Genomic DNA, 45,132 nt, shown 5'->3' on the forward strand with positions numbered 1-45,132 from the left:
TGGGCCATGGTGATGAACCAGCTTCTTCTTCATGATGAACTGAAAGATAGGGTGTTAAAGTACCTTGAGTAAATGGGGACTTACACACTTTATTTGACAAGCCCATATTCGGTCCCATAAATATTTTCCACCCCTTTCCACTTTCGTCATTTTGATCTTTATTTTCTATACGTATAAACCAAACCCAATAATTGATAGTTATGCTGTAACGGCCATCATTGTTTATATTATATCTGCATGGTTAAGCTTAAGTATCTTATCCATCGAATCCCCTGTGCACCGTGGGGTTTTGTCGTTACATACAGGGGGATGGAACCGGTACTACATATCTAAAATTATCTCTGTTGTGATTATCGCTGTTTTTCTTTCCTTCTATGCTATTCTATATCCCATTGTGTTTTCCATGTTTAACGATCCTTTAACGGTTACTATTGTTACAATCTCGTTCGTAAATCACATGATTCTAGCAATATTAGGGGTTAGTATTGCTAGTTTTTTCAGCAGAGCCATCATGACAAGTTCGATAAATTCTTTTGGTGGGTTGACCCTGGTCATTGTGCTCTCGATAGCGGCTCTAGGAATTGCTCAGATTCTGCCTTTACCTTTGAAATTTCTAACATGGATTATCCCTCCAGCGACTGCGACACAAACTGCTTTATATCATTGGAACGGTGATAGTGTTTCAGGCCTTTCAGTCTTCCCATTTATATGGATTGTCTTATATTCTTTCTTGTTATTATACTTGTTTTTAACTTTGGCAAAACGAATGCGATAGTAAGTGGGGAAGGGTAAAGTGACAGAGGGAGTTGAAAACGAATAAATAAATTATTCGAATGAGCTCCCTCTATTTTCTCAATAGACTCTTTTATTCGTTCTCCAGTAGTTGTTGGCAGCTGCAACAGTTTGGTAATGAATTGCAATAACTTCTGAAGCTGCAATGAGATTATCTGGGTTTCGAGAGTATTTTGGTCTTATCTTTTTCCTAATCTTCTCATCTGGTTGGACATATTCAATTCCTTTAGTTGCAAGTTTGATCGCCAACTCAAAACCTTCCTGTGGTGTATTGGTTTTTAAACTTTTAATCCATTCATCCATACTATCCACTCCTTATCATATTAATTCCATCATATGAAGCTAGGAAAGATGATATGTTCTATCTAATTTCCAAATGGTATTACCCCTTAAGCAAATGAAAAGCATGCCGTTTTTAGCAGCATGCTGTAATAAATATCATATTATTAAAAGAAGGAATCTTATGTAAAAAGTTCAACAATCAAGATGGTTCATCGCTCGTATATTTTTCAGGTAATAGCTCGGAAACTTGACACTTTACTATTTCTCCATCGTAGGGAATGATTACTTCCATGTCTATTCCATAGTCACTCAATAACTCACGGCACATGCCACAAGGAGTGACGACCCAACAGTGATCTATATTTTCATGAGGATGTGGATGAGCGACAGCCACAATAGAGTCAAATTCATGTTCCCCTTCTGATATAGCCTTTCCAAGTGCCATTGCTTCCCCGCAAACGGTAATTCTTCCGACATTCGCTTCCACATGAACAGCGGAAAATATTTTACCAGATGCCGTTCGTATCGCTGCCCCGATATGGTGTTTGCCATATCGATAGTTTTTTTCTATCACTTCTTCGGCAGCTTGAATCAGTTCGTAGTCTTCAGTATCTAGTGGCTTAATTTTCAGCAAATCGATTTCCCCTAATTGTACTATTCTTTAATCTAATATACTAAAATAACAGGTTATGGACAAGTAAGAGATTAGTTAGGTGTTTCAATTTCAAATACGGTACCCTGGTTTAATTTCGCTACTTGCATAGAACTATAAACTCCCAAATATAGACGAGTTTGATCAAGGTTTGTTCCCAAACTGACATAATAAGCTGATTCAGACCCAAAATCGTAATCTACATTTATAACACTGAAATCACTGGGTTTATAATTTTTCTCTAATTTCGTATAAGCTAGTGCCCCTCTTATCGGAGCTCCTGGATTACCTTTCCTCGCAATGTCGGTAAAGATAACACTGCCAGTCAAATCGGAAAGTGAGTTTCCCATATAGACTTGCACACCTGTAAGGGCAGTACCTTCAAACTTATCGATTCTGCTATCATCATGAAAATAACTAGTTAAAGGTAAAAGGCGCTTTGCTGAAGCTTCCACTGCTTCTTGATAATAAGCAATTGTTTTCTCATCGCGACTTGTATTTGTGGAACATTCTCTTGGTATGGAAGTGGGAAAGGCCCCCTCCCATCCTCGCCATCCGAAGTTAATCAATCCGGCTCGATCAAGTTCAGATTGATTTGGAGAAGTCTGAACTAATCGTGTAACTGGTATCGTTCGGTAATTGATGAATGAGAAAATGGATTCCACTAAATCTTGTCCGACATTTCCTGCATATTTAATATATTGATTATTACTCCTTTGAAATGCAATCCCTGGTATGTTGCGGCCCCCCTTTGCCATTATTGTAAGTATGGACTGAATGCTTGTTGGTAGTTCATTAAAACGAGTAACTACTGGAGGGTTATTCATAAATGTATTCGTATCAACATCAATTTCAATTATTTTACCGGCCATTTCCATATCATCCTGACTTAAATTAAATGGGTCATAACCTGAGCCGCCATCTCCAGTTGTTAAAACAAGTCTTCCGGTTTCGGGAGAGAAGTTCAAACTGTTAACACCGTTATGATTAGCAAATGGCCTTCGTAAGTTAAGTAACGTGCGTCTTTTTATCGGGGCACTGTTTGTCTGTATCATCCATTCTTCAACGGTATCAATATGATCGTATTGGGTTTCTCTATTGGTCCATTTGAGGTTCAACGTAGCAGGATCGCAAGGATCAGGTTTAAAAGGCTCAGCTAATGCACCTGGACCTTGGGTGTCAGCAACTGAATAATGGATGTAAAAAAGACCGTTATAATAAAATTGCGGATGAAATGCTAATCCTATTAATCCCCGTTCATCATAATCTTCTAGTTTTATAATTTGAGAGCGAATATCCAGAAAAAGCCTTACATCTCCATCTCCAATGAAAAAGATTTCCCCGACCTGAGTTGCGATGAACAATCTTTCCATCGAGTCACCTGGCAGGACCGCTGTCTTTAGAACAGTTGGCAAGTTTAACTTAGTCACAATCGGACGTAATTGAATATTAACTTTTATCAACTAATATTACCCCTTCCTCTCTTCTCTCTTATAAGATTATGGTCAATGCAGCTGCCATAGTACCAAATAGTAACTTCTATCTAATTAACAGGAGGTAAATAGCGTCAGTACGAGCACATCTGTGTGCTGGCAGCTTGTTTTATAGAAAATCTCAGATTGAACATTCCAAGCATAAAATACGTTATTAAGGCATTTACCTATAATGGAGGTGCCAAATGCGGAATTTTGTTAAGAGAGTTTTCATGAAAGCTTGGGGCAAGGAGCTTGTTCCGATAATTGATATTCGTTCAGGGGCGATGCATCTAGTGGTCGGTGCGCTGTTAGGCGCGATTGCAGTTATTTTACAATCAGCAGGAATATTCACTGGGATCGGTTATCTGTTCAGTACGATGACCACTCTTCCACTGGCGCTTGCGGGTCTACTGTCACTGAGAATTGGAGTGATGACGTACAGCTTAACTGGATTATTACTGGCAATATTACAACCAAGCGAGCTATTAATATTTCTCTTTACAACAGGATTATTAGGACTAAGTTTAGGAACTGGGATTAGGTATTTAAAGAGAAGCATATTGGTTAGCGTATTTTCGGCAACATGTCTGACCTCGGGGATCAGTATTTTATTATATGGATTCAGATTTGCCGTATTGGGACCATCGATAACTTCTCATTTTAGTAGTCTAATTATTTTAGGGGTATTCGGATTTGCATTATTGTATGGCTGGATTTGGAAAAAGATTAGTATCTCGGCTTTTAATAAAGTTGTTTCTAAATAGAAACTTAATGAGGTGTGAGTGCTCGAAGAAGTTTATAATTTAGGAGGGTATTTTGGTAACATCAATGAAAAGAACTTGCATATATTTAAGTCCTTACAAGCGTGATAAGAACACGAATGAAAAGAGATTGCTTATGTTTGTGCTCTTAGAAGCCGTGTAAGAACACGAACGAGAAGATTTTATTTATGTTCATGCACTTAGTAGTCGTATAAGAACACGAATGACAAGAAATTGTTTGTGTTCATGCACTTAGAAGCCGTGTAAGAACACGAACGAAAAGATTTTTTTAATGTTCATGTTCTTAGAAGCTATATAAGAACACGAATGACAAGAAATTGTTTATGTTCATGCACTTAGAAGCCTTGTAAGAGCACGAACGAAAAGAAATTGCTTATGTTCGTGCTCATAGAAGCCGTATAAGAACACGAATGACAAGAAATTGTTTATGTTCATGCACTTAGAAGCCGTGTAAGAACACGAACGAAAAGAATCCGTTCATGTTCGTGTTCTTATAAAGTAGTCGCTATTTAGTTCGGACGAAACCATTTCTTATATGGTCAAATTTAACGCCTGATTACAAGTAATATCGCGGTCTCGCGTCTTTCTAGGAAGCCAACCTTAATCCTACCGCTCCAGAAATGATAAAAGTTAAGAAGATGATACGTAGAATACTCATCTTTTCCTTAAAGAAAACGACCCCCATAATTACCGCTCCGGTTGCTCCTAGTCCCGTCCAAATTGCATACGCAGTTCCAAGAGGAATATCACGCATCGCCAATGCAAGGAAATAAAAGCCAAGTCCAAAGACAACAACTAATGTAAGAAGCCATTTCCATGACCGTTTTTTCAAATACATATTGATGCTGGCAACCCCGAAGATTTCTCCAAAGCTTGCGAGGAATAAATAAAACCAGGCCATTACGCATCACCTTCCTTTAACGATACTGAATCCTGTGATTTATCTTTTTCACCTGTCGTCAATTGAATACCTACTACACCAATAATAATCAGTAGGATAAAAAGTCCTTTTGCAATTGTAAATGTTTCTCCTAAAAAGGCGAAATCAATGATTGCAATCGCTGCAGCTCCTGATCCGGTAAATGTGGCATACACGGAGCCGGATGGGAGGACTTCACATGCTTTAATGATGAAGTAAAAGCTTAAAATAAGAGCGATTATCGTCCCCGACCACATCCAGAAGTTATCGGAATACTTCAATCCAAGCACCCAAACAACTTCAATAATTGCAGCAAATAATACATATGTCCATCCCATAGATGGGCCTCCTTTGTCTGTGTCAATTACTATCATCTTAACGATAACCGCTGGTTAAAGTCCATTAAATGAAACCTTTTGAAGACTGGTTAATCATGTTACTATGCAGTTCCTCCTTTAGAGATGGTATAATGAAAAAATCAGTGTGTAGAGATATTGGTAACTTAAGTAACCAAAAATATATGTCATTTTGATACGTCTACCATCTGAAAATAAAATTTTTCGGAGGGTAACGATGCATAAGGAAGAAAGATTGCCACAAAATGCAAAGGAAGGCATATTATTTATGTTGATTATTTCCTTGATCTCGGTGAATACAATTGCACCGATAATCATGGGAATGGAAAGAGGTTTCAGTATAGAGGTTTATTTAGACACGTTAAAGATTGTTCCACTTATGTGGGGTATTGTAATTATTCTAGTACGATTTGTAGCAGGACCGTTAGTAGGGAAGATCCTACCGAAATTCATTGAAAAAACGGATGGATTTAATGCACGCATTCTAATGAATACTTTTTTTAATGTAACTGTCTTATCGATTATCCTCACTATTGTCGGCTCCTGGGTTGGTGCGAGAGAAATAAGTATAGAGCCTATTCAAATCTCTTTCTCAGCTGGTTTAGGAATTTTGGGATAGCATTTTGGATTGAAATAGCACTTGCCCAACCTATAGCTAGATATGTTATGAAGAAAATACATCGTAAACAAGCAGCAAAAAGAATCTATGATTGCTTAGAATGGAAGCAGATTTTTAGCTTTTCCCTATTGAAAACTAATTTTAGGTATAATGAGGACAAAGGGAATGAAATAATAATTACAAATCAAATAAGGAGTGAAGATGTCTCTAATGGGCAAAGTATTGACTGAAGAACAACATCAAGAATTACTCAGTGTTCTGAAAAAACGTTTTGAAGAAAACATGCACCGCCATGAAGGGCTTCAGTGGACAGATGTTGAAGCAAAGCTGGAGTCTAACCCTGATAAATTATGGTCACTACATGAAATGGAAAGAACAGAAGGTGAGCCAGATGTAGTTGGCTTTGAGGAAGGTACGGGATCATACATTTTCTGTGATTGTTCCAAGGAAAGCCCAAAAGGACGAAGAAGCCTGTGCTATGATCGGGAGGCTTTGGAATCGAGGAAAAAACATCCGCCTAAAAATAGTGTAATGGATGTGGCGAATGAAATGGGAATTGAGCTCTTAACAGAAGAACAGTATCGTGATTTACAAAAGTTAGAAGTTTTTGATCAGAAAACATCAACTTGGGTGAAAACACCAGACTCGATTCGAGAATTGGGTGGAGCGATTTTCTGCGATTACCGGTATGGGCAAGTGTTCATGTATCATAATGGAGCAGATTCTTATTACGCTTCTCGAGGATTCCGAGGATTACTCAGGGTATAAAAACCCACAAAGAATAAGATGTGAAGGGAATAGGTTTGTTAACCTGCTCTTTTTTTATGTGCTGATTTTATGGTACAGAGATAAAATAAACTAATCTATCTTGCAATACACTATATTGTAATGTAAGATAGTGATAACAAATTAACTGAGGTGAATACCTTGTCGACAACAACACAAATGCTAAAAGGGTTATTGGAGGGGAGTTTACTTGCTCTGATTGCAAAAGGGGAAACGTATGGCTATGAGATTACAGAGAAGTTGAAAGAACATAATTTTGCTGTGGTAAGTGAAGGAAGTATCTATCCGGTTCTCTTGCGTCTTCAGAAAAACAAACTGGTTACTTCTGTCATGAGAAAATCTCCGGCTGGACCGAAGAGGAAGTATTATTCTATTACGGAAGAAGGATTAGAAGAGCTGGAAAGGTTTAAGGAGCACTGGGAGAAGCTATCAGCCGGGGTCTATTCATTGCTTGAAGAAGGGGATGGGGATGATGTTATCTAAGGAAGCAGATCAATTCATTATAGAACTTAGAATGTATCTTTTATCGAAGGGTAAGAAAGAAGAAGAAATTGCTGAAATTACCGCTGAGCTGGAAGACCATTTGCTTGTTGCGGAAGCAGAGGGAAAAGGAATTAAAGATATTATAGGAAGTTCACCAAGGGAATATATGAAAAGTATTGGCAAGGAAATGGGATTTGATGCAAGGCAGTTTATGACGCTGGCCCCCATGACAGTATTGTTGGTAGTAGCATTCTCGTGCTTTACTCCTGCCCTCATGGGTGAATTTAGCTTATCTAAAGTGGGGATTTGGGGACTAGGGACTGTAAGTGCTCTGTCCTTTGTACTTTACGGGTTCTTACTCGTCCGTGTCTTGCCAAAATTTTTTCATTCCAAATGGTTCTTCGTTATAGTTGGAGCGGCATATATCATTACAACTGGAATTTTCCTAGCTGTGCACTTTTTGGAACAAGACCCATTTTTTATAGCTTCTCCAATGCAAAATAACTTGATTGTTATAGGATGCATCATTGTATTTATTACATGGGCATTTTATTCGAAATCATGGATCACAATCATAGTTCCGTTCTTCCTGTCTTGGGGACCGTTAGCACTACGTTTCACACCGGAGCATATTAATGAAGACCCTGTCTATATAACAATTACAATCGTTATATTTACACTTATCATTGCTAGTATCATTTATTTTGTCTACCGTAAAAATAAGAAAAAGAAAGCTTGACAATGATCAAAGTCACGAAGTAAAAATCGAGGAGGAATTTCATGAATGTCGGCTTGATTGGGGCAGGAGCTATTGCTAACTTTTTATTAAAAGAAATTAATCTATCTCAAAAAGATACGATCTCAGTCAAAAGTGTTTATGTACGTAATAAAGAAAAATATGAGGCATTGGAATCTGAATTCGGAGTTAAACTATATACAGATCTTCATGCTTTCTTGGATTCAGAGATTGATATAGTTGTAGAAGCGGCGAATGTAGAGGCAGTAAAGACACTTATTCCTGAGTGCATCAAGAAAAAAGATGTAGTGTTAATTAGTGTTGGTGCCCTTGTGGATAATGCATTACTATTGGAAGTTGAACAATTAGCTGAAAAGCATAATCATTTTATTCATTTGCCATCAGGTGCAATAGGCGGATTAGATTTACTGCAGAATGCTCATGCACTTGGTACGGTGACAAGTGTATCAATAACAACAAGAAAACCTGCTCATTCACTTATCGATGAACCGCTAACGGAAGAAAAAATTATTTTTGAAGGAAAAGCAGCAGATGCGATTATTCAATTTCCAAAAAACATAAATGTTTCCATCGTTTTGTCTCTAGCAAGTTTAGGGATACATCATACAACTGTAAGAATGATCGCAGATCCACATATCGAGAAAAATATCCATCAAGTTGAAATGAAAGGTGAATTTGGGGATGCAACTTTTACAATAAAAAACAATCCGCTCCCATCCAATCCAAAAACGAGTTATTTGGCAGCAATGAGTATTTTGGGTACGTTAAAGAGATTGGAAAGCAAGATAAAGATCGGATGATGGAGAGTAACCCAGGAAAGTATTAATGGAAGAAAGGGCTGAGAAAATGAAGTTTAAAGATTTTACTGCTGCTCAAGTAAGAATTGCGAGGCCAACCGATCAGTTTGAAGAAGTGATTGATTTTTACGTCAATGGATTAGGGCTGCAGGAGATACAACGATTCGAAGGTCATCGAGGATATGAGGGTGTGATAATCGGATTACCAGATGTCGACTATCACTTGGAATTTACCCGTCATGTTGACGGAAGCCCCTGCCCAGCTCCCTCTAAAGACAATCTATTGGTATTTTATATAACGAATAAAGAAGAAATTAATGTTGTAGTTGATCGGTTGAATAAAATGGGCTTCCCGGAAGTGAAGCCAGAGAACGATTATTGGAAAGAACAGGGAGTTACCATTGAGGATCCGGATGGCTGGCGAATCGTATTAATGAACCGATCCTATACTTAAGATGTGAGTGAGTCGAAGGAAATTATAGTTTCCTTCGACTTCTGTAACTTATCTAGGAGGACGATTTTGACGGTACTTTTTATCGTCTTTCATGTCATTTAATTCCTCTTTGCTTTTGTTCTTTTTCTTTTTACCTTTGCTCATGTGATTCACTCCTTTTAAAGGATAGTCTGAACAAAAACTAACTTTCAATACACATAAAAATGAAATAGGAATGGATAAACTAGGACATGATAAGACTGATATCTTTCACTAGGAGGTCTGATTCATGTCTGAAGAGAATAAGAACAGAGAAAAAGATAAAGGTAAACAGAGGAATGTAAGAAAATATGATACACGGCCGAAGCGAGATGTGGAGATTGCAGAAGATACGGAATTTCTGAATCTAGATCAAAAGAAAAATAAACGAGCGGGAAGAAACTAAAAATTTGGATTGAGAAAAGAGTGTATGATTTCAACTATTGTTGAGTATACACTCTTTTACTCATCATATATCCAATGATAAGGTTATTGATCTAATTTTTTCCCCTCTGCGTAATAACTAGCCATAACATCCTCTGGGACCATACTTCCACCCGTCGCCCACACGATATGCGTGGCGTTTTCCATTTTCCCAGTTAGATTGTAGTTTTCCAAATAACTTTTCCCCTCTTGGAATAATTTCGTTGGCCCAGTCATGCCTGCTAATGCGGAGGGCTCCAACAATATCTCTTCTGTGTCTGCCAAATCCTTTAATAAGTTATACATTCTTTCATCTCTCACCGTGAAACATCCGCTTAAGAATGGTTCCATCACTTTACCGACGAAACCAGAGGGCCGGCCAACTGCTAAACCATCTGCTGCAGTTTGGTTATCAAGTCCGATATCCTGAACGGAAATCTCGTCATGAAGCTCGGTCATCATTCCTAACATCATGGCTGGTGAATGTGTCGGTTCCGCAAAGAAACAATGAACATGATCTCCAAAAGCAAGTTTTAAGCCAAAGGCTACTCCCCCGGGCCCACCACCAACTCCACAAGGCAAGTAGACGAACAATGGATGTTCTTCATCAACGGTTATATTTAAACCATCCAATTGTTTTTTTAATCTGGAAGCGGCAACTGCATAACCTAAAAATAAATCCGTTGAATTCTCATCATCGACAAAGTGACATGTCGGATCTTTTTCAGCTTGTCTTCTTCCCTCTTCTACTGCTTTACTGAAATCTGCTTCGTATTCCACCACTTTAACGTTTTTACTGCGAAGTAAGTCCTTTTTCCATTGTTTTGCATCACGGGACATATGGACAGTGACTTGGAAACCTAACTTGGCGCTCATGATGCCAATGCTGAGTCCTAAATTCCCTGTTGAGCCGACAGCAATAGAATAGTTGGAGAAAAACGTACGGAACTTCTCATTAGCTAAAATGGAGTAATCGTCGTCGGTTGTGAGTAGTCCCTTTTCTATAGCTAACTGCTCTGCATGTTTCAGTACTTCGTATATTCCACCTCTTGCTTTAATCGATCCGGAAATAGGGAGGTGACTATCACATTTTAGTAATAACTCACCAAAAATGGGTTGTGAATAATCCTTCTCTAGTTTTTGCTTCATTTTTGGGATTGTTACGAGGGGGGATTCGATGATTCCACCCGCCTCCTTTGTCTCTGGATAAACATTGGCTATATAAGAGGCAAACCGATTCAGCCTATCCTCTGCATCTATTACATCAGCGCGAGACAATGGAGCGAGCTCTATACCCGTTTGATATGCTGATAGTTTTGGATTAAACCATAGGGTTTCCTTTAATGAAATTAAATCTTCGATTAGTGGAAATGATGCTATTAACTGTTGAAGTTGATTGATGTCCATATGAGAACCCTCCGTATACTAATTACCTGCAGTTTACCATTCTCAGAATTAATTGTTAAGCTTAAAGAGGACTTGTAATTTTCCGTATAATCTGTATAATGTAATAAATACTGAACTGAATCGATGATGAGGAGAGTAGTTCAAGGGAGAGTTTATAGCGATTTAGGGATGGTGCAAGCCTAAAAGCTCTTATTGAATGAAACGCACCTCGGAGAATTGTGTCTGAACACTAGTAGGATACAACGGAGAAATTCCGTTATCATTAACTAAGAATGGCTGATGATGCCAAAAGAGTGGTACCACGGGAAAACCTCGTCTCTTCACAGAGATGAGGTTTTCTTTTTTTATAAAGGAGGAGAAAAAATGACTGTAGAAATTAGAAAAATGCTCCCTGAAGACATCAAAGACGTCCAACATGTGGCGAGTAAAACTTGGAAAGCAACATATGCAGGAATAATACCTGGCGAAGTACAAGAAAACTTCCTTACTGCTGCCTATAGTGACGAAAACATGGAATATCGCATGAATCATTCCTTGTTACTGGTTGCTGAAATAAAGGGGAAGGTCGTTGGTTTTGCTAACTTTTCACCTGTCAATGAGAAGGGAGAGGTGGAGCTCGGAGCAATTTATATTTATCCTGAAAATCAGGGTGCAGGTGTCGGTACAGCTTTATTAAATGAAGGTATTAAATTATTGGATGAAGTAAAAGAGATTTATATTAACGTAGAAAGAGATAACGAGATTGGGAAAATGTTTTATAAGGCTAAAGGGTTTAAGCCTATCCGTGAGTTTGATGATAACTTTGATGGACATGTTTTAAAGACAATCCGAATGGTTTTAAAAGTTTAAGAAAGTGGTTCAAACAATCGTTTGAACAGGGGAAATTCGATTATTTTCTTCATTTTATGTGGGGAATCGAGAAATATCATGAAAATAACCACCCAATTTAGCTTGTTCGGCTAGGTGGTTATTTTTATTAATATTTCCGGTGATAGGAGCTTTAAAACCCAGTAAATCCGCCAAACACAGGGATTAATAATTCAATAATCACGGTCATCCAATCAAAAAATAAAATGATACCCATTATAATCATTAAGTAACCACCGATGACCATGAAACGATTTGCATGCTTTTTAAGAAATGTCATCCTATCAAGGAAGAATGTCATCACTAAAAAGGGAATGGAAAAGCCCAAGATATAAAAAGACATGTAAAATAATCCCATTCCTGGATTTGCCACTCCCATTGCAATCACTCCACCAAGAATGGGTCCTGTACAAGGGGTCCAACCAGCAGCAAAACCGATTCCAATCAGGATGGAACCTAGATAGCCGGCAGGTCTTTTCTGAAAATGGATCTTCCTGTCCTTTAGTAAGAAATCAAAACTTAAAATACCTGTAAGGACGAGACCGAAGAATACCAATACTATTGCACCAAGCTGTCGCAATAACTCCTTATTAGCTTTAAAGAATTCTCCGATAAATGTGGTCCCTAATCCGATTGCCAAAAAGATGATCGAAAACCCTAATAAAAAAAGAAGCGTATGTATGAAAGCTTTCCTTCTTAAAATTCCTCGTTCTGTCTTTAATTCGTCCACTGTCATCCCTGTGATATAGGAAAGAAACGCAGGGTAAAGAGGAAGCGAACAAGGTGAAATGAATGATAATAATCCTGCTCCAAACGCTAGTAGTAATGTTACTTCTCCCATATAATCTTCACCAACTATCTATGCTTTTTGTTAAGTGACTCATCTTTTCTGTTAGTTCCATTATATTCAAATAATGGTAAATTCATATGGTATTATTTTAAGGTTCGGAAATTAGTCAAAAATAAAGTTGAGCGAGTATGGTTTCAATGGATGTCCTGATAAAATGATTCAGTGATTTCGAACAGATTTGTAACCATTCAAATACCATTCACTTAAAGGAATGAAATCCGGAACCTTTTTAGATGGTATTCGTAATACAAAGGAGAATAAAACGGAGGAATCCTATGTATATGAAAATATGTAAGCGGAGTTGTTTCTTGGTGATGTTGCTGTTATTAGTAGGTTGTATGAATAAGGAAGAGGTAATGACAATTGAAGAAGCTGCTCAAGAAGTGATTACGCTACTCCAGAATGAGGAATACCAAAAAGTAAGTGAAAGTTGGTTTGCGGAAGAGCTTCAGAATTCTATATCAGTAGACGATTTAGCCGGGGATTGGGAAGAGAGGACCGCGGGTGATGAATTTATTGCTACACGTTCTTTCCAAACTGAAAATCGGACAGAATCATTGGATATTGTAGAGGCAACATTGGAATACACGACTACTCAATTTGATGTGCGGATGATTTTTAACCAAGATAGGCGTTTGGTGGGCTTCCATCTTTCTGAAGGTATGATGACTGTTGAATTGCCGGACTCTATTCTTGAAGAGGAGATAACTGTTGGTGAAGGAACAAAATATGAATTGGAAGGACTGCTCACTCTTCCTGTGGAGATGGATGACACCGTACCTGCAGTCGTTCTTGTCCATGGTTCCGGGCCGAGTGATCGGGATGAGGCGGTCTTTGCCTATAAACCATTCCGTGATATCGCGTGGGGATTGGCAGAACAGGGGATTGCAGTCATCCGCTATGATAAACGCACCTTTACCCATGCGGATGAACTCATAAAGGATTTCGGTAATCGTTTAACTGTATTTGAAGAAACGGTGGAAGATGCAATACGTGCTGCTGAATTGGCAAAAGCAGATCCGAGGATCGATGAAGAACGTGTTTTTATCGTGGGACATAGCCTTGGTGGAATGTTGGCTCCTCGAATTGATGTTGAAGGGGGAGGTTATGCGGGTTTAGTTATTCTTGCCGGTACCCCAAGACCTTCATGGGAAGTGGCGTATGATCAAAATCGTGCTGCTATCCAAAGTCAGATAAAGGAGGAAGATGAGAAAGAAAAACAGATGAAATTAGCTGAAGAAGAATATGAAAAGGCAAAAAGCTTGGAAGAGATAGGGGATGAAGCAGCACAAGATATGACTGTGTTTGGGATGAACGGGTATTATCTTAAAGATATGGATAAATTCGATACTCGAGCTTGGATTGATGAGATGGAAAAGCCCATTCTCATTTTACAAGGAGAAGATGATTTCCAAGTATATTATGATAAAGACTTTACTCTATGGCAGGAATTGCTTTCTGGTAAGGAACAGGCAACTTTAATCAGCTACCCGGGGCTAAACCATTCTTTTGTAGCCTACGAAGGGCCGCATAAAGGAACTCTAGCAGAATACAAGGTTCCAGGCCAAGTGGATGACAAAGTTATCCAAGATATAGGAGAATGGATACTAAAACAAGAAAAATAAGGAGTGGGATATCAATGAGTAAATTTTTAAAAGGAGCTATCCTGATTTTAGCTATCTTTTCATTGGCGGCGTGTAATCAAGCTGAAGACACTGCAGAAGATGAGACAGACTCCACTGAGCAGCAGGTTGAAGAAGAAAGTGGAGAAAAAGAAATCCAAGAGGACGAAGAGTCAATCGCTCTAGCAGAAAATTTTATTGAACAGTTGAGTCAGGGACAATATGAAGAAGCTACAGATAAGTTTGATCAAACGATGAGTGAGCAGCTTGGAGCAGCAGAATTACAGGAATTATGGGAAAGCCTTGAAGTTCAAATGGGTGAATTCATTGATTACGAATACAACAAAACAGAAACAATTGATGGTGGTTATCAAGTTATTTTGATTCATGGAGTATTTAATGATGCGGATATCATGTTTCAAGTTACTGTAAATGAAAACTTGGAGATCGCAGGTTTTTACATTTAATAACTATCTAGTGAGAAGTTTTCTTTCACATGAAAGTACGCTCTAGTTGTTTGTGAGGGTCGCCTCTCCATCCTTCTTCTGGTGAATATTGTGAAATGGTTATTCCATCCTGACGTGTACCGTATACCTTATTAAATCAGTGAATTATATGGTAACAGGTCAACAATAGAATATATAGCATTGGTATGGTGAAGGCTGATAATAGAGTCGTCCATGCTGAACCGAAAGCAGCATAATCCGTATCCCCACCGTACGTTTGGGAGTAGAGGGCGATTGTAGGGGCTGCTGGTGTTGCTGTAACGAGAATGGCGGTTGCTGCAAGTGGAAAAGGCAAGGAAAAAAATATAATAGGAAACAGTAAAAGCGGGAGGATGATTAATCGTAAAGCCGTAACCAGCCACATCGTTTTATCTTTTAACAGAACAAGGGATTGTCTCAACTGCATGTTGGCAAGTAATGCTCCGATAAGCAACATAGACAGCGGAATGGTGGTATTTCCGACTATGTTGAATAGGGCGGATAACATAACTGGCCAATGGATTGGCAGCATAAAAATGAGCATCCCAATCAGCGTTGCAAGAATTCCAGGGTTAAGAAATATTTTCTTCCATGGAATGTTTTCTTTATTGCCGACGAATAAATATACCCCATATGTCCAAATCAATAAGAGATAAGGCAAATTAAAAACACTCACAAATAGTGGACCGTGTTCAGGAAAAAGGCTGGATAATAATGCGAATCCAATAAATCCTTGATTTCCAAAGATGACCAATCCTTCTAATACCCTTCTCCTGTCGTCGGGTAGCTGAAGCACTTTTCTTAAAAGAAAGGTTAATATGATTGCTGAACTCAAAATAAGAAAAGAAATAGGAATTAACCAAAAAACTTTACCCGTCACTCCGGAAACATATGGTTGACCCATCGCGTAAAGAATTAAAAAGGGGAGGGTCAAATTCAATATCAGCTGTGTCAGCACTTGAGTTGCATGTTGGTTCAATATGTCTTTCTTTCGAGCGAAAAAACCAATCAGTCCAATGATATACAATACAAGCATCTCTTGAAGAAATATACTGAAACTCATCCTCATATTCCCCTCCTGCCTATAGATTATGAAAAGGCTGGAAAGGAGTGACAACTGAGAATGAATCGTATATTTTTTACCAATTTAACAAACAATAGCATGACTAAATCTACAAGGAGTGCATGTCATTGAATCAAGAGGAAGTCAGACAGCAAATTGAGAGAATACTTAATGAAAGTCATATTGGAACGATGGCGACGATAAAAAATAATAAGCCACACTCTAGATATATGACTTTTTTTCATCGGGATTTGACTCTGTTTACCCCAACTGATAAGCATGCGGAGAAAACAGATGAACTAGAAGCAAACCCATATACTCACATAATCATTGGGTATGAAGGTGATGGCTTTGGAGATGAATTTGTCGAGTATCAAGGGAAAGTAACGTTTAATCATTCGGAGGAATTAAAAAAAGAGTTGTGGAATGAAGATATGAAATTGTATTTCGATGGACCAGAAGATCCAAACTATACCTTGTTGGAAATTCAACCAATCGGTGTCAGGCTCATGAATAAGAAAGGGAATGAGCCGATGGAATTGTATCTAAATTAATAAATGAAAGAGACTATCACTTCCATAAGTGGTAGTCTTTTTAGTTGTTTTATAACTTAATCATTTCTTAAGAAATGAATTAAGTATTCCTTATGTTTTACTCTGTATAGTTACAAACAGAGGTGACAAATATGAAAAATAAAAAGTTATATATTTTATTGTCAGATACAGGATCACTGCTAACTAAGATGATTAAACTTTATACGAAAAAAACATATAACCATGTCTCAATTTCCCTTGATGGAGAATTGAAAAAAGTCTATAGTTTTGGGAGAAAGAGAATGTACAATCCTTTCAGAGGTGGATTTGTTCATGAAGATACCAAGTCAGGATTATTCAAACAGGCTCGTTGTGCAATTTATTCAATAAGCATATCAGACGAACAATTTGATAGAGTGGCAAGGTATATACAAAAGATGGAATTGCAGCAAGACAAGTATCATTATAATTTCATAGGTCTATTCGGCTTCTTGTTTAACAAACCGATTGAAAGGAAAAATGCTTTCTTCTGTTCACAATTTGTTGCAACTGTTCTTAAAGAAGGAAATGTAGTTGATATAAAGAAACAGCCGGGATTAATTTCACCAGGTGATATTCAGGAATGTGTTGAATTAGATCTTGTTTATGAGGGAGCACTGAGAGGATATCATAGGAATGAAGAAACAGAACGTTTTGGTTTCAGTTCGTTTGTAGCGGCAGAGGTATAAGCCAATTTATCTGTTTATATAAAAGGGAGTGATCAGAATTGCATCAAACAATTAATATTTTGGTGGTTGAAGATGACAACGACATCAATCAACTGTTGTGTAGAATAATTAAGAAAAGCGGCTATAAGGCAAAGTCTGCCTATTCTGGAACAGAAGCTTTACTTCACTTAGATAACCAATCTTGGGATTTAATTTTGTTGGATTTGATGATTCCGGGATTGTCCGGTGAGGATGTGCTTCATAAAATCCGGTTAAAAGGATCGATTCCGGTCATCATCATTTCTGCTAAGAATGAAAAAGAAACACGTATTGGCACATTGCGTAAAGGAGCAGATGATTTTATTTCCAAACCATTTGATGTAGAGGAGGTGTCTGCACGAATAGACTCCCTTTTGCGACGGTATAAGTATACAAGTGAGCAACCTAAAGCAATGCTCACTCATAAGGACATTCAATTGGATTTGGAAGCAATGAAAGTAACTGTTAACGGTTCTATGCTCACATTGACTGGACGGGAATATAAAATTTTATCTTTGCTGATGGAATCGCCTCAAAAGGTATTCTCCAAAGCGAATGTTTTTGAAAGTGTATGGGGCGAGCCTTTTCACGGAGATGATAATACTGTAAATGTTCATATGAGCAACTTACGGAATAAACTCGCGAACGCCAATCCGGCAGAAGAATATATAGAGACGATTTGGGGCATGGGCTATCGAATGAAATCTTAAGGTTTTCTTAAGGGGTATCTTAAGTCTTTCTTATGTTTCACCGGTCATAATGATGTTAGTCACTAAGGGAGGTCATAAAATGAGTGAATATATACTACGAACCAAGAACTTAACGAAAAAATATAAACATAATTATGCCCTGGAAAATGTGAATCTTAACATCAAGCAAGGTGAAATATATGGATTTATCGGTCAAAATGGAGCAGGGAAATCTACACTTTTACGTCTAATTACGGGGCTTGCTTTTCCAACCGAAGGCACTATCGAATGGTTTGGAAACGACGATCCAAAAGGATTAACAAATGCACAAAAAAGGATGGGTGCTCTCATAGAAAGTCCCGCGCTATTTCCGAATATGAGTGCTTTTGAAAACTTGGAGATACAACGGATACAGAGAGGTATACCGGGTAGAGAGTCCATTGATAATATATTACAACTAGTTGGGCTCATGGATACGAAAAATAAGAAAGTGAAAAACTTTTCAATGGGGATGAAACAAAGGCTGGGGATTGGTATTGCATTACTAAGTGACCCGGAATTTTTATTACTCGATGAACCGATAAATGGACTTGATCCCACAGGAATTGTTGAATTAAGAGAACTAATTAAAAATATTAATCATGAAAAAGGAATAACTGTTTTGATTTCGAGTCATATTTTGAGTGAACTTCATTTGCTTGCAACCAGTTTCGGGATTATTCATAAAGGAAAGTTGATGGAGGAATTAACAGCAAAAGAGTTGGATGAGAAGTGTAGACAGTATCTGCAAATTAAAGTGGATCGGCCAGCAATCGCTTCCACGGTATTGGAGCAAGAGTTGGCAACTTCAGACTTTGAAATAATGCAAGATGGTACGATTAAACTTTATGATTATCTCGACGATATTCGTACAGTTTCACTTGCACTTACCCAAAAGGGTCTAATCATGGAGCATCTCTCTCAAAATGGTGATAGCCTTGAAAGTTACTTTTCAAAGGTGATAGAGGAGGGAGAGCATGAATAATCTGCTGAAAGTTGAATGGTATAAATTACAGCGAAATAAATCATTTTGGGTCATCACGTTAACCGTTTCGGCTTTAAGTGTTCTATTTCATTGTTTAATTATTACGGAATGGTGGATGATGAGTGGCACCCCGTTTGATGCCGCTGGTTTGGGAGAATTGAATGGTTTAGGTGTTTTCACGGTACCGTTTATTTTTAACTTGATTGTCGCATCACTCGCTGGCTTTTTTATTTCCGGTGAATTCTCCAATAATGGCATCATACGCACACAAATGATGAGTGGTCATAATAGGTCAAAGATTTACTTGGCGAAGTATCTTATTTTTTCTTTTGGATCGTTGATGATTACGATTCTTATTCCGTTAATTACTGCTTTAATCATAGTATCTGCGTTTGGGTATGCAGAAATATGGAGTGTGGAAAATTTACAGTTTTTAAGTAGGGCGTACAGTTTGTTTACTATACAGTTTCTAGGATATACTGCGATAATCATGTTACTTTCGATAATTACTGAAGAAAGTGGTAAAACAATTCTTTTCTCCATTCTGTTGAACATCGTCATGATTGGAATGCAACAATTCCCATCGGAGTCAATCGTTGGTGTCATTTACAACTACTCCATTTTCCAGCAATTTTCAGACGTATTTACTCCTATGATGTTGGGTAGAGAGCAGATAAAAGCAATAGTAATTGGATTGTGGACAATATTTGTCATTACCGTTTGCGGCATGTTCCTCTTTAATAGAAAAGAAATTAAATAAGAAATGAAAGCGGGTGAGTGGATTGATTTTATTTTTTATTGCAATAGTAATACTATTTGTCTTTGTAACCACCCGCTTCCATGCTTTTAAAAAGGAAGTTCAAAAAATGCGCATGCAACTTGAAACTTACAACGATGGCAAGACAAACAAGAAAATCGATGTTGCACTGTTAGATAAAGAAATAGAAGGTTTAGGTGTAGAAATTAATCGTTTGATTGATCGATATATCGTTCAGAATAAGAAACGAATTACTTTTGAAAAAGAACAAAAAAGAGCAATTGCTAGTATATCGCATGACCTTAGAACACCACTAACCTCTATCTTAGGTTATATTCAATTAGCGGAAGAGGAAGAAACATCTCCTGAGGAGAAGCAAGAAATGTTACGTATTGCAAAAGAAAGAGCTGAACGATTAGAAGTTTTGTTAAAGGATTTCTTTGAGTTAAGTATTATAGAATCTGCAGAACATCAGTTAAAATTGGAAAATATCCAGTTAAAGCAATTGATTATTGAAGTTTTAATGAGCTTTTATGATCGTTTTCATGAAAATAATATGGAACCCACTATTGAGTTGCCTGACGCTGAAATGATGATTCTGGCAGATAAGTCAGCAATCTCAAGAGTCATTGAGAATTTAATTATCAATGCAATCACACATTCGGATGGTAATATTGTCATCCGGATGGAACAAGAGGGGAAATATGTACGATTAATCATAAAAAATACTGCTGAGAATCTGACAAAACTGGATGTCGAGCGGATGTTTGACCGCTTTTATACAGGAGACCGTGCACGCTCTGGAAAAAGTACAGGTCTTGGTTTAGCAATTGTAAAAAGTTTGATGGAGAAGATGAATGGAAGTATTACAGCTGAATTAGTGCAAAACGAGTTGGTGATTATTTGTGAATGGACGATCTTAGAGAGGGAATAATAATGATATCTTTGGGATATCATTCCCTATTTTAGATAAATAAAGTATGTTAACCATTTCACAAATAACAATCATTGGATTGGGGTGTTCTAATTGCAAGGTAAAACAGCGATTATCACAGGTGGCGGCAGTGGATTTGGAAGGGAGACTGCTTTGAAATTAGCAGAACGTGGTGCACATATTTCAATTGTCGATCTTTCAAAAGAAAATGGTGAAGAAACGGTAAAGCTATGCAAAGATAAAGGTACAGATGCTATTTTTGTTGAAGCTGATGTGAGTAAACTGGAAGATGTAAAAAATTATGTAACCAGAACTTTAGAATACTTTGGTAAGATAGATTTATTTTTTAACAATGCAGGTGTATCTGGTTCCGGCGTTCGCACGTTGGAATGTTCCGAGGATGAATTCGAGCAGATCGTTGATGTCAATTTAAAAGGTGCATTTTACGGTTTGAAATATGTTGCTAATGAGATGTTGAAGACTGGCGGAGGTTCGATAGTCAATACCGCCTCCTTAGGTGGAGTGGTAGGGATGCCAACGCTCGGTGCATATTCAGCAACGAAGCATGCGATCATCGGGTTGACCAAGACGATTGCCGGAGAATACGGTAGAGAGAATATCAGAATCAATGCAATTGCTCCAGGTACGAATGAAACGCCGATGGTAAAAGCATTTCCAGCGGAAGCGATTCAGGCGATGGCTAAAAGCCATTCCGATGGGTAGATTAGGGCAACCTCACGAGGTAGCAAATGTCGTAGCATTCCTTCTGAGTGACGAAGCATCTTATATTCATGGAGCTGTTATATCAATAGATGGTGGGTCTGCCGCTTTATAAAGTAATAGTTCTTTCTACCTCTCGAATATCTTGCTATTCATGAATAAATGGGATATATTAAAAATAGAATATGGAGGAGGGTAAGGGAGCTTATCCCTTACCCGACAATAGCTGGACTATCGCTCCTGAGCGATGGTCTTTTCTTTTGAAGTTAATTATAGCAGTTTTTAAGTTTACCAAAGCAGTCAGGAAAGCAAGCATAGCTGCTATAATTGTGATGACCTCCATAAGCTTCACCCCCTTTCCCCCGGGGGTAAGGCAATTATATCATAAATGGAACATGTGTTCTATATGAATTTAATTTTTCGTCAAATTTTAATAGATATGAAAAAAGGGCTGACTTTCTATGAAAGCCAACCCTTAATTTTTATTCGATTCCTTCTGTCCACTCATCCACTTTATCTTGGTTGTCTTCTACCCAAGCAGCAGCAGCGTCTTCAGGAGTTGCTCCATTTGCAATCTCGAGCATTACAGCTTCGATATCCTCGACTGACCAATTAAAGTTATCAAGAATTTGATATAACTCTGGGTCGTCTTCTTCTAGCCCTTCACGGACCATAGTATTGATTGTTTCAGCATCTCCAAAAGTACCATTCGGATCTTCTAAATATTTCAAATCGAACTCTTGGAACTTCCAGTGTGGAGACCAGCCTGTAACGATAATCTCTTCTTCATTTTCGTAAGCAGTTCTTAATTCAGTTGTCATGGCACCACTGGAAGAAGTTTGAACTTGCCAATCTTCCATGTTCTCATAATCCTCTAAAGATCTTTCCGATGCAGCAACAACCCCAGCACCAGGTTCAATTCCTGTGATAGTTTGACCAGCTTCATCTGTCAGGTCAGCAATGGAATCTACCTCCATATAGCTAGGAACTACTAAACCGATTTTTGCTCCTTCTAAGTTTGGTCCCAGGTCAATCATTTTATCACCATACTGATCGAATTGGGAACCGTGAGTAAGTGGTAACCAAGCAGAGACCATTGCATCTGCTTCACCATTAGCAACAGCTTCCCACATGATTGCATTATCCAATGCAGTCAGTTTCACATCATAACCTAAGTCTTCTAAAACCTTTCCGATTACATGGGTTGAAGCAATTTCCGTATCCCACTGAACATATGCTAATTCAACTTCGCCACCTGTAGTGCTAGCGTCGTCACCTGTTTCTTCTTCTCCTGAGGATCCACAACCTGCTGCGAATAATGCAGTGGATAGACCTAAAACAAGTCCGAGACGTTTCCAATTAAACTTCATGTATTAACTCCCCTTTTTCTAATAGTAATATTTGAAACTTTTCTTGTAGAAAAGTTATCATCCATTTGCTTTTTTCTCTTTACTCAAATTCTGTGTCATGCGATCGATAACAATCGCTAAGATTACAATACCAACGCCTGAAACAAATCCAGGTCCCACTTGGGAACGTTGTAAAGCAGATAATACTTCACTACCAAGTCCAGGAGCACCGATCATTGAAGCGATAACTACCATGGATAGGGATAACATGACCGTTTGGTTGATACCTGCCATGATTGTTGGTCTAGCCATTGGTAATTCTACTTTAAATAGCTTTTGTGCACCTGTACTACCGAAAGCGTCTGCGGCTTCTACTAATTCACCGGATACTTGCCTGATACCTAAGTTCGTAAACCGGATTGTCGGTGGTGTTGCAAAGATTAAAGAAGCGATGACACCAGGGACCATTCCGATTCCGAAGAAAGCAACGGCTGGAATCAAGTACACAAACGCTGGCATCGTCTGCATAAAGTCCAGAATCGGTGTGAAAATCGTTTCTGTGATTTTACTTTTAGACATTAAAATTCCAATTGGCACACCAATAATGACAGACAATAAACTGGCCACAATAACAAGTGTTAAAGTGTTCATCATTTCTTCCCAATAACCTTGGTTATGAATAAACCAAAGCCCGACAATAGAAAAGGCGGCAAGCCCTAATTTTTTTCCTGTTAAAAAGAATGCAATTACTGCAACCAATAAAATGAAAATTAGTGGAGGAATATTCATAAGGACACTTTCAGTGATGAAGTCCATTAAATTACCAAAATGCACTTTAATCGGGTCGAATAGAAAAGAAAATGTATCTGTAAGCCAGCCGACAAAATCGGTAACTCCCTCTGCTACAGGAATTTTGGGAACGATACTCATCATATTAAACATTATTTTCCACCTCGCCTTCCCCAGCAAGTGCTGCAATCACTGCACCACGTACAATGATGCCTAAAAGTTTACCTTCTTCCACGACTGCTACAGGAGTCTGTGAATCATAGATTACAGAAAATATATCCTGAAGGGCTGTATCCTTGTCTACTTGCGGAATATCTGTTTTAATAATTTCTTTCAAGTCGCCATTTTGACTCTTTACTGCCTGAGAAGCAGCCTCTGCGGTGACGTAACCTTGTAGTTGACGATTTTTATCCGTCACTAGAATGCTAGAAATACCTTCTTCACGCATTCTTTCCAATGCAACTCGTGGTCCATGTTTCTCGATTTGAATGGTTTCTGGACGTTTCATAATATGCTGTGCGGTAAATATTTTGGATTTGTCGACATCCTCTACGAATTTTTCGACATAATCATTTGCAGGATTGACCAATATTTCTTCAGGCGTACCAATTTGAACGATGTTTCCATCTCTCATTAATGCAATGCGGTCTCCCAGACGAAGTGCTTCATCCAAATCGTGGGTAATGAAAAGAATGGTCTTTTTCATTTTGGATTGTAAATGAATGAGCTCATCTTGCATTTCCTTACGAATAAGGGGATCTAACGCAGAGAAAGCTTCATCCATCAATAGTACGGATGGGTCATTTGTAAGTGCCCTAGCAAGTCCGACGCGTTGTTGCATACCACCGGATAGCTGTCCGGGTTTTTGATCTAAATAGCCGCCCAAACCAACAAGTTCCAATGCTTTTTTCGCTTTTTCCTCGCGTTCTTGCTTTTCTACCTTTTGAATTTCTAGGCCAAATGCAGCATTTTCCAGAACCGTACGATGAGGGAAAAGCCCAAATTTCTGGAAAACCATACTTAATTTTTTACGACGAACTTCTCTTAGTTCTTGTTTATTCATTTTGGCGAGGTCCTCACCGTTAATGTAAATGTTGCCTCCCGTCGGCTCAATCAATCGATTGATTAGACGGACAAGGGTTGATTTACCACTTCCAGAGAGTCCCATAATGACGAAAATTTCTCCTTCTTCTACAGAGAAATTAGCCCGATTGACTCCGACTGTCGAGCCCGTTTGTTTTAAAATTTCTTCTTTACTATGTCCATTGTCAAGAAGCTTCAAAGCTTGCTTCGTATTTTTACCGAATATCTTTGTCAGGTTTTTAACCTCGATAATCGACATTCTTTCACCTCTTTACTTTAACTTTCTTTTCAGCTCACAGATAAAATCTATTCCTCAACTGGTTGCTGGCTGTTTAACTTTAAAATGAACTACCTTTCAACTATACGTATTTAATAAATTTATCTCAAACCGACTAAGTTGTTATTTTTGTTCATTTAGAACGTAAAGTTTTTACTTGATAAACTGCATAGGTGGTTTTTGGCTTTATCCTCGAATTTGCTCGATAATCCTCTGAAATGTTAAGTTTTTAAATTTAAGTGGAATGATATATCCTAAAGGTAGTACTTCTAGGAGGATGCTATGCATACGGATAAAACATTAAAAGATGATTTAGTAACAGCGCTTTCAAAAACGATTGAACTATTTGGTTTATCAACATTGGAGTCACGCTTGTTTGCTTATCTGTACCTGGTTGACGAACCAAAGACCCTGGATGAAATGAGTGAGGCACTTGGGAAAAGCAAAACTGCGATGAGTACAAGCATACGCAGTTTAGCGGAATTCAATCTGGTTTCCCAAGTTTGGCAGAAAGGAATCCGGAAAGATTTATATGTTGCGAACTCGCAATTATATAGAGCGTTCATGAATTTTTATTTTAAAAAATGGGTGGATAAGACAGAACGTCAGAGGGAAGTATTAGAGGAAATCTTGGAAGATGCAAAAGAAAACCCTGAACAAGATTCCTGGGAAACCATACATCTTGTGGGAAAATTGGCAGATATTATAGAGTTCCATTCGGAGATAGAAGATACGTTTAACACGTTGCAGCGTGAGAAATAGATATTTGCGGACTTTATCTTTATATCATAGTATAATAACTTACAAATACAAAAATTTTGAAGAGAAAGTGATCTTTCTTGAAAATGTTGGAAGTATGGAGGAAATGCATAATGGACGTAATCAAAGTTAAAAATGACAGAACATCCACATACGATATTGATGAGATTTTTTTAAAACGCTGGTCACCTCGTTCGTTCTCTGAGAAACAAGTTCCAGAGGAAACATTGTTAGCCTTATTCGAAGCAGCACATTGGGCCCCGTCTGCTTTTAATTTTCAGCCTTGGAGATTTATCGTTGCGAAGACTGCGGAGGAAAGAGCGGCTTTCCATTCGTTTATCAATGAATTCAACTTATCCTGGTGTAAATCAGCACCTGTTTTAACGTTGATCCTGTCTAAAAAATTGAATGAAGACAATTTTGTTTATTCCCATTCCTTTGATACAGGTGCTGCATGGGGTTTCCTAGCTTTACAAGCAGCGAAAAAAGGACTGATCACACATCCAATGACAGGCTTTGACTTTGAGCGTGCAAGGGAAGTCTTGGAAATACCTGAAGAATATCATATTGAAGCACTGGTCGCTATTGGTTATCAAGATGAGAAAGAAAAACTGCCTAAAGCGCTTCAAGAACGGGAACAACCGAATAGTCGTCAGCCATTGGAAAGCCTTATTTTTAATGGTAAGTTTGGAGAACAACGTGAAAACTAGAAAATAAGATATTCCTTCCATTTGTGTGGAAGTAAGAGGAAGCATAAGAACAATCATGTTCTTGTGCTTTTTTGTTGGTGTATACGTCTCCGGTCTTATTCGAAATTAAAACCTAGGCTCCTTATCATGCCATGCCGAGCGTTTTATAATACTTATAGAAGGTTCATGGAATGCAAGGGGAGAACAATTGTGAAGGAAAGAAATGTTTATATTCTGCTGACAGATACGGGGACATTATTTACAAAAGCTATCAAACTATACACTAGGAAACCATTTAATCATGCATCGATTGCTTTTGATGATGATTTGATGGAAGTATATAGTTTTGGGAGGAAGCAGCCCCAAAATCCTTTTGTTGGCGGTTTTGTTAGAGAGAATTTGGATGATGAGCTATTTTCAAAGGCGACCTGTGCAATTTATCGGCTAACTGTGGATGCAGCGGAATATGACAAAATGAAAAGATATATCAAACAAATCGAGGGTAACCAAGAAAATTATCGATACAATCTCTTGGGATTATTTGCAATTCCTTTTCGTATTCCTGTCACCAGGAAGAATGCTTTTTTCTGTTCGCAATTCGTTGCTTCGGTTCTTATTCAGAGTGGTCGGATTAATTTTACCATGCCGTTATCTTTAATGACACCAAGTATGGTAGTGCAAGATTTAGAGTTAGTCTTCCAAGGAAATCTACAAGATTATAGGACGGAAGAATCGTTATATTCGTATGGAGAACATCATAATAATTTAGGAAGATTACCTTTGAATTTATATTAACATACAAGAAAGATCAGCATAAGAAATGACAACAACCAATGAGATTCTACATCTCATTGGTTGTTGTCGGTTTCGGGTTCATTTCTATGTGAGGTCTTTTCCAAAATAAGGTCAATCCAAGGCAAATAACAATTACAACTGCACTGAAATAGAAAGGATAGTCAATATTCACATCGTATAAAATCCCGCCTAGTACTGGCCCGAACACATTTGCGAGTGAAGTGAAGAAGGAGTTCATCCCACCTACAAAGCCTTGCTCATTGCCAGCAATGCTGGACAAATAGTTTGTAACAGCTGGACGGATAAGATCAAAGCCGATAAATACGGTAAAGGTTACAGCCATGACTGTCCAATAGGATTGGGCAAGAGTCATTGCATAAACTAGAACAGCAGAGATTACTAACGACCAACGGATAATATTTATTTCCCCCATCCAACGTGTTAAAGGGTCAAAAAGTGCAACTTGGAAAATAGCTCCAATTATAGCTCCTCCAGTAATTGCAATCGCGATATCCGACGGTGTAAACCCATGTTTATGATCTGTATATAAGCTAAAGAAAGAATCAAATGCTGCAAGACCGAAAGAGGAAATGAGAATGACGATGAAAGCAATTAGAAACATCGGCATAAAGACTTTCTTTAAACCGCTTTTACCAAGCTCTTCAGACATGCTAGCCATATCGTCTGTTTTCTTCTTCGGTTCACGTAACGTTACAATCGAGAGGAAAGCAACAATTAATCCGCATGCTGCAGCAGAGAAAAATGGTACACGGGTACCGACTTCGGCTAAAAATCCGCCAATCCCAGGCCCGATAATAAACCCGGTACTAATCGTCGCTGACATGTAGCCCAATGCTTTAGGTCTCGTTTGTAATGTAGTGATATCCGCAATAAATGCCGTTACTGCTGGCATGATGAAAGCACCGCTGATCCCGCCTAAGATACGGGAGGCGAATAACACCTCAATTGTTTTTCCAAGTCCAAACAGAAATTCAGAGGAACTGAAAATAAATAGGCCGATCACAATCATGCGCTTTCGCCCATACTTATCAACTGCTTTTCCGGCAATAGGCGAGAAAACCAGTTGAGCTAGTGCAAAGGCAGCCGTTAAGTAACCAATCACAGTACCGCTTATATCCAACTCATTCATAATCGTTGGTAAAACAGGAATGACTAGGCCGATTCCCAAAAATACAAAGAATATATTTGAAAGTAATATGGTTAAAGTCCAATCTTTCTTTTTCATACGTTTATCTCCTAAGCAGCTTATTAAAGCTGCATGTAATTCAGTACTGAACATATGAATTCTACTCCTTTTCCATAGGAGTTGCAATAGTTTTTTGAGAGGTTCTTCACAAATTAGTGGAGTAATTATCTTAATCTTGTAATTAGTTTAAAAGCATGGTATTCTATCGTAATATTTACCTCACATTCATAATCGGAAAGGGGGGAGTATATCATGCAACAAGCAGCACTTAAAGCAATTTCTGAGAGTTTGATGGAGGATCCGCTTGTTCAAGCGGTATTTGTAAAAGGATCTATTGCAAGAGGAGAAGAAGATGAGTTTTCGGATATAGATTTATATTGTTTAGTGAAGGAAGAGGATAAGGGTGATTTTCTAAATAAAAGGATAGGTCATCTGGAGAAGTATAGGAAGGTTCTCTTCTATGAGGACTTCTTCATTATCGCCCCTCAAATCATAGCCGTATATGACAATCTGCTTCATGTTGACTTATATACAGTGACAGAAGATACATTCTTGGAAAAGGATTATTTTAAAGTGCTGTATGACCCAAGAGGGGTGATGGATCAATATCGGAGAACGCAAAATCTACGACTCACCGAAGAAGAATTCGCTGATCACGTCTACGATGTAGCTTGGTATTCATTCCAATACCGGAAGGCGCTCAAGAGAGGAAATGATATATGGGCGAGTGAAATGCTGCACTTTGTGTTAGTGAATTCCGCGTACGTGTTGTTGCATCGTTATTATCCAGAGAGAGCCCAACTGGGAATGAAAGCTCTTGGGTCTTTACTGCCTCGAAATAAGTTGAAAGAGGTTCAGCATATTTTAAATAATAGAAACCCGATGTCTCATAAAACAGCAGTTACTAGTCTTATTTATCTGTTAAAGGAAGAAAAAGGTTGGATTAATTCACAGTTACCAGAAGAATCACAAGCTAATCGTTTTCTTGAATTGATGCTTTCTACTTTGGAAGATGATCTTAACTCTTTCTATTAAAAGGAGAAGATAATATGATTCAATATCCATTTTTAAGAAAAGGAGCAACAATTGGTGTAACAGCACCTTCTTCGGGAGTACAACCAGAATTGCATGATTTGATAAATACAGCAGAGAAACGATTGAAAGAAAAAGGTTACGACATCCAGATTGGTGATACTGTATGGACACAAGAAAAGGCAAAGTCTGCCCCTGCAAAAATAAGGGCCAAAGAATTAAATGAAATGTTGACCAATGATGGTATTGAGTTGATATTTCCCCCTTGGGGTGGGGAACTGCTCATTGAAATTTTGGAGCATATGAACTTTAATGATATGGAGCCGAAGTGGATACTAGGGTATTCGGATACAAGTGTTTTATTATTGGCTACGACGTTAAAGACGGGAATAGCTACTGCTCATGGTACAAATTTGGTGGATGTAAGAGGAGAATACTCAGACAAGACTACAGCAATGTGGGAAAAAGTCTTATCTACAAAGCGAGGGGATTCTATTTTACAGTATTCATCTGAAAAGTATCAGAAAGAGTGGCAACATGACAATCCGACACCACAAATTTATCATCTGACAGAACCAACAGAATGGAAGGTCCTCTTAGGAAAGGATGCCCAAGTGGAAGGTCGATTACTTGGTGGGTGTATTGATGTAATCAGACATCTAATTGGAACAGAATATGGTGATGTAGCAAATTTCCGTAAACAATTCACCAAAGGGGAACCAATTCTTTGGTATTTTGAAAACTGTTATTTGAATACAACTGATTTGAGGAGAACCTTAGTGCAGATGAGATTGGCAGGTTGGTTTGAAGGTTGTGCGGGTATCCTGTTTGGCAGGAGTCCGGCAAACGACACTGTGGGTAATTATACTATAGAAGATGTTTATCAAGATTTATATGAAGAACTTCAATTACCGATTATTTATGATATAGACTGCGGACATGTCCCTCCACAAATAACCTTTGTGAATGGAGCTTATGCGAAGGTTGAAGTGAGAGAAGGTAAAGGAAAAGTTTTGCAGCATCTTATATGATAGAGAAAGGTTCCGACATTTTAATCGGAACCTTTCTTAGTTTGCATATTAATAGCCGGCTACATCCCGTTTCGTAAAGAATACCCAAGAAAGTGCGACGAATATGACATAATAGATTACTAACATGGTGACGGAGAAACCTAATGTCATCCCTTCCATTAATGGTGTATTTCCATTAACATATTGGGAAAGGTCTGTGTTTGCAAATAAAATGTATTTAGCCCAGTCACGCTCTATGAAGAAAAAGACAATTTGATTTCCTGCAAGCATGAGGAATATGGCTAGTCCAATCGCTAAGGCACTATTTCTGAAGATGGCAGAGATCATAAAGGCGAAAGTGGCCATCATGAGTAAGTTGATGAGACTGAATCCATATCCCGTAAGAATTTCACCAATAACAGAAACATACTCGATGCCCTCGTTTTTTTCAAGGACAATATGAGGGTTCATTCCATCGAATCCAAATAGAATGAGACCGACAATCCATGAAAAGAACAGTACAAAGAATGCTGTAATAAATGAAAAAAGGAGTACAGAGCTGTATTTTGCTATCAATATTTTTGTTCGTGAAATCGGCCGGATAAGGAGCAGCTTTATCGTACCCCAGCGGAATTCATTAGCGAGAATACCAGCTGCCACGATAATAGTGAATAGGCTGACTAGTGAAAGCAGCATTTCATTTTCCATTACAAATTGCCATGCGCCATAACTCACTGGTATAATATCATTTTCCAAATAGTAATTATTTTGCTCGATGAGGCTTTGGTTGAATTCCGCAATTCCTGGAAATTCTTCAGACTCATCCAGTAAGCTTTGGTTCTCGGCTTCAAGAGTTTCTCTCCAACTATCCTCTTCATACGTCATATATTCTCCGTAGGATTTGATGAAAATGCCAAGGCCAACAATAATAATTCCTACTATAATATACATCGCCCAAGTGGATTTCAATCGATAGATTTTAATCAGTTCATTTTGAATGAGATTTATAAAATTACCCAATGACATTCTCTCCAATCAAATCAAAGAATTTATCCTCTAAGGTTGATTTCGTGACACTGACCTCATAAATGAGAATATTTTGTTCCACAAGATTTGAAATTAAAGCCGGAATATGTTCTTTTTCAATTTCGAAAGTAATCTTATTATTCGTTTGTGCAGCTGTAGTTTTCTCATTAATAATTTCTAAAGCTTTATCTAATGGTGTGGCTTCCATCTCAACTTGCAGCAATGTTTGAGTTGTTGAAGATGTGTTCTCTCGGACATCTTGTGTAGCAACAAGTTCTCCATTTTTAATAATACCGATTCGGTCACACATCAATTCAATCTCGGATAAGAGATGACTGGATATAATAACTGCAACGTTCTTTTCGGCCGCCAATTTACGGATGTATTGTCTGATTTCCCTGATACCTGCTGGATCAAGACCATTTGTCGGTTCATCTAGGATTAATATAGAAGGCTTGTGTAAAATGGCTTGGGCAATACCAATCCGTTGCCGCATACCAAGCGAATATCGACCAACTTTTTCGTTCAGTGCCTTTTCCATACCTACGAGTCTAACAGCTTCATCGATATCTTTTTGCGTGACTCCTGGAATCATTCTTGCATACTGTTTCAAATTTTGAGCACCGGTTAAGAATGGATAAAGCTCAGGGTTTTCAACGATAGCGCCTACTTCGCGAATTGCCTGTTTAAAGTCAGATTTTATACTTTTACCGAGAATATGTATGTCACCTTCCGTGATTTTCATAAGTCCAACCATCATACGAATTGTCGTCGTTTTCCCGGCACCATTTGGACCAATAAAACCAAATACTTCTCCTCTATTAATGGAAAATGACAAGTCTTTGATAATTTCCTTTTTGCCAATCCGCTTACTTACATTCGTCAATTGCATAGCAATTTCTGGCATTCTTTTCCCTCCCATTTCTTTCTACCATGTTGTACGGAGAGAAAGCAGTATTGGTTTCATAATTTTGGTAATTAATTTCCATAAAAAAATAAAAAGGTGATCGGTTAGAGAATATTCTACCAACCGATCACCTTTTTATGAATCAGATACTCGTGTTCCGTTTATCCCCAAATTTCTTTCGATAAATCCACAATGTACTTCAGCTTTGACCATTGCTCGTCTTCTGTAAGCTTGTTACCATGATGGGTAGAGGCAAATCCACATTGCGGGCTCAAAGCAAGTTGTTCTAACGGGACGAATTGTGAAGCATTTTCAATTTTTTTCTTGATTACTTCTTTATCTTCGAGTTCACCAGCTTTAGATGTAACAGCACCAATTACAACTTGTGCTCCACCTTTTGGTACGTGTTTTAATGGCTCGAATGAACCGGAACGCTCATCGTCATATTCAAGGAAGAAACCATCCACTTTTTCTTTAGCAAATAAAGTCGGTGCAATATCCGCATAACTTCCTTTGAACGCCCAGCTTGAACGATAATTTCCGCGGCATAGGTGGGTAGTGATGATTAAATCTTCTGGTCGATCTGCAATAACATCATTTACAATTCGAACTGCAAGCTCAATTAATTCTGCTTTAGAGTATCCTCCTGTATCGATTAACTGAAAATCTTCGGAAGAAAGGCCGGCAATATATACATCATCCAGCTGTAAATAACGGACACCAGCATCATAGAATGCCTTTATAGCATCACGATATGCGCTGACGATATCATTAGCATACGTTTCAAGATCTGGATAAATTTCTGGATTACGAATACCGACCTCGAACAATTGGTTAGGACTTGGAATGGTTTGCTTCGGAATTGCGCGGTCGCCGACAATATCCTTAAATTCAAGAAAATCTTTTATGAATGGATGGTCCGGATCAAAGGAGATTTTTCCTGTATTACGCACATGGTAACGGTCCGTCTCAATTCCATCGAATGTGTATCCTTTTTCTGTTTCATATCCTTCTATTCCATTTAAACCTTCAAGGAAGTCCAAATGCCACCAACTACGACGAAACTCACCGTCTGTGACAGCCTTTAATCCAACTTCAATCTGCTTGTCTACTATTCTCTTTATTTCTTTCGTTTCAATTTCGCGTAGTTCAGATGCAGAAATTTCACCTTCTTTCAAGTCCTTTCTTGCTTGATGCAAGTTTTCAGGTCGTAAGAAACTTCCTACATGGTCTGCTTTAAATGGAGCCTTTACTAATGTTTTTGTCATATTGATCATCCTCTTTTTAAATTATTTGGAATTTCTGCTCGTTATTGCTAAATAAAAAAACCTCTTCTCAGATAAGAAGAGGTTTAGGCACCGTGTCTAATTTCTCTTCTTATCTTCTAGCGAATTACGCTACTGGAATTGGCACAGTACTATGTAAGCCTGTTGCCGAGGTATCAATGGGCCAGTCCCTCCACCTCTCTGGATAAGAAAGTTTTGTATTAAGTTAATTAATAGAATATACCGAATCGAAAGGAATGTCAATCTTAAAATAAAATGGATGCATTTTAATAAGGATTAACGACAATAGACGATAATTTCTTCTGGAGTAGTTAGGGCGGGTATGCTTTTCGATGTATGTGTATAAGTAACAATAAGATTTCTCTGGGCAGGATTTTGATTAAAGGCTTGCCCGTTTGTTAAAAGAATGGGTGTGTCAGGGTTAACATGTAGTTTTAAATTGCCATCACCGCTGACTAGATCATCATCAAAATAGTCTACCTTGACGTGGGTGGAAGGTGACTCTTTTACAATAATCAATGCGTAATATTGTGGAGGATAGATTAGTATTACTGGTACGTCGCCATCCAAATATCCTGTAATCTGGTCTCCAACCGAAACCATTTCATGATTGACGAAATACGTATTTGGACCAGCTATAAAATTAACAATCATCCCCGTTTCATTTTGAACAGTGATGAACTTATGACATCCGGTCTCTTCATCGGTTGGATAGAAGGGGTAATCTTCCATATGTGTAATTAATCCTGTAAAAGCTTGAAAATTGATTGGACTCATGATTAACGCTCCTTTAAAAAAGTAGGCTTGTTACAACTTATGTGAATAAATCATTTGGGTGAATGGGTGAATACCTTTACCTATAGCTGACTCTATATAAAGGATACAATACGAGTTATGTAAAAAATACCAAATAGTTCTACACTTTCTTTCTTTTTCGATATAATGAAGTTAGTAGAAAGATAGAATGGAAGCTGACTCGCGAAGGAGAGAGTACTGTTGCTATTCAGTAAATGTAAGCTATGTAACGGAAGGGCTAAGAAAGCGAGAATTTATTGGGACGACAATGGAAAGAAAATAAAAGTTTGCTATAAATGTATTCCTTATGCAGAAAGAAGAGCATATATTCTTTATCGAAAATAAAAGGTTTATACAACCTTTGGGAAAGAAGGTTATCATGTTATTTTACATCACTGCAGTTATTGTTCTTTTGATCGATCAAATCACAAAGGTTTTAGTTCGCTTAAATGTCGAAATGTACGAGAGGTTAACGTGGATGGGGATTGAACTTACCTATATTGAAAACAGTGGAATGGCAGGTGGATTTTTCCCCGGCTATGCAAGGGTATTTGGTGTCATATCCATCTTATTTGTAATGTTTGTCTTCTATTTAAGGAGAAACAAGGCTTGGCGCGGGCCCATTATTAATATAAGTATGGGCTTCTTGGTCGGTGGAGCGATTGGTAATGGAATGGACCGGTTAATATTTGGGCAAGTGACTGATTTTATTGTTCGGGGAAGCGGGATTCTTAATATAGCTGATCATGCACTTGAAATAGGTATTGTTCTGCTTATTGTACACGAGCTGGTTCAATGGTTGCGACGTAGAAGAAATCAGGAAAGCAAAGAAGAATACGAAGGAGACGAGTATGTTCAGTAATATCGGACACTTTACTGACCAGAAATAGAAACGACAGTCAGACTCTGGAAACATATAACCAACGAACAGAGGAGGATGGTCATGAAAAAAGTAGCCATCATCGGTTCAGGTGGAGCTGGAAAATCCACATTGGCCAGGCAACTGAGCGAAAAAATAGGTATACCCGTTTATCATTTGGATGCAATTCTCTGGAAGCCAAATTGGGTGATGACTTCGAAAACGGAACAACGGATGATCCAAAATGAACTTATTACAAGAGAAAGCTGGATTATTGATGGAAATTATGGCAGTACATTGGATATAAGGTTGAATGCAGCAGATACGATTATTTATCTGGATTTACCAAGAACCGTCTGTTTATATCGAGCCATAAAGAGACGTTTTCAATATCGTAACCGGACGAGACCAGATATGGCAGCTGATTGTAAAGAAAAACTGGATATGGAATTTCTAAAATGGATTTGGAATTATCCCAAGGTCAAAAGGCCAGCTATCTTGGCTATGTTGAAAGAGCTTTCTAATGAAAAAAATGTCATTATACTCTCGTCGAGAAAAGAGATTAAACGTTTCATAGAAAATGGGGATAGCTGATGTTCTGATACCTGTTTTTGACACTCGCCAAATCGTTATGGAAATGTATCGATAGAATTAAGTTAGAAAGTCATGAGAGAATTGGCACGATTAAAAGTTAATAACGAAGAATTTTCCAGTACTTAGTAATTATTTTTAAGAAAAGGAATAGACAATTTCCTTCGTTGTAGTAAGATTACCATTGTATTCCATACAACGGAGGGGTAAAAATTTCATGAGTAAAAAACTGTTATTATTTATTGTTATGTTTTTCTTTGCAACTATCATTGCTGCTTGTGGAGAAAGTGATGGGGGAGAAGCTGAGGTCGATGCAGCAGATGAAGAGGAAGTTTTAAAAGAAGAGGAACCAGAAGAAGAGGTTGAAGAAGAACAGCCGGAAGAAGAGGAAGAACCTGCAGAAGAGACTTCGGTAACTGCAAGTGACTTTTCTGAATTGATTGCTTTTATGGAAGAAGAGACAGAAGGAACTGCGACCGTTTTATATGAAAGTAAAGAAGCACAAACCCATGAAATGGAAGGTGTCTCAGTAACATTAGATGCTTACACATTAGTGGAATTACTAGATTTTCATCGCGATTATAGTATTCCTTTTGATGATCAAAATAATGGAGCGGTAATAATTGCACAATATACGGTGAAAAATAATACAGATGAAGACTTACATTATATGACAAGCTACTATATGTCTTATGTTGGTGCCGATAAACATTTGAGTAATTACCAGTATCTTTTACCGGAAGATCAACAATTACCAAATCTACTTTCCCCGTCCAATGATTATTTCTTAGAAGCTGGACAGGAAATCGTTGGTTATTATGCATATCCGATTGGTGAAGATCGCTTAACAGAAGTACTTGAAGCTGGGAGTGTTGATGTAGAAATAACGACACCACAAACAGATAAGGACGATTATTCATCTATGATTGGATCACCTGGGCGTTTTACTCTTCCACTTGATGCAGAAAGCGCAGAAAAGGAAGCAGATAAAGCAGCGCAAGGTTTTTATAATGATAAAGTTACTGCTGAAAACATGGGTGACAAAGAAATGTTAGAAGAAGAGGAGATTGGGGAAAGTCAAGAAATTGGTGAGGCTACAATCACATTAGACGGATACCAATTTACTAACTTCGTTCCTAATGCAGAAGAAGCTCCACGCTTTCAGGAAGATGAATTCGTTTTGTTGACAGTTAAATTCACCATTGATAATGGATTTGATGAAGATATATCAAAAACATCGATGTCATCTACACTTCATTTAAATGATGGAAAGCAATGGACTTTGAATGAAGGAATGCTGTTACCGTATCGCTATGGTGATGTAGTAGCTGCTGGAGACAGTGGAGAACTCTTACAGGTTTTCTTGTTAGATAAAGAGCAATTTGAAAAGATATGGAAAGATAAGTCCTTTGAAATGGAAATTGGTCCGATCCGAAATGAGGAGGCTCAAGATATTTCTAAGGGTGAAAAAGCGGAATTCAAATTAAAATAATGTCGAAACGTCCTGTTTAAAGCTTTTGCTTAGACAGGACGTTTTTATATTTTTAGTGCTATGATGAAAAAGTAATGTAGGAATAGGGGGAATAGAATGAACATTAGGGGAATAGAAAGATCAGATGCCGCCGAGTTGGCTCACCTAGTCAATGAAGTGGAGGCCACATCTGAATATATGCTATGGGAAACCGGGGAGAGACAAGTTACAGTTGAGAAGCAGTTGAAAATGATTGAGGAAATGAGTAAATCAAGTAATTCAACAATCATTGTTGCAGAAGTGGAAGGTTCCTTGGTTGGCTATTTGTTTGCAATTGGAGGGAATGCGAAGAGAAATAGGCATTCTGTATATATCGTTACAGGAATTCTAGAAAAATATCGAGGAAAAGGTATCGGTACTAAACTATTTACTGCGCTTGACGAGTGGGCGAAATTCAACGGCATCCATCGTATGGAACTTACTGTGGTCACGACGAATGAAGCGGGAACTCGTTTATATAAGAAATCTGGATTTGAGATAGAGGGAACAAAAAGAAGTTCCCTACTTATTGATGGAACGTATATGGATGAATATTATATGAGCAAGTTAATTTGGGGGAATAAGAAATGAGACATATTTATGCATTTGAAAGTAAAGAAGACTATTCGAAGTACGAAGATATAATTATGAAATTCTCTGGAAAGCTCGCGAACTATCAACGTGTACTGGAGGAAAACTTTCAACTGGTTGATTTACCAAAAGCAGTTGTGTGGACAACAACCGATTTGGCAACTTCGGCTTTTTCCGATGTTCCGATTCCAGCTTATACAAATAAAGATTGCATCTATTTTTCTCCAGATCTGATGTCCTGGAGAAACCTATTTCTAAGACAGTTAGATGGAAAGCGACATGAGGGATTGGAACAATTTTTCAAAACGATGAATGAGAATCACATATTTAGTATCCTGGCCCACGAACTGACCCATCATTCTGATTTGTTCCTAGATGACTTTGGTGATGCACGGGAAGATGGTATTTGGTTCGAAGAGGGGATGTGCGATTATTTAAGTAGAAAATTTACGTTAAATCAAGAGGAATTTCGAGAAATTTCACAAGCAGAAGTAGAGATAGTCGATATATTTAAGGAAAATTATGGTGGCCATTCCCTGGAGGAGTTCGGTAGCGGCTCTTATGAGGATAAATTATCACGTATTATGTTTGATTATCACCGGAGTTTTCTCACGATTCAATATCTCGTGGAAACATTATTCAGCGGGGATGTTATGCAAGTTTTCAAGGAATACCATAAATGGGATGAAGCCGGAAGAAAAGTAACATTAAAAGAATATTTTCAGGTTATCGATCTTTTCCGATGAAGTTGAGCGCATTACTGTATTTCTTAAGCATATGTCATTTATACTAAAGATAGACTTTAGAAGGTACTATTACAAGAGTTTACAGATATAGATCTAAAAATAAAGGAGGTTTTCCTATGGATAATAAAGTAAAGGAATTAAAGCCAATTGAATTGAAACCAATTGAAGAGTTAAAAGGCCTGGACTTATCCGATTCAGATGCTTTCGTCTGTGATATGGAAACCGGTGTTTGTGGACCAGTCAATAAAGAGAAGGAGACAAATTAATGAAAATTACTATTTGGTCTGATTTTATGTGTCCGTTTTGCTATATCGGAGAAGCACATTTAGAAAAAGCTTTGGAAGAATTTGAACATGCGGATAAGGTTGAAATTGAATACAAGAGTTTCCTGCTATCGCCAGAAGCAGCTCATAATCCACAGAAAGATTATTATGAGACATTTGCTGATATGAAAGGGATTCCTGTAGATCAAGCGAAAGGAATGTTTGAGAACGTCGTGAATATGGCGAAGGATGCTGACTTGGTAATCGATTATGATACGGCTAAATTTGCAAGTACTATACCAGCTCATCACGTATTCCAATACGCGAAAGAACAAGGCAAAGGAAACGAATTTTTTAAACGTTTCTATAAAGCTCACTTTACAGAGGGTGAGTTATTAAGTGACACGGACACAATTGGACGCCTAGCTGAAGAGGTTGGAATCGATAAATATGCGGCATTAGGAAGTACACAAAATCAAAGCTACACTCAAAAAGTAAACCAAGACATTCAAGAAGCGAGTCAAATTGGTGTTCAAGGTGTACCTTTTTATGTGTTTAACAATAAATATGCCGTATCAGGTGCTCAGCCGGTTGCTCAGTTTAAACAAGTTCTGGAGCAGGTGTGGCAGGAAGAGACAGAACAATAACCGGAATAAAGCGGACATGCAACATCTACTATTTGTCGAATGATATAAAAGGAAGATATAAGAGCTGCTCTTGATATAGAGCAGCTCTTTCTCATGAAATGCAAACCCACTTACATAAATTTATATACTCTACAGAGAATAGAAATGTTTGGGTTTTTAAAGATAGGGAACCGAAAAACAAAAGATAGAAAGTGGTGAGCTCATGAGCAATTATCATTCTGATGAAATGTATGATTCTATGGAGAATAGATTTCTACCTATGTATTCGATAGCAAGTGGAATAGGTGTTGATGTACTGCCAGACTTGTATTGTTATACGAACCAAATCGTGAATATTTGCCTAGTTGGCAACAGTGCGGAGGATTTTGTATTGGTTGACACCGGCATGCCGGAATCCGCAGAAAAAATTGTAGAGGTAGTGGAGGAGCGTTTTGGGGAAAACAGCAAACCAAAAGCTATTATCTTAACACATGGACACTTTGATCACGTTGGCGCTGTCGTGGACTTGGTTGAAAAGTGGGGGATAAAGGTATATGCCCACGAAGCAGAGTTACCATTTTTAACTGGAAAACAAAACTATCCTAAGCCTGATGGAACGGTGGAAGGTGGATTGGTGGCAAAAATGTCTCCGATGTTCCCGACGGAAGCCATCGATTTAAAAAACAATATAGAGGCATTGCCAGCAGACAGAACCATTCCTTATATGGAAGGTTGGAGATGGTTGCATACTCCAGGCCACTCACCAGGACATGTCTCGTTATTTAGGGCAGACGATCGCACCCTTATTGCAGGTGATGCTTTTGTTGCGGTTAAGCAGGAATCCCTTTATAAAGTGATGACTCAGGAATTGGAAATAAACGGCCCGCCAAGATACTTAACCACCGATTGGAATGCCGCACGGGAGTCTGTGAATAAACTGGCTGCACTTAATCCTGCTGTCGCTGTTACAGGTCATGGAATGCCGGTTTCAGGGACCGAACTTTCGGAAGGATTAGCAAGGCTGGCGAAAGAGTTTGACGACTTAGCTGTTCCAGACCATGGCCGATATGTGGATGATAGTCAGTGATGCGAAGTTTGACAATGGATATACACTTCCATAGAATTGAAAAAGGTGAAATGAGGTCTATCAGGATGACTTGATGGACCTTTTTTAGGGGGACTCGTATCATGCGGAAAGAAAGTGCAGCTCAGTTAGTAAATGAATATAAAGAACTTATGACATGTCCAATCTGTAATAGTGACATGGACGTAGTAGAGTTGAGAAGTATTGTATGCAAAAACAATCATATGTTTGATTTTGCAAAACAAGGATATGTAAATATGTTAACTCGGTCTGTAAAAAGTAACTATGATAAAGCTTTGTTCGCTGCCAGACATGAAATTATTATGAAAACTCATTTATATGAGCCATTACATAAGAGGATTATGGAAATAATCGGTGATGATTTAGAGAAGCACCGGAAAGATTATCCCGCTATACTTGATGCAGGTTCAGGTGAAGGATCGCATTTAACGCAAATTATAGATGAAAGTAACGATTCTTTAATAGGTGTGGGAGTTGACCTATCGAAGGAAGGTATTCGTATGGCTGCCAGCAAATATCACCAAGCAATATGGCTAGTGGCAGATTTAGCGAACATACCCGTAAAAGATAGCACGTTCCATGTTATTTTAAATATACTTTCTCCAGCAAACTATAAGGAGTTCAAAAGAGTACTATCAGATTTCGGGCTGATCTTGAAGGTTGTACCAGGACCGAACTATCTGAAGGAACTTCGGGAAGCGGTCTTCGGATCATCTGAAAAGAAGACCTATACTAATGCGGAAACAGTTTCTCTCTTCAAAGAGGAATTTCCTATGGTTAACATTGAAAATATTACTTATACGAAGCGACTTGAACAAGCAGAATTAAGGAATTTAATGGAGATGTCCCCACTTTCATGGAGTATTGATGATCGATCAAAGGAAGAATTATGGAATCAAGAGAGTTTTGAAATAACAATTGACTTAGATATATTGGTTGGTAAACAACGATAAAAACAGGTATTCCTATTTTGGACTACCTGTTTTTATATCACTCATTACTTTCTGCTGCTTCCCATTTTGCTACTTCATCACGTACAATTGGAGCAACTTCTTTACCTAATAGTTCAATTGCCTTCATCACGTCTTCGTGAGGCATAGACCCAACAGGTACATGCAGCATAAATCTGGTCACGCCTACATTTTTACGCAAGAAGATGATTTTCTCTGCAACGGTTTGGGCATCCCCTACATACAAAGCTCCTTCTAATGTCCGTGCATTATCAAAGCTTTCTCGAGTATATGGTGGCCATCCCCGCTCTCTTCCTAAAACATTCATCGCTTGTGCTGTGGAAGGGTAGAACTTGTCTGCTGCGATATCTGTTGTTTCGGCGACAAATCCGTGGGAATGCGATGCTACGGTTAGTTTAGATGGGTTATGTCCACTTTGCTTTGCAGCTCGATAATATAAATCAACCAGTGGAGCGAATTGAAGTGGACTACCACCGATAATTGCCAATACAAGTGGTAAACCTAAAATACCAGCACGAGCTACAGATTCAGGTGTACCCCCACTAGCAATCCAAACCGGTAATGGATCCTGGACGGGACGGGGGTAGATGCCGCGATTTGGAATAGACGGTCGATGCTTGCCTTGCCAATTTATCATTTCAGATTTTTGCAGTTCTAATAGGAGAGCTAATTTTTCTTCAAACAATTCATCATAATCCTTTAAATCGTAACCAAATAACGGAAACGACTCAATAAAGGATCCTCTTCCTGCCATAATTTCCGCACGTCCGTTTGAAATGGCATCAACAGTTGCGAACTGCTGATAAACACGTACAGGATCATCGGAAGATAGTACAGTAACTGCACTGGTAAGTCGAATATTTTTCGTCCTTGCTGCAGCTGCAGCAAGTATTACTGCGGGAGCGCTTGCTGCATAATCTTTACGATGATGCTCACCGACTCCGAAAACATCTAAACCAACTTTATCAGCTAGCACAATCTCTTCTATGACATTCTGTATCCGTTCAGCGTGACTAATCACTTCTCTTGTGTGCGGATCTGGAGTAGTTTCTACAAAGGTCGTGATTCCGATTTCCATTATATTTCCTCCAATTTGCATATTTTAATTAACTTTAATGGATACTTATCCATTTTGAAAGAGAAAAGCACTTTAAAACCTGTTAAGGATATAAAAAAGCTATCCCATTTTTCGGGATAGCTATCGTTGTTATACATAACTAATCAATACACCACCGATTGCGCCTGTCAGTACAACTACCCAAGGCGGCAGCTTAAAGAAAGCGAGCATACTGAAGAGAATTGCGGCGAGTGCGAAATCAATTGGTTCAATAATAGAGCTGGTCCAGATGGGATGATAAAGTGCTGATAAAAGGATTCCAACTACAGAAGCATTCACACCAATGAGAGCAGCTTTGATTTTAGGATTTTGTCGAAGTGAATCCCAAAATGGAAGAACACCAAGAACTAGTAGAAAGGCCGGTAAAAAGATTGCAAATGTCGCAAATAAACCGCCTTGCCAACCATTAATCACAGTACCGATATATGCTGCGAAAGTGAATAGTGGTCCTGGTACAGCTTGTGTCGCTCCGTAACCAGCAAGAAATTCCTGCTCACTAATCCAACCTGTCGGAACAAATTCTTGTTCTAACAATGGTAAAACAACATGCCCCCCACCGAATACAAGTGAACCTGAACGATAGAAACTATCGAATAAAGCAATCCAATTGCTGGAAGTCAGATTTCGAACGATAGGGAGTAGAAATAGAATCGCAAAGAATAATCCAAGACAAATGTATCCTAACCGCTTGGATATCGGAAATGAAACTGTTGGTTCCAGCTTACCCATATTTTCCTTTCGATTCAGTATAAAGCCAATGATTCCAGCAATTAAAATTGCAGCTATCTGACTATATGCAGATGGGATGAGCAGTGTCAGAACAAGCGCAAACAGAGCGAGTGTCTTCGTTTGGATATCGGGAGTAAAGTTTTTGGCCATTCCTAACACCGCGTGAAAAACAACTGCAACGGCAACGATTTTTAAGCCGTTTATCCATCCAGCATCCTCTACACCGAAACTATGTAAAAAAGTAGCAAAAATAATGAGGGCAAGGACAGAAGGGAGTGTGAATCCGAGGAAAGATATGATACCTCCAATAACACCGCCACGCACAATACCAATCCCTATACCTACTTGGCTACTCGCGGGCCCTGGTAGGAATTGACAAAGGGCAACAAGATCTGCGTAGCTCTTCTCATCCATCCATTTACGTCTTCGAACATATTCTTCGTGGAAATAACCTAAATGAGCGACGGGTCCTCCGAAAGAGGTAAGTCCCAGTCTCGTAGAAACAAGTAAAATTTCTAACCAGTTTTTTAATAGCTGACCAGATTGCTTCACTAATTACACCTTCTTTCTATATAGTTATGCAAATGTTTACTATATCATCCATAATCATCGATAACAATATCTCTATATAAAACTTTAACAATCTTTTACATAGAAGAGGGAAACTGTGTCAGCCAGAATAAATAGACAAATTAAAAAGGGAGGTTTTCATTAAACCTCCCTTTCTTTTCTAACTTCTTCATAAAATTTTCCTCAACATTCATTTTTTTGCCTCAAGCAGTTCATATATTTCCGGGTCCGTCAACAATCTATGAAAACACTCTGTACATGTTGTACTATAGAGGATTCTTTCGGCTTCCCTAGTCACATGAATATGCTCATCAACACCTTTACACAATCTTCTCACTCCCATATAAACAATTAAGTAAAAGTAATTGTTTTTTATTTATTTTCGAAATAATAGCACATATATAATTTATCGTCAATAGGTATTTTACCGAGAATGGAAGAAAATAAACTTATCCCCATCAATTTTGTTAGAATAGAAACATGATAAGAAGGGAGGGTGGATCTATCATGTCTTTTTTAATCGGATATAAGGTGACTGTGGCGCAAAAGGATGATATAGAAGGTGTACTATCCTTGCTTAAGGATGTAGCACATCATTTGAAGGAAAAAGGAAGTAAGCAGTGGGAAACTCTATTAAATGGGGAAGAAGACCATGAACTAATAAAAGCAATTGAACAAGAGCAAACATACATAGTTAAGAAAGAAAATGCTACCATCGCTACTTTTACTATTTATCCTCACGCTAGCGACTGGGATAAGATGCTTTGGAAGGGTGATGGGGAGGCAGTTTACCTTCATAAGTTAGCTATTTCTCCAAACGAAGCAGGCAAGGGTTTGGGTCAGCAAATACTTAGCTGGTTGGAAAATAATCTAAGAAAAAAGGAAATCTATAAGCTTCGATTAGATTGTATAGGGGATAATGAGAAATTAAATCGATTTTATGATAATGCAGGATTTCAAAAGATTGGGAACAGTCATGGGTTTTCTTTATACGAAAAAAATTTGAAGCAGTCATTATCACAAAAGAGGTAGAAGTAAACGATGATGTTTAGCTTCTGGGCTTGTCAAATAAAGTGTGTAAGTCCCCATTTACTCAAGGTACTTTAACACCCTATCTTTCAGTTCATCATGAAGAAGAAGCTGGTTCATCACCATGGC

52 protein-coding genes, 1 pseudogene, 1 riboswitch and 1 other annotated feature are annotated in these 45,132 nt (G+C 38.2%); of the genes and pseudogenes, 34 read left to right on the top strand and 19 right to left on the bottom strand.

The genetic code is table 11. The annotated features are described in order from the left end of the window. Positions 1 to 151: 151 nt before the first annotated feature. A complete protein-coding gene (locus ACFSBH_RS17535) occupies positions 152 to 775 on the top strand; it encodes a hypothetical protein (RefSeq protein ID WP_379598880.1) in 624 nt (207 codons plus the stop codon). Positions 776 to 852: 77 nt separating this feature from the next. Here the strand turns inward: ACFSBH_RS17535 and ACFSBH_RS17540 are convergent, their stop codons facing one another. The 3 genes from ACFSBH_RS17540 to ACFSBH_RS17550 form a co-directional block, all read right to left on the bottom strand. Further along, entirely contained in the window at positions 853 to 1,095 is a 243-nt protein-coding gene (locus ACFSBH_RS17540) for a hexameric tyrosine-coordinated heme protein (protein ID WP_251517990.1), read from the bottom strand. Between the two features lie 178 nt (positions 1,096 to 1,273). After that, positions 1,274 to 1,708: a cytidine deaminase gene (locus tag ACFSBH_RS17545; protein ID WP_379598882.1), complete on the bottom strand. Its 435-nt coding sequence runs from the start codon at positions 1,706 to 1,708 to the stop codon at positions 1,274 to 1,276. A gap of 71 nt (positions 1,709 to 1,779) precedes the next feature. Further along, the gene (locus ACFSBH_RS17550) at positions 1,780 to 3,189 is read right to left on the bottom strand and encodes a PQQ-dependent sugar dehydrogenase (RefSeq protein ID WP_379598884.1); all 1,410 of its coding nucleotides are present in this window, start codon (positions 3,187 to 3,189) and stop codon (positions 1,780 to 1,782) included. A 215-nt stretch (positions 3,190 to 3,404) separates the two neighbouring features. Between ACFSBH_RS17550 and ACFSBH_RS17555 the strand changes: the two genes are divergently transcribed. Beyond that, positions 3,405 to 3,965 (top strand): hypothetical protein, encoded by a 561-nt coding sequence (locus ACFSBH_RS17555; RefSeq protein ID WP_251515515.1) that lies wholly within the window; start codon positions 3,405 to 3,407, stop codon positions 3,963 to 3,965. A 604-nt stretch (positions 3,966 to 4,569) separates the two neighbouring features. Here ACFSBH_RS17555 and ACFSBH_RS17560 read toward each other — a convergent pair. After that, a complete protein-coding gene (locus tag ACFSBH_RS17560) occupies positions 4,570 to 4,884 on the bottom strand; it encodes a DMT family transporter (RefSeq protein WP_251515512.1) in 315 nt (104 codons plus the stop codon). Further along, positions 4,884 to 5,240: a DMT family transporter gene (locus tag ACFSBH_RS17565; protein WP_251515510.1), complete on the bottom strand. Its 357-nt coding sequence runs from the start codon at positions 5,238 to 5,240 to the stop codon at positions 4,884 to 4,886. The genes ACFSBH_RS17560 and ACFSBH_RS17565 overlap by 1 nt, the downstream gene beginning before the upstream one ends. Before the next feature lie 235 nt (positions 5,241 to 5,475). On the opposite strand from ACFSBH_RS17565, the gene ACFSBH_RS17570 reads away from it, so the two are divergent. The 7 genes from ACFSBH_RS17570 to ACFSBH_RS17600 all read left to right on the top strand — a co-directional run bounded on the left by ACFSBH_RS17570 (position 5,476) and on the right by ACFSBH_RS17600 (position 9,578). After that, positions 5,476 to 5,877 carry a hypothetical protein gene (locus ACFSBH_RS17570; RefSeq protein WP_379598887.1) on the top strand — a complete coding sequence of 134 codons (402 nt, stop codon included), beginning with the start codon at positions 5,476 to 5,478 and terminating at the stop codon, positions 5,875 to 5,877. A gap of 201 nt (positions 5,878 to 6,078) precedes the next feature. Then, positions 6,079 to 6,645, top strand: a complete 567-nt coding sequence (locus ACFSBH_RS17575; protein WP_251515508.1) for a DUF4256 domain-containing protein — start codon at positions 6,079 to 6,081, stop codon at positions 6,643 to 6,645. A 177-nt stretch (positions 6,646 to 6,822) separates the two neighbouring features. Continuing rightward, positions 6,823 to 7,146, top strand: a complete 324-nt coding sequence (locus tag ACFSBH_RS17580; RefSeq protein ID WP_379598912.1) for a PadR family transcriptional regulator — start codon at positions 6,823 to 6,825, stop codon at positions 7,144 to 7,146. Then, on the top strand, positions 7,136 to 7,885 hold the full coding sequence (locus ACFSBH_RS17585; RefSeq protein ID WP_251515506.1) for a hypothetical protein: 750 nt from the start codon (positions 7,136 to 7,138) through the stop codon (positions 7,883 to 7,885). The genes ACFSBH_RS17580 and ACFSBH_RS17585 overlap by 11 nt, the downstream gene beginning before the upstream one ends. A gap of 41 nt (positions 7,886 to 7,926) precedes the next feature. Next, positions 7,927 to 8,703 (top strand): aspartate dehydrogenase, encoded by a 777-nt coding sequence (gene nadX / locus ACFSBH_RS17590; RefSeq protein ID WP_251515504.1) that lies wholly within the window; start codon positions 7,927 to 7,929, stop codon positions 8,701 to 8,703. 25 nt (positions 8,704 to 8,728) lie between these two features. Next, positions 8,729 to 9,154, top strand: a complete 426-nt coding sequence (locus ACFSBH_RS17595; protein ID WP_251515502.1) for a VOC family protein — start codon at positions 8,729 to 8,731, stop codon at positions 9,152 to 9,154. 268 nt (positions 9,155 to 9,422) lie between these two features. Beyond that, entirely contained in the window at positions 9,423 to 9,578 is a 156-nt protein-coding gene (locus ACFSBH_RS17600) for a hypothetical protein (RefSeq protein WP_379598890.1), read from the top strand. 83 nt (positions 9,579 to 9,661) lie between these two features. Here the strand turns inward: ACFSBH_RS17600 and ACFSBH_RS17605 are convergent, their stop codons facing one another. Continuing rightward, complete coding sequence (locus ACFSBH_RS17605; protein WP_379598914.1) at positions 9,662 to 10,996, bottom strand: D-serine ammonia-lyase; 1,335 nt, start codon at positions 10,994 to 10,996, stop codon at positions 9,662 to 9,664. A 120-nt stretch (positions 10,997 to 11,116) separates the two neighbouring features. Beyond that, positions 11,117 to 11,325, top strand: a binding site (T-box leader). Positions 11,326 to 11,365: 40 nt separating this feature from the next. Here ACFSBH_RS17605 and ACFSBH_RS17610 point away from each other — a divergent pair. Further along, on the top strand, positions 11,366 to 11,851 hold the full coding sequence (locus ACFSBH_RS17610) for a GNAT family N-acetyltransferase (protein ID WP_379598892.1): 486 nt from the start codon (positions 11,366 to 11,368) through the stop codon (positions 11,849 to 11,851). A 151-nt stretch (positions 11,852 to 12,002) separates the two neighbouring features. Here the strand turns inward: ACFSBH_RS17610 and ACFSBH_RS17615 are convergent, their stop codons facing one another. Beyond that, the gene (locus ACFSBH_RS17615; protein ID WP_379598894.1) at positions 12,003 to 12,710 is read right to left on the bottom strand and encodes a cytochrome c biogenesis CcdA family protein; all 708 of its coding nucleotides are present in this window, start codon (positions 12,708 to 12,710) and stop codon (positions 12,003 to 12,005) included. Between the two features lie 284 nt (positions 12,711 to 12,994). Between ACFSBH_RS17615 and ACFSBH_RS17620 the strand changes: the two genes are divergently transcribed. Then, positions 12,995 to 14,344 carry an alpha/beta hydrolase gene (locus tag ACFSBH_RS17620; protein WP_379598896.1) on the top strand — a complete coding sequence of 450 codons (1,350 nt, stop codon included), beginning with the start codon at positions 12,995 to 12,997 and terminating at the stop codon, positions 14,342 to 14,344. Positions 14,345 to 14,358: 14 nt separating this feature from the next. Then, positions 14,359 to 14,808, top strand: coding sequence for a DUF3887 domain-containing protein (locus ACFSBH_RS17625; protein ID WP_379598898.1), 450 nt, complete (start codon positions 14,359 to 14,361; stop codon positions 14,806 to 14,808). Between the two features lie 136 nt (positions 14,809 to 14,944). Here ACFSBH_RS17625 and ACFSBH_RS17630 read toward each other — a convergent pair whose 3' ends face one another. Beyond that, positions 14,945 to 15,889, bottom strand: a complete 945-nt coding sequence (locus ACFSBH_RS17630; RefSeq protein ID WP_379598900.1) for an AEC family transporter — start codon at positions 15,887 to 15,889, stop codon at positions 14,945 to 14,947. Positions 15,890 to 16,017: 128 nt separating this feature from the next. On the opposite strand from ACFSBH_RS17630, the gene ACFSBH_RS17635 reads away from it, so the two are divergent. From ACFSBH_RS17635 to ACFSBH_RS17665, 7 genes and pseudogenes are all read left to right on the top strand, one after another. After that, positions 16,018 to 16,443 carry a pyridoxamine 5'-phosphate oxidase family protein gene (locus tag ACFSBH_RS17635; RefSeq protein ID WP_379598902.1) on the top strand — a complete coding sequence of 142 codons (426 nt, stop codon included), beginning with the start codon at positions 16,018 to 16,020 and terminating at the stop codon, positions 16,441 to 16,443. A 131-nt stretch (positions 16,444 to 16,574) separates the two neighbouring features. Continuing rightward, the gene (locus ACFSBH_RS17640) at positions 16,575 to 17,150 is read left to right on the top strand and encodes a hypothetical protein (protein ID WP_379598903.1); all 576 of its coding nucleotides are present in this window, start codon (positions 16,575 to 16,577) and stop codon (positions 17,148 to 17,150) included. Positions 17,151 to 17,188: 38 nt separating this feature from the next. Next, positions 17,189 to 17,878, top strand: a complete 690-nt coding sequence (locus ACFSBH_RS17645) for a response regulator transcription factor (protein WP_379598904.1) — start codon at positions 17,189 to 17,191, stop codon at positions 17,876 to 17,878. A gap of 79 nt (positions 17,879 to 17,957) precedes the next feature. Then, positions 17,958 to 18,881: an ATP-binding cassette domain-containing protein gene (locus tag ACFSBH_RS17650; RefSeq protein WP_251515480.1), complete on the top strand. Its 924-nt coding sequence runs from the start codon at positions 17,958 to 17,960 to the stop codon at positions 18,879 to 18,881. Then, positions 18,874 to 19,641 (top strand): ABC transporter permease, encoded by a 768-nt coding sequence (locus ACFSBH_RS17655; protein ID WP_251515478.1) that lies wholly within the window; start codon positions 18,874 to 18,876, stop codon positions 19,639 to 19,641. Before ACFSBH_RS17650 ends, ACFSBH_RS17655 begins: the two co-directional genes overlap by 8 nt. A 106-nt stretch (positions 19,642 to 19,747) precedes the next feature. Continuing rightward, positions 19,748 to 20,572 (top strand): sensor histidine kinase, encoded by an 825-nt coding sequence (locus tag ACFSBH_RS17660; protein ID WP_251515476.1) that lies wholly within the window; start codon positions 19,748 to 19,750, stop codon positions 20,570 to 20,572. 153 nt (positions 20,573 to 20,725) lie between these two features. Next, a pseudogene (locus ACFSBH_RS17665) lies at positions 20,726 to 21,407 on the top strand (SDR family NAD(P)-dependent oxidoreductase). Positions 21,408 to 21,497: 90 nt separating this feature from the next. Here ACFSBH_RS17665 and ACFSBH_RS17670 read toward each other — a convergent pair. From ACFSBH_RS17670 to ACFSBH_RS17685, 4 genes are all read right to left on the bottom strand, one after another. Then, positions 21,498 to 21,635, bottom strand: coding sequence for a hypothetical protein (locus ACFSBH_RS17670; RefSeq protein ID WP_251515474.1), 138 nt, complete (start codon positions 21,633 to 21,635; stop codon positions 21,498 to 21,500). Between the two features lie 139 nt (positions 21,636 to 21,774). Continuing rightward, positions 21,775 to 22,662 carry a glycine betaine ABC transporter substrate-binding protein gene (locus tag ACFSBH_RS17675; RefSeq protein WP_251515472.1) on the bottom strand — a complete coding sequence of 296 codons (888 nt, stop codon included), beginning with the start codon at positions 22,660 to 22,662 and terminating at the stop codon, positions 21,775 to 21,777. Positions 22,663 to 22,719: 57 nt separating this feature from the next. After that, on the bottom strand, positions 22,720 to 23,583 hold the full coding sequence (locus tag ACFSBH_RS17680; RefSeq protein WP_285853784.1) for an ABC transporter permease: 864 nt from the start codon (positions 23,581 to 23,583) through the stop codon (positions 22,720 to 22,722). After that, complete coding sequence (locus ACFSBH_RS17685) at positions 23,576 to 24,772, bottom strand: quaternary amine ABC transporter ATP-binding protein (RefSeq protein ID WP_251515470.1); 1,197 nt, start codon at positions 24,770 to 24,772, stop codon at positions 23,576 to 23,578. Before ACFSBH_RS17685 ends, ACFSBH_RS17680 begins: the two co-directional genes overlap by 8 nt. Before the next feature lie 300 nt (positions 24,773 to 25,072). On the opposite strand from ACFSBH_RS17685, the gene ACFSBH_RS17690 reads away from it, so the two are divergent. The 3 genes from ACFSBH_RS17690 (at position 25,073) to ACFSBH_RS17700 (ending at position 27,033) form a co-directional block, all read left to right on the top strand. Beyond that, positions 25,073 to 25,552 carry a GbsR/MarR family transcriptional regulator gene (locus tag ACFSBH_RS17690; protein ID WP_251515468.1) on the top strand — a complete coding sequence of 160 codons (480 nt, stop codon included), beginning with the start codon at positions 25,073 to 25,075 and terminating at the stop codon, positions 25,550 to 25,552. Between the two features lie 110 nt (positions 25,553 to 25,662). Next, on the top strand, positions 25,663 to 26,259 hold the full coding sequence (locus ACFSBH_RS17695; protein WP_251515467.1) for a nitroreductase family protein: 597 nt from the start codon (positions 25,663 to 25,665) through the stop codon (positions 26,257 to 26,259). Positions 26,260 to 26,448: 189 nt separating this feature from the next. Then, positions 26,449 to 27,033: a hypothetical protein gene (locus tag ACFSBH_RS17700; protein ID WP_251515466.1), complete on the top strand. Its 585-nt coding sequence runs from the start codon at positions 26,449 to 26,451 to the stop codon at positions 27,031 to 27,033. Positions 27,034 to 27,079: 46 nt separating this feature from the next. Here ACFSBH_RS17700 and norA read toward each other — a convergent pair whose 3' ends face one another. Beyond that, complete coding sequence (gene norA / locus ACFSBH_RS17705) at positions 27,080 to 28,279, bottom strand: multidrug efflux MFS transporter NorA (RefSeq protein WP_251515464.1); 1,200 nt, start codon at positions 28,277 to 28,279, stop codon at positions 27,080 to 27,082. 213 nt (positions 28,280 to 28,492) lie between these two features. On the opposite strand from norA, the gene ACFSBH_RS17710 reads away from it, so the two are divergent. Then, entirely contained in the window at positions 28,493 to 29,275 is a 783-nt protein-coding gene (locus ACFSBH_RS17710; RefSeq protein WP_285853783.1) for a nucleotidyltransferase domain-containing protein, read from the top strand. Positions 29,276 to 29,289: 14 nt separating this feature from the next. After that, positions 29,290 to 30,303: a S66 family peptidase gene (locus ACFSBH_RS17715; RefSeq protein WP_251515462.1), complete on the top strand. Its 1,014-nt coding sequence runs from the start codon at positions 29,290 to 29,292 to the stop codon at positions 30,301 to 30,303. Between the two features lie 48 nt (positions 30,304 to 30,351). Here the strand turns inward: ACFSBH_RS17715 and ACFSBH_RS17720 are convergent, their stop codons facing one another. From ACFSBH_RS17720 to ACFSBH_RS17735, 4 genes are all read right to left on the bottom strand, one after another. Further along, positions 30,352 to 31,302: an ABC transporter permease gene (locus tag ACFSBH_RS17720; protein ID WP_251515460.1), complete on the bottom strand. Its 951-nt coding sequence runs from the start codon at positions 31,300 to 31,302 to the stop codon at positions 30,352 to 30,354. After that, entirely contained in the window at positions 31,295 to 32,215 is a 921-nt protein-coding gene (locus tag ACFSBH_RS17725) for an ABC transporter ATP-binding protein (RefSeq protein WP_251515457.1), read from the bottom strand. Before ACFSBH_RS17725 ends, ACFSBH_RS17720 begins: the two co-directional genes overlap by 8 nt. Before the next feature lie 161 nt (positions 32,216 to 32,376). Then, on the bottom strand, positions 32,377 to 33,483 hold the full coding sequence (locus ACFSBH_RS17730) for a 5-methyltetrahydropteroyltriglutamate--homocysteine S-methyltransferase (protein ID WP_251515455.1): 1,107 nt from the start codon (positions 33,481 to 33,483) through the stop codon (positions 32,377 to 32,379). A 106-nt stretch (positions 33,484 to 33,589) separates the two neighbouring features. After that, a riboswitch (SAM riboswitch) is annotated at positions 33,590 to 33,692 on the bottom strand. A gap of 85 nt (positions 33,693 to 33,777) precedes the next feature. Continuing rightward, positions 33,778 to 34,278 carry a hypothetical protein gene (locus ACFSBH_RS17735; protein WP_379598905.1) on the bottom strand — a complete coding sequence of 167 codons (501 nt, stop codon included), beginning with the start codon at positions 34,276 to 34,278 and terminating at the stop codon, positions 33,778 to 33,780. 397 nt (positions 34,279 to 34,675) lie between these two features. On the opposite strand from ACFSBH_RS17735, the gene lspA reads away from it, so the two are divergent. The 9 genes from lspA to ACFSBH_RS17780 all read left to right on the top strand — a co-directional run bounded on the left by lspA (position 34,676) and on the right by ACFSBH_RS17780 (position 41,540). Continuing rightward, positions 34,676 to 35,158 carry a signal peptidase II gene (gene lspA / locus ACFSBH_RS17740; protein ID WP_379598906.1) on the top strand — a complete coding sequence of 161 codons (483 nt, stop codon included), beginning with the start codon at positions 34,676 to 34,678 and terminating at the stop codon, positions 35,156 to 35,158. Positions 35,159 to 35,239: 81 nt separating this feature from the next. After that, positions 35,240 to 35,749 (top strand): DNA topology modulation protein, encoded by a 510-nt coding sequence (locus ACFSBH_RS17745; RefSeq protein WP_251515449.1) that lies wholly within the window; start codon positions 35,240 to 35,242, stop codon positions 35,747 to 35,749. A 214-nt stretch (positions 35,750 to 35,963) separates the two neighbouring features. Continuing rightward, complete coding sequence (locus ACFSBH_RS17750) at positions 35,964 to 37,238, top strand: DUF5068 domain-containing protein (protein ID WP_251515447.1); 1,275 nt, start codon at positions 35,964 to 35,966, stop codon at positions 37,236 to 37,238. Positions 37,239 to 37,334: 96 nt separating this feature from the next. Further along, entirely contained in the window at positions 37,335 to 37,847 is a 513-nt protein-coding gene (locus ACFSBH_RS17755) for a GNAT family N-acetyltransferase (RefSeq protein ID WP_251515445.1), read from the top strand. Further along, a complete protein-coding gene (locus ACFSBH_RS17760) occupies positions 37,844 to 38,593 on the top strand; it encodes a collagenase (RefSeq protein ID WP_379598907.1) in 750 nt (249 codons plus the stop codon). Before ACFSBH_RS17755 ends, ACFSBH_RS17760 begins: the two co-directional genes overlap by 4 nt. A gap of 116 nt (positions 38,594 to 38,709) precedes the next feature. Then, the gene (locus ACFSBH_RS17765; RefSeq protein ID WP_251515441.1) at positions 38,710 to 38,859 is read left to right on the top strand and encodes a hypothetical protein; all 150 of its coding nucleotides are present in this window, start codon (positions 38,710 to 38,712) and stop codon (positions 38,857 to 38,859) included. Continuing rightward, a complete protein-coding gene (locus ACFSBH_RS17770; protein WP_251515439.1) occupies positions 38,859 to 39,503 on the top strand; it encodes a DsbA family oxidoreductase in 645 nt (214 codons plus the stop codon). Before ACFSBH_RS17765 ends, ACFSBH_RS17770 begins: the two co-directional genes overlap by 1 nt. A 238-nt stretch (positions 39,504 to 39,741) precedes the next feature. After that, a complete protein-coding gene (locus ACFSBH_RS17775) occupies positions 39,742 to 40,569 on the top strand; it encodes an MBL fold metallo-hydrolase (protein WP_379598908.1) in 828 nt (275 codons plus the stop codon). 101 nt (positions 40,570 to 40,670) lie between these two features. Continuing rightward, positions 40,671 to 41,540 (top strand): putative RNA methyltransferase, encoded by an 870-nt coding sequence (locus tag ACFSBH_RS17780; protein WP_251515435.1) that lies wholly within the window; start codon positions 40,671 to 40,673, stop codon positions 41,538 to 41,540. A 37-nt stretch (positions 41,541 to 41,577) separates the two neighbouring features. Here the strand turns inward: ACFSBH_RS17780 and ACFSBH_RS17785 are convergent, their stop codons facing one another. Next, a complete protein-coding gene (locus ACFSBH_RS17785; RefSeq protein WP_251515432.1) occupies positions 41,578 to 42,636 on the bottom strand; it encodes an LLM class flavin-dependent oxidoreductase in 1,059 nt (352 codons plus the stop codon). Between the two features lie 129 nt (positions 42,637 to 42,765). Further along, positions 42,766 to 43,956: a chromate efflux transporter gene (gene chrA / locus ACFSBH_RS17790; protein WP_251515429.1), complete on the bottom strand. Its 1,191-nt coding sequence runs from the start codon at positions 43,954 to 43,956 to the stop codon at positions 42,766 to 42,768. Positions 43,957 to 44,481: 525 nt separating this feature from the next. On the opposite strand from chrA, the gene ACFSBH_RS17795 reads away from it, so the two are divergent. After that, positions 44,482 to 45,006 (top strand): GNAT family N-acetyltransferase, encoded by a 525-nt coding sequence (locus ACFSBH_RS17795; protein WP_379598910.1) that lies wholly within the window; start codon positions 44,482 to 44,484, stop codon positions 45,004 to 45,006. Positions 45,007 to 45,132: the final 126 nt, after the last annotated feature.

Source organism: Oceanobacillus luteolus (assembly GCF_042678205.1).
In the GTDB taxonomy this organism is placed as follows: domain Bacteria; phylum Bacillota; class Bacilli; order Bacillales; family Amphibacillaceae; genus Oceanobacillus; species Oceanobacillus luteolus.

Excerpts from the sequence above, each read along its gene's own strand:
- ACFSBH_RS17560 (WP_251515512.1), bottom strand. The coding sequence starts at position 4,884 with ATGGCCTGGTTTTATTTATTCCTCGCAAGCTTTGGAGAAATCTTCGGG.
- ACFSBH_RS17750 (WP_251515447.1), top strand. The coding sequence starts at position 35,964 with ATGAGTAAAAAACTGTTATTATTTATTGTTATGTTTTTCTTTGCAACT.
- ACFSBH_RS17715 (WP_251515462.1), top strand. The coding sequence starts at position 29,290 with ATGATTCAATATCCATTTTTAAGAAAAGGAGCAACAATTGGTGTAACA.
- ACFSBH_RS17775 (WP_379598908.1), top strand. The coding sequence starts at position 39,742 with ATGGAGAATAGATTTCTACCTATGTATTCGATAGCAAGTGGAATAGGT.
- ACFSBH_RS17615 (WP_379598894.1), bottom strand. The coding sequence starts at position 12,710 with ATGGGAGAAGTAACATTACTACTAGCGTTTGGAGCAGGATTATTATCA.
- ACFSBH_RS17680 (WP_285853784.1), bottom strand. The coding sequence starts at position 23,583 with ATGTTTAATATGATGAGTATCGTTCCCAAAATTCCTGTAGCAGAGGGA.
- ACFSBH_RS17695 (WP_251515467.1), top strand. The coding sequence starts at position 25,663 with ATGGACGTAATCAAAGTTAAAAATGACAGAACATCCACATACGATATT.
- ACFSBH_RS17600 (WP_379598890.1), top strand. The coding sequence starts at position 9,423 with ATGTCTGAAGAGAATAAGAACAGAGAAAAAGATAAAGGTAAACAGAGG.
- ACFSBH_RS17595 (WP_251515502.1), top strand. The coding sequence starts at position 8,729 with ATGGAAGAAAGGGCTGAGAAAATGAAGTTTAAAGATTTTACTGCTGCT.
- ACFSBH_RS17685 (WP_251515470.1), bottom strand. The coding sequence starts at position 24,772 with ATGTCGATTATCGAGGTTAAAAACCTGACAAAGATATTCGGTAAAAAT.
- ACFSBH_RS17735 (WP_379598905.1), bottom strand. The coding sequence starts at position 34,278 with ATGAGTCCAATCAATTTTCAAGCTTTTACAGGATTAATTACACATATG.
- ACFSBH_RS17585 (WP_251515506.1), top strand. The coding sequence starts at position 7,136 with ATGTTATCTAAGGAAGCAGATCAATTCATTATAGAACTTAGAATGTAT.
- ACFSBH_RS17655 (WP_251515478.1), top strand. The coding sequence starts at position 18,874 with ATGAATAATCTGCTGAAAGTTGAATGGTATAAATTACAGCGAAATAAA.
- ACFSBH_RS17650 (WP_251515480.1), top strand. The coding sequence starts at position 17,958 with ATGAGTGAATATATACTACGAACCAAGAACTTAACGAAAAAATATAAA.
- ACFSBH_RS17630 (WP_379598900.1), bottom strand. The coding sequence starts at position 15,889 with ATGAGTTTCAGTATATTTCTTCAAGAGATGCTTGTATTGTATATCATT.
- ACFSBH_RS17540 (WP_251517990.1), bottom strand. The coding sequence starts at position 1,095 with ATGGATGAATGGATTAAAAGTTTAAAAACCAATACACCACAGGAAGGT.
- ACFSBH_RS17795 (WP_379598910.1), top strand. The coding sequence starts at position 44,482 with ATGTCTTTTTTAATCGGATATAAGGTGACTGTGGCGCAAAAGGATGAT.
- ACFSBH_RS17625 (WP_379598898.1), top strand. The coding sequence starts at position 14,359 with ATGAGTAAATTTTTAAAAGGAGCTATCCTGATTTTAGCTATCTTTTCA.
- lspA (WP_379598906.1), top strand. The coding sequence starts at position 34,676 with ATGTTATTTTACATCACTGCAGTTATTGTTCTTTTGATCGATCAAATC.
- ACFSBH_RS17610 (WP_379598892.1), top strand. The coding sequence starts at position 11,366 with ATGACTGTAGAAATTAGAAAAATGCTCCCTGAAGACATCAAAGACGTC.
- ACFSBH_RS17565 (WP_251515510.1), bottom strand. The coding sequence starts at position 5,240 with ATGGGATGGACATATGTATTATTTGCTGCAATTATTGAAGTTGTTTGG.
- ACFSBH_RS17580 (WP_379598912.1), top strand. The coding sequence starts at position 6,823 with ATGCTAAAAGGGTTATTGGAGGGGAGTTTACTTGCTCTGATTGCAAAA.
- ACFSBH_RS17670 (WP_251515474.1), bottom strand. The coding sequence starts at position 21,635 with ATGGAGGTCATCACAATTATAGCAGCTATGCTTGCTTTCCTGACTGCT.
- ACFSBH_RS17575 (WP_251515508.1), top strand. The coding sequence starts at position 6,079 with ATGTCTCTAATGGGCAAAGTATTGACTGAAGAACAACATCAAGAATTA.
- ACFSBH_RS17690 (WP_251515468.1), top strand. The coding sequence starts at position 25,073 with ATGCATACGGATAAAACATTAAAAGATGATTTAGTAACAGCGCTTTCA.
- ACFSBH_RS17640 (WP_379598903.1), top strand. The coding sequence starts at position 16,575 with ATGAAAAATAAAAAGTTATATATTTTATTGTCAGATACAGGATCACTG.
- ACFSBH_RS17785 (WP_251515432.1), bottom strand. The coding sequence starts at position 42,636 with ATGGAAATCGGAATCACGACCTTTGTAGAAACTACTCCAGATCCGCAC.
- ACFSBH_RS17730 (WP_251515455.1), bottom strand. The coding sequence starts at position 33,483 with ATGACAAAAACATTAGTAAAGGCTCCATTTAAAGCAGACCATGTAGGA.
- ACFSBH_RS17765 (WP_251515441.1), top strand. The coding sequence starts at position 38,710 with ATGGATAATAAAGTAAAGGAATTAAAGCCAATTGAATTGAAACCAATT.
- ACFSBH_RS17660 (WP_251515476.1), top strand. The coding sequence starts at position 19,748 with ATGCGCATGCAACTTGAAACTTACAACGATGGCAAGACAAACAAGAAA.
- ACFSBH_RS17770 (WP_251515439.1), top strand. The coding sequence starts at position 38,859 with ATGAAAATTACTATTTGGTCTGATTTTATGTGTCCGTTTTGCTATATC.
- ACFSBH_RS17620 (WP_379598896.1), top strand. The coding sequence starts at position 12,995 with ATGTATATGAAAATATGTAAGCGGAGTTGTTTCTTGGTGATGTTGCTG.
- ACFSBH_RS17555 (WP_251515515.1), top strand. The coding sequence starts at position 3,405 with ATGCGGAATTTTGTTAAGAGAGTTTTCATGAAAGCTTGGGGCAAGGAG.
- ACFSBH_RS17755 (WP_251515445.1), top strand. The coding sequence starts at position 37,335 with ATGAACATTAGGGGAATAGAAAGATCAGATGCCGCCGAGTTGGCTCAC.
- nadX (WP_251515504.1), top strand. The coding sequence starts at position 7,927 with ATGAATGTCGGCTTGATTGGGGCAGGAGCTATTGCTAACTTTTTATTA.
- ACFSBH_RS17745 (WP_251515449.1), top strand. The coding sequence starts at position 35,240 with ATGAAAAAAGTAGCCATCATCGGTTCAGGTGGAGCTGGAAAATCCACA.
- ACFSBH_RS17780 (WP_251515435.1), top strand. The coding sequence starts at position 40,671 with ATGCGGAAAGAAAGTGCAGCTCAGTTAGTAAATGAATATAAAGAACTT.
- norA (WP_251515464.1), bottom strand. The coding sequence starts at position 28,279 with ATGAAAAAGAAAGATTGGACTTTAACCATATTACTTTCAAATATATTC.
- ACFSBH_RS17725 (WP_251515457.1), bottom strand. The coding sequence starts at position 32,215 with ATGCCAGAAATTGCTATGCAATTGACGAATGTAAGTAAGCGGATTGGC.
- ACFSBH_RS17710 (WP_285853783.1), top strand. The coding sequence starts at position 28,493 with ATGCAACAAGCAGCACTTAAAGCAATTTCTGAGAGTTTGATGGAGGAT.
- ACFSBH_RS17570 (WP_379598887.1), top strand. The coding sequence starts at position 5,476 with ATGCATAAGGAAGAAAGATTGCCACAAAATGCAAAGGAAGGCATATTA.
- ACFSBH_RS17675 (WP_251515472.1), bottom strand. The coding sequence starts at position 22,662 with ATGAAGTTTAATTGGAAACGTCTCGGACTTGTTTTAGGTCTATCCACT.
- ACFSBH_RS17760 (WP_379598907.1), top strand. The coding sequence starts at position 37,844 with ATGAGACATATTTATGCATTTGAAAGTAAAGAAGACTATTCGAAGTAC.